This window comes from Vibrio sp. R11-SG3-ISO9, from assembly GCF_059834255.1.
Genome location: NZ_JCBDGU010000027.1, coordinates 1 through 57,671, shown reverse-complemented (window position 1 = coordinate 57,671; position 57,671 = coordinate 1). Strand labels below are relative to the sequence as shown.

Here is a 57,671-nt window from a genome sequence, read left to right as displayed (position 1 = left end):
CACTGGCAAAAGCAAGCTCGTAGCGGGGTTTTGTTTCACCATAACCCACCACTTCAGCGCGATAGCTGGCTGCGTCCGTTAGCTGAACCGCAATCTGTGGAAGGGAACGTGCATCCAACGGTTGTTCACCAGTGATATCGAGTTTAGTTTGTGGCTGCGCTTGAGCAGCTTGAGCCATTTGGCTGCCGTTGTACGCAACCACAGCAAAAATAGAGCCTGCAGCAGCGACTGTAATAGCGAACGTAATTGCATTCTTTTTTAATGTGTTTTTCATGCTTTGTTTCCTAGATTTTCGACACCTAGGCCCAGTGCTAAGCCTAAATCAATTCGGTTAAGTAGACGTTGGTATGTGGTATTGGTGAGTTGAGACTCGACGTCATAGGCTTGCTGCTGAACAGTCAATAAATCGAAGATATCCACCAGCCCTTGACGGTATTTCTCTTCGTAGCTCACCACACTTCGTTTAGCACTCGATAGCGACGCTTGGAGGTGCTGTTGTTGCTCCGCCAATGAGCCTTCTTGCCCAATTGCGTTTTCCACCTCGTTAACAGCGGTTAGCAAGGTTTCTTGGTAAGCCCAGTAACTTTGCTCTGTTGTAAGTTCAGCAATCTCGGCATTGGTTTTCAGACGACCACCTTGGAATAGCGGTGCAGATACCTGCCCTAACGCACTCCACAAAGGGTTGGCAAACAAAGCTTCACTTGGTGTTTCAGCCATGTCTTTTAAGCTCGCAGAAAGACTGAACGATGGCAGCATCGCTTTATAAGCAGCATCGGTTCTCAAACTCTCGGCTTCAATATTGAAGAAGGCTTGTTGAAGATCTGGACGACCTGCTAGATTTTGCACCGACATATTTTCAAGTGGATTGAGAACATCAGGAAACGCTTGCGCGATTTTGACGCCAGTAACCTTAGTATTCAACTCACCTGTTAACAGCAACAGGCTTCGTTTGCTCTGTGCTAGGTTTTCTTGATACTGAGCCACTGTGGCGCGAGTAGAAGCAGCGCTGGTTTTGGCGTTGTCGAGCTCCTCAAGTGTCCCTAAGCCGACTTGATAGCGGTCTAATACCAATGTTTCGTTGTTTTCAAGAATCGCTAAACGGCGCTGCTCAATATCCAGCAACTGTTGATTAACACTGATCTCTAGCCAACCACGCATAATGTTTGCAGCAAGAAGGTTGGTCGCGTTTTGGAGGCTAGCCTGAGATGCCGCAACATCTTTTCTAGATGCCGCGCTCACATCAGCAAGGCGCTGCCATAGATCTAGTTCCCAACTTACAGTGACATCAGCGTTGTAACTCTCGTCACTACCTTCTGTTTTCTCACCTGAAAAATTGGCATTAACCATTGGCAATTGGTCAGCAAAACTCAACCCCTCTTGGGCATAGGCGATCTTGAGAGCCACAATGCTCTGCTGAAGGCTTGGGTTCGCGCTAAACGCAGTCGTCAGATACTGCTCTAGCTCAGGTACATTAACGAGATCGGTAATTAAGTTCGTTGTTTGTTGTGTCTGCTCTTCACCAGCTATTTCTACTCGATTAAGTAACTGTTGAATGGACTCATTTTGTTGCTCTGTAGCCTGCGTTGAAAAGTCGGCTTCACTGGTTGTCGCACAACCCATAAGACCGGATAACATTATCGCAAGCACTGAATATCGAAACGTCATTGGTGCTATCTCCCACTTAGATGCGGCTAAGATAGAGTAAGCAGGGTTAAGGAGGGGTTAACGCCTCAATACATTCATCAGAAAAATGTTTGGCTGAAAAGTTTAATACTGTTAGAAAAGAAAAAGAGCCTAATGCTGAGAGGGGACATTAAGCTCTTTGGTTATTAATCACGGCAAAATAAGTGACACCGTCACCAGCATTTCCAATTGGTCCCTAGAAAACAATGGAAGTCGCTTGCGGTTTTAAATGGTTTCCGGTTCTAACTCACCAGCCCCTTGGACAGATCGTTGGCTGTTTTCGACCAATATCGCTGTAGCTGTTTCTTTCAATATGCCCCACTCTTTTTCACCAACCTCAATACCATTTTGCCAAGCATTACTCTGACTCTCTGTGAGAGAAGAAGACGTTATGTGTTGCTCAAACCCTTGAGATAACTCATCCACATCAAAGTCATGAATCGACAGCTCAATGGTCATATTGTGATAATCATCGGCATGAGGTGAGACTTCGTCTGACAGGAACAGCTCAGGTGCAACACAACCTCGGTTTAGAACATATAAGGTACGCTTCGGATTCGATCCATTTGCCCAACGCGCAGTACAAGCGATACCCTTTGAAGCAAGTTTTACAAGCTCGCTATATGCCAACCATCGATTGTGACAGTTTAGAAGCTCAATTTTGAGCGCCTTTTTACCGACCATTTTTTCAATCGCGTAATCCATGATCACAGGTAAATGGCATGCTACGCTGCTTTTATGCAGGTCAACCTCTACCGTATTATCACTGGTCACCGAAATAGCCACTGGCGTGTCAGACTCAAGTCCAATGTAGTTGCTTGCGTTGTTGAAGTGACGCACGCCGTCTAAACCTGCCATCTGCAAATCGGCCACCATGTTGGCAACCACATCCGCTTCACCGCAACAGCGACGCATACCAAGAAAAGCTTTGTTCACAGCCGCGACAAGTTCATTGTGAGAAACGATCATCATTACTTATCCCCTTCAAAGTCAGTATGGTTAGCGGCGTTAGTATTGTGCGGTATTGATGAAGATGTTTGGTCTGGTAACAGTGGGAATAACCACTCATCTTCATGTATTTCATCCAATAGTGGTGCACCTTGGAAGAAGGTCACGCGAACCCATCGGTCTGAGCGAGGGTCAAATTTAGTCGCGCCAAAAATCGCTAACTTACAGCGTAATAAGTGCATCGGCAGTGACGATTTGTGGAGTACGTTCATTTGAATGTCACCCATCGCACTCTGCCCTAGTGACCAAACTCGTCTTGAAATCGCTCGATATTGCGGGCTCTGTACTAAGAACTCAGCCAGTGACAACTCCGGTGGGAATTGCAATAAAGCATGATACAGACGATAGGCTTGACGACCGATATCCAACGGCAGTTCACGCTCCTCGCCCGGCTCTTCTCCACGTACACCGAGTCTTGGCTCTTCTTTGTCTTGTGAGCGATACCAGAACCAGTAGTTGTTTTCTGCTTTGGTGAAATCTGTATTAATCGCCCAGCGATATTTAGCCTCTAGAAGCACCAAGATATCCTGAACTTTTTTACCGCTCGGAAGTGACAGCATCTCGTTACAGTTCATCTCGTCTTGATGGGCATCCACTAAGTCTGGATAGAGCTCCATCAAGCAGGAAATGAGTATTTCTTGAGCTTCGAGACTCATACTTTGAGATTGAGCAACGAGCTGCTGCCATGTTCTGCATTTAGCCAGGTTTACACTCAACGACGCGTTAAACTCTTTTAGGTCAGTGACGGCCTGTTGGTTTAACCCTTGTTGATGATCATTGATGGTGATCACCTGCTCCAAATGGCAAATCGCCTTATTTATTAATTGCTCAAGTAGATACAGTTTTTCTTGTGATACCGATTGTGCCAACACATCAGCCAGCGCATATTCACGTGTGGTCATCCATTGATCAACAATGCATGGGTGATTGATCAGATACGGAGCCATACCTAAGCCAGTTGCGTTACCAACACCAAGGTATCTCTGTAAGCCTCGGTCGAGCTTCACCGCCGCATCCCCACCAGTTTGCTGTGCAAGGTAATGTACCCAGTCCAAGCTGAACTCACGCAATAAATACACCGCGCACATTTGAGCGCTAAACGACTGATTAAAGTCTGGGTTGTTTTCTAGGACTTTGAAATCCGCAATACCGAACTTGCCGTTGCCGTATACGGCTGTGGTTCTCAGTATGTAACCCACTTCTGCCAACTCAGCTGGTGTTGGCTGTTTGCCTTGAGCAAGATGGCTCACAATATGTTCGAACACTCGGACACTCTTGTTGGCACGCGCTAGAACCAAAACATTATTTGGGTTACGGCCCGCTTCCTGCAGTGGAACATTTGCTCGAAGGCGTTCAAGAAGTGCTTGGTCGACATCACCAATAACCAGAGCGAACGTCACGTCCCACTTTTCAGCGATCACTCGATCATTACGCTCTTCATCTGCGATCTCATCACAGAAGACAACCAAGTGATAAACATGCGTTGGCGTCGCTAATTTGTAAATCACATGACCAAAGCCTCTCGGACACAGTTGCCAATCATGCTTAGTTACTTGCCATTGCTGCTGTGCCATTTTTCGAATCAGCGTTCTTACAAAGCTGATGCGAGTTTGGTGCATTGCGCCTAGCCTTTCTGGCGCCATAACACTCTCTGCGTTACGTAGTTCGGATTCAGTGTAGGTTGAACGATGTGCATCCATTTTGCTCACCACCTTTATAGTTATTTAGTATCACTAACCGTTCCCAGCCGAGGGTTAGTTTTCACGTTATTGAATGAATTGGGGCGAGCCTTTCGCCCCTAATTGTTGTTTTACTTATAACCCTTGTTGTTTTGTTTATAGACCTTGCTCTTTTGCCATCTTGATTGCGATTTGTGGCGCATTCCAGAGTGATGGTAAAAGAATCAACGAAACTGGTACTGCAGTAATGACAATGAAAGATTGCAGTGCAGATATTCCGCCAGAGCCTAATGAGATGAGGATCAATGCCGTCACACCCATAGCCACACCCCAGAATGTACGAATGATGGCATTTGGCTCCGTCTCACCACTGATCACAACACTGATGGTGTACGTCATAGAGTCACCTGTCGTCACGATGAAGATCGTGGTTAGAATTAGGAATAAGATTGACACCAACATTGGCATTGGTAGCTGTTGCGTTACCGCCAGCAGTGCGCCCGGTAAATTAAATCCTTCGAATGCCTTACTCACACTACCTGGGTCAGCAATTTCAAACGCTAGACCAGAGCCACCTACGATGGTGAACCAGAAGCAAGTTACCAATGGCGCAACAACACTAATCGTCGTTACAATCTGGCGGATGTTTCTACCGCGTGAAATACGGGCAATAAAGATTGCCATCATTGGTCCATAGCCTAAGAACCAGCCCCAGAAGAACACCGTCCACCAGCTCAACCAGCCTTCATCACCACGATAGGTCGCCATTGGAATGAAGTTATCCAGCATGCTACCAACGCCTTGGATGTAGCCATTGAAGATAAAGTTCGTTGGACCAAACAGTAGGATGTAGACCATCAGTGCCATCGCAAGAATCACGTTGTAACGACTCAGCAATTGCATACCACGGTTTAAGCCACTCAAAGCAGACAGCGTATATAGAGCAATAGCAAACAGGATGATGATCAATTGAGTTGTAAAGCCATCAGGTATCTCGAACAAAGCATTCAATGCGTAGCTAACTTGTAACCCTAAGAAGCCAATTGGACCGATGGTTCCCGCCGCAACCGCAACAATACAACAAGCGTCAATCAGTGCCCCAGTATGCCCTTTTAGTGCTCGCTCACCCAATACTGGATAAAGTAGGATGCGTGGTTTCAGTGGCAAACCTTTATCGTAATGAAGGTGCATCACCACAATCGAGGTTAAACTACCGACAATCGCCCATGCCAAGAAGCCCCAGTGCATAAAGGATTGCGATAGTGCATTAACCGCGCCTTGCTGTGCACTCTCTTGCGCGCCATACAAAGGCGGTGGGCTTACATAGTGCGCGATAGGCTCTGCTGCAGCCCAAAACACGCCACCACCAGCCAGCAGTGTACAAAAGATGATTGCCATCCAGCGGAAGCCATCCATCTCAGGCTTATCTGTTCCACCAAGAACTACCTTGCCTGTTCGCCCTGCCGCTAAGCCAAGACCAATAAGAAAAGTAAGCAGAAGAAGCAGCTGCCAATATGGGCCAAAGACTTTCACTGACCATGCAAAGCCGCTGTTTACGAGGCTAGATAAGAGTTCTCCATCATAAAGCGCTAGGGCAACAAACAGTGCGATGAAGCCGCCGCTGTACCATAGAGCGGGGTTACTCAACCCTAATTTGTCGTTGTTTACGTCCTTAGTATTGTTCGCTGTATTCGAATCTGACTGCTTTTTGTCTTTCTTCGACGAGGCGTTCATGCTCGCAGCTTCCAGACCATTCGGTTTCACGCTATTGGTTAAATCAGACATACTCTGACTCCAGAGGTTTCTTTGCAGCTGTCATAACAATGATGGCCGCAAGCGGTGTATTTAACACCTGCCCTGTTATTGTTGTCTTGGGCAGGCTAGTCCATGTTTAGGCCTATCTGGTATAAGGTTTCCTTTTGTTTCGTCCTACTCTTTAGCCAGCGGCTCTAAGCCGTCACTTAAGAAGTTAAACCAGTTTTCACCTAGTATTTTTCCAGCCTCGGCTTCACTAAAGCCGTGACTCATCAAACCGTTATAAATGTTTTCCATGCCAGTGCTTCCACAGAACCATGGCAGTGCGTCTGGCCAGCCAGAATTGCTAGCAGAGCCCTCTCCGTAATCCATCGCCTTTGACCAGCGACCATTACGCATCCACTCCAGCACCGATTGAGGTTGGTTCAAACACAAGTCGCTACCGATACCTAAGTGCTCAACGCCCACCATGTCTGCTGTTTTTGCGACCATTTGGCAAAAATCTTCAAGCGTACATTGGCTGCCGTTTGGTAAGTGGAATGGGTATAAGCTAAAACCAATCAAGCCGCCACGTGCGGTTAGCGCTTTGATCACCTCATTGGATTTGTTTCGCAATGCATCGTGAGCAAACGTTGGATTAGCATGGCTGATACAGATGGGACGCGAAGAAAGGTCAATCGCTTCAAGCGTTGAGCGCTCGGCGCTGTGTGACATGTCGATGATCATTCCGACACGGTTCATCTCTTCAATCGCTTGCTTACCAAAACGAGTAACACCGGTATCGTGCTGCTCATAACAACCAGTCGCTAATAGACTCTGGTTGTTGTAAGTGAGCTGCATGATTAAAAGTCCTTGCTGGCGCATTACTTCAATCAAGCCAATTTCATCGTCGATTGGTGAACAGTTCTGAGCGCCCATGAAGATGCCAACCTTGCCTAGCTGTTTGGCTTTTTCAACATCCGCCATTGAGTGGATTGGCATAATAAGGTCAGCGTTTTGTTCAAACCTTAGGTTCCATTCAGCAAAACGAGTCAGAGTTTCACGCGCGTTCTCGTGATAGACAATCGTTGCGTGTACTGCAGTAATGCCGCTGGCTTTCAATGTTTGAAAATATTCTCGATCCCAATTGCAGTACTGTAATCCATCGATAACTATTCGTTGCTGATACATAACCACTCCTGTTGAATAACTCAAAATCGAACGTTTGACTCAGCCCGAGCCACACTCGGGCTTCGTCCTTGTTCAGTGACAAAGGCGTTAGTAAGGACGCTGATACGCAGTTTTAACCACGGTGTAGAACTCTTTCGCATACTGACCCTGCTCACGAGGACCAAAGCTAGACTCTTTGCGTCCGCCAAATGGCACGTGGTAATCCGTGCCGGCTGTTGGTAGGTTCACCATCACACACCCGGTTTGCGCCTGCTCTTTGAACATCGCGCTAGTACGTAGACTTTGAGTAATGATGCCGCCAGTTAGGCCAAAGCGCGTATCGTTGGTCGTAGCGATCGCTTCTTCTAAATCTGCTACGCGAATAACGCTAGCCATCGGAGCAAACACCTCTTCTTGGTTTACCTCCCAGCTGTTTTGCGTGTTCAAGAAAAGCGTTGGCGACATGTAGTAACCTTCGTGCTCTAGGTTTAAGCGCTCTCCACCGAAGGCCAACTCCGCGCCACTTTGACGTGCCTTTTCAATCCACTCGAAGTTCGCTTCAAGTTGTTTTCCATCAACTACAGGGCCCATGAAAATACCATCCTGAAGTGCATGGCCTACTTTGAGTTCGCTCATGCGCTTGATTAGTGCTTCAACGTATTGATCGTGGATACTATCCATCACCACAAGACGAGAAGAGGCTGTACATTTCTGACCTACACCTGAGAATGAACCAGCAATGGTTGCTTCAACCGCCGTCTGGATATCGGCATCGTCTGCAATAACCAGCGCATTCTTTGAGCCCATTTCCAATTGGCAACGGACGAAGTTTGGCGCTGTCGCGGCAGCAACTTTACGGCCTGTATCCACTGAACCGGTGAAGCTCACACCGTTTACATCTTTCGAATGAATCAGTGCGTCGCCTACTATTGAACCGCTGCCCAATACAAGGTTGAACGTACCCGCTGGAATGCCTTGGCGGTGGATGATCTCAGTTAATGCAACCGCACTCGCTGGCGTTAAATTCGCTGGCTTCCAAATAACGCTATTACCAAAAGCCAGTGCTGGCGCAATTTTCCAAGCTGCAGTCGCAGTCGGGAAATTCCAAGGAGAGATAATGGCGATAACGCCAACGGCTTCACGAGTCACTTCAACGGAGACCCCTGGACGGACGGAAGCTGCGTTATCACCAATTTGACGAAGTACTTCAGCAGCGAAGTACTGGAAGAACTGACCTGCACGATAGATTTCGCCACGGCCTTCAGCAAACGGCTTACCCTCTTCACGAGAAAGTAACGTTCCAAGCTCGTCACAGCGCGCAATCAGCTCATCACCGATCGCCTGTAGAACAGCTTGCTTGCGCTCGATTGGCGTTTTTTCCCATTCCGGTTGAGCGTGTTTTGCTGCCGAGATAGCCTGTTGTACTTGTTCTGAGCTTGCTTGCGCGAAATCGCCAAGGTTTTCTGAAATATCGGAAGGGTTGATGTTCGAAACAGTACTGACGCCTGTTTGCCATTCACCACCAATATAGAGTGCATTTTCTGCTTGAACATTGTTTAGTTGAGTCATCATTCTATCCTTGTCACGTCTTAGCGACTGTTGAGTCTGGTCGCTCTGTATTGATTCAATAATTAAGTTGTGTTCGTTTCATTTACCCAGGGCTATGCCTTATGCTTGTGGCGAAGCAGACGCATACACGACAAATTCCACTAGCATCTCTTCTCTTGCGAGACCTGCCACAACCATCGCTGCTCGGTTTGGGTATGGCGCTTCAAAATGCTCCGCATAGATTGCGTTAACTGTTTTTAGATATTCACGGTCGGTCACGTAGATCAGCACCTGAAGCACTGAGTCCAATGACTCTCCTGCGCACTCCAGTGTGTGTTTTAGATTGTTAAAAGTTTGTCGCGTTTGAGCTTCAATACCACCTTCAACGACCGCACCCGTATCATCAATTGGGATTTGAGCGGTATAAAGAGTACCGTTGTTAACAATGGCCCACTCTAGTGGCGCTTTAGAGGCGAATAGTTCCGTTTTTACTGGCTGTTTTTTAGTTTGTGCGTTCACGTTTCAATCCAACTTTGTAACAACTTTGTTTCAAGATGGTTAAATATTGCACCTTGACGCCTGATAAATCTAACGGTAAATTTCGTGCATTTGATAAATAAAACTTATCACCATGCACAAAGTAAGGTGAAACAAGGGATTGAGAGGGATTCAAACGGATGAGTATCAAACTGCAGCAGTTAAAACATTTCGTTTTTGTGGTCGAGGAAGGGGGTTTTAGAGCCGCAGCGAACCGTGCCAACCGCTCTCAAGCAGCACTATCAACATCGATTAAAGAGTTAGAGAAGATACTCGGACAACCCCTGTTTGAAACAGGCAACAAGTCAACGCTGACGCCATTTGGCGAAATATGTCTACCTAAAATCATTCAGTTTTTGAATGTTTATAAAGCACTAGATAATGACTTACGTGCCGCGGCGGCGGGTCAGCAAGGAAGAGTAAGGATTGCAAGCGTTCCCTCTGTAGCCGCAAAATTAATCCCGAGTGTTCTAGGCGCCTTCTGTGAGCAATACCCGAATGTAGAAGTAAGTTTAATTGATGATAATGCGGCCGGGGTTGAAGCGAGACTATTGTCTGGAGAGGTTGATGTCGCGCTAGGCAACAGCTCAAGCCTTGATGAAGATACTATCGATTTTACTCCATTGATCTCAGACCCGATCGGTGTCGTCTGTTTGAAAGACAATCCAATCGCCAGTCACCCAGAAGGGATAGAGTGGCAGACTTTGCTTCAACAACCCTTTATCAGAAACGGCACATGTACCCTACTCGATCCTACTCCGGCGCGAACGCTCAGTGAACAAGCACTCTATTCGGTAGAGAACATCACATCCTTATTTTCGGTGCTTGAGCTGGGGATTGGGGTAACAACGCTGCCAAAACTCGCTTTCCCAACGAACGAGACTCGTCTAACTTGGATTCCGTTAATCGATCCGCCGTTAAAACGCCAAATTGGTATTTTCAGGTTGTCAGATAGGACGATTTCTCCGCAAGCACAAGCCTTTCATGACTTGTGCGTGCAGTATTTGAAGATAAACCAATAACGGTTTGCTTATTGGAAGGGTTGATGGGTTAAAACTAGTGGCTTAATTGCGATTCAACCAATCGCCTGAAATCGAAATAGAGTGCTGTTCGAAATCTATCGTACAGTTCGCTCCTAATGGCAGAGTGAACATTGGATGAGTATGACAGCAATCGAAGCCAGATAAGATCGGCACTGCTTGAACATTTAACACCTCTAACAATACGTCTAGTGGTGTGCGGCCTGTTCCTCTGTCATTGAAGAGCTCATGCTTGCCGAGTACAATTGCAGATACACGGTCAAAGATGCCACACGCCTTTAATAATGAGAAAGAGCGCTCCACCGTTTCAATTCCAAGCATGCAATCTTCAACCAGCAAAATATCGCCCTGCTTAATCTCTGGCATATATTCACTGCCCCAAATGGCCCCCATGGTATTGAGGTTGCCACCGATAATGCGCCCTTCAACAACGCCTGAGCCTAAAAACTGCCATTCGTTCTGATAGACAGGTTTTACTTTATCTTGGGTTTCCCATTCCGCTCTAAAGTCTGTCCAGACCGCCGGCATTTTATAAGTATGCAGATCAAGGTCTTGGCATAGAATTTCGTGGAACGATGCGAAGGTTTCCTCAACCAATGGCGCAAATTCACCAAAGGAAGCCACCAAAGCTGGGCCGTAAAATGTTGGTATGCCTGTTTTCGCATGAATCCCGAGCAGTAGCGCAGTGACATCGGAGTAACCGATGATCACCTTAGGATCATTTTTCAACGCTTCATAATCGATATAAGGAAGCAGTGCATTACTGTTGTTGCCGCCAATGGTAGACATTATGCAGCGAACACTTGGATCTCGAATCAGCGCGTTTAACTCCTCTACACGCTCCTGGATCGACCCAGAGCGATACCCATCAGACTTGCCCGTGAGCTGACCAGCCACTAATTCAAATCCCTTGCTTTCAAGAAACTGTTTTGCTCTTTCAAAACGTTTCGGTGCAAACACCGTTGCTGGAGATGACGGAGAAAAAAACGCGATCTTATCGCCTCGCTTTAAAGGTTTTGGTAGCAACATTTCAATTTCCTTATTCTTTTTATTCAATAGCCATAAACTAAGTCATTGAAATATAGAGAGGATTTCAACATATGAAACGAAATTCAGTTTAACGTTTGAGATGTAAACTCAAAGAGACACATAAAGAGTAGAACGTAAAAGCCGCACTACGAACCATGAAAGGAAAAAGCCACTAATTATCGCTTAAATTTTACGCACAGATATACGTATGTACTACAATGTATATACATCAATAATACATAGTGAAGAGGTAGGTATGAAACAATTAAAACTGTTGACTAAAAGCCATGAACAACCCGTATTTGGTCTGTTAGAGCGTATCAGTATCGTTGCACTAGTGATCGTCGCCACGCTTTTCACCATGGCATAGCCAAACTCTGAGTACCTAAAGGGAAAAGAATGTTTATGGAAGCTTGTTTTAGAGGTTGCGAGTCAATATCTAGATTCTGACTTATCAGGGGGAACGCCTAGATAGTGGGATTGAGATAAACCGCGGTTGAACATCACGCTTGACCTGAGTGAGCGGCGAAAACTACTGTGGTTTTTCGTTTTCTGACTCATGCTCCGCTACAAAACGTTTGATGAACTGCCTAATCTCGCGTGCAGCAGAGGTATCCATGTCATCACACAGTGAAATAAAATTATCTTTTAACTCACTGTTAATTCTGATGATCAACTGGCTATCTTTAGCGTTCGCTTTGTTCTTCTTAGTGGCCATCACTGCGCACCCTAGATACTCGATTTGATTAGTTCGATTCTAAGACACACAAGAGCAGAGAGCCAATGCGAATCGTATATTCGATGTATATACATGATCCGGCTCTACAATTTGTTACAAATGGAAAGTCACAGCGTGACAAGATAACAGCGCTAAGTCATAGAAAACCTTAGCTTATCCGTACATGTAGCGCGACATAAAGAAGTTCACATTCTCAATAACAGCATCGTACTCATCTTCTGTTTTCTCTACATCCCAAAACAGCAGTTTGTCGTACGTAGGCATCGGCGAAACCATTTGGATGGCATTCAAGCTCACTGTGATTAATAGGTCGTAGTGACCAGCGCTAAAATCACCCTCTACTTTTTCAAGGCCCCCAAAAGTCTGCACGCTTGCCCTTTCTCCAACGGCAGAGGTTGGAATCGAATAACAGACAATATCAAAATGTCCATAGCACTTAATATCCAACTGCTGAGCTGCAAAAAGTGCAAGGTCATTACTGGTATCCCCTAACACAAAGATTCTTTTACGTTTCAGAGGTGCCGTTGTTCGGCCCGATAAGGCAGAGCGTTTTGCTCTGCCATCCAGTTTGTTACTTCGTCCAATCGTATTACCCAAAGCGGCCACTGATATAGTCCCTAGTCAAACGGTGTTGTGGATTATGAAACACTTCCTTGGTCTCATTCACTTCAATTAAGTCACCCAAGTGGAAGTAAGCGGTGCGGTCAGAAACGCGCAAAGCCTGCTGCATAGAGTGCGTAACAATCACGATACTGAACTGTTTTTTGAGATCATGTATCAGCTCTTCAATGACTTCTGTCGCAATCGGGTCAAGCGCCGAACACGGCTCATCCATTAAGATGACTTCAGGACTAATCGCTATCGTACGAGCAATACACAAGCGTTGTTGCTGTCCGCCAGAAAGCCCCGTCGCTGGGTGGTCGAGACGGTCTTTCACTTCATCCCATAAACCCGCTTTGGTTAGCGACTCTTCAACCACTAAGTCCATATCAGACTTCTTCTCGACCAAACCATGTAAACGAGGACCGTAGATAATGTTGTCGTAGATGGATTTAGGGAATGGATTTGGTCTTTGAAACACCATACCCACTTGAGAACGAAGCTCTACAATCTCTTGCTCTTTACCGTAGATATCTTGGTTATCTAAAGTGATACTGCCGTTAATCACGCAACCGTCTACGGTATCATTCATGCGATTGAGACAGCGAAGAAAGGTCGACTTGCCACAGCCCGACGGGCCAATCATAGATAAGACTTCGCGCTCTCCAATGTCTAAGCTGACATTTTTGATCGCCTGCTTTTGTCCATGGTCGTAAAACACATCAACATTGCGCGCTGACATACGCGCTTGGTCGATAAAAGGCAAACCGACCGTCTCTCTCGACTCATCGATACGATGATGAACCGAATTTGCCGCTTGGACTTCAACTTGCAGTTGGCCAGATAAAGTTTGAATATTTTCAGTCATTTGAGAAGCACTCCTACCAACGGCGTTCTAAACGTTTACGCAGCAGTACCGCGCATGAATTCATAAAGGCTAAGAAGAAAAGTAAAACCATGATTGCGCCGGAGGTGTTCTCCGCGAAGCCTTTTTCTGGGTTTTCAGCCCACAGATAAATTTGTACAGGCAAAGCGCTGGCGGCATCGAACGGCCCTTGTGGCACATCGACAATGAAGGCGACCATACCAATCATGATTAGAGGTGCAGTCTCACCCAGAGCTTGTGCCATACCGATAATTGTCCCCGTCAGCATCCCAGGCACCGCCAATGGCAAAACATGATGTGTTACCGATTGCATCTTCGACGCCCCTACTCCTAGCGCAGCGTCCTTAATCGATGGAGGCACCGCTTTAATGGCAGCACGGCTAGAGATGATGATAGTGGGCAATGTCATCAAGGACAGAACTAAGCCACCAACAATTGGCGCCGAACGAGGCAGTTCCGCAACATTCAAGAAAATCGCCAAGCCAAGTAAACCGAACACGATCGACGGAACCGCCGCTAGGTTGTTGATGTTAATCTCGATCATGTCAGTGATTTTGTTCTTAGGTGCGAACTCTTCTAAGTAAGTAGCGGCTGCAACCCCAATTGGGAAACTGATACAGAAACAAACAAGTAAGGTATAAAACGACCCAACCATGGCTCCCCAAATCCCCGCCAGTTCGGCATCTCGACTGTCACCGTTAGTGAAGAAGTTCTTGTTAAAAACCGTTCTAACTTTGCCTTGGCTTTCAAGTTGCTCAAACCAAGCAATCTGGTTGTCTTTAAACTTTCGCGAATCTTCTGGGATGGAGGAATCGACATTGCCTTTGTTGTATTGATTCGACAGATCGCCTGCCAATGCCCAGTAGGTAATTTCACTACCTACCAAAGAGGGATTTTCTACAACCCGATCACGCAGATCATACTCTGCCCCTCTAGAAATGAAGGAATACAAAGCTTTACGCTCTTTTCGACCGTTGACTTCAATTTCCTCTCTGAGCGCGTTACGCAGAGCTTTCATGTAGTTAGCGCTGAACAGCTCCGTTTCGTCTGGTGATTCATTGATAAGCCCCAGAGTGTCATGATCTAAACTGACCTGCAGCTTGATCTCCGTGGTGTAGAAAGCGGTGTAACCCTGAGAGGTGATAGACGCAATTAAGATTACGAGGAACATGATCGCGGAGCTGATAGAAACAATACCGTACCAACGAAAGCGCCCTTCTCTCGATTTCCTTTTCGCTAAGCTTGCCTTGACTTTGGCTTTCTTAGTCTTTGATATTTCATTTAAGACACTAGTCATATTGTTCTCGATATTTCTTAACGATGCGTAGCGCAACAAAGTTCAGCACAAGCGTCACCACGAACAGAGACAGTCCCAGTGCAAATGCCGCTAAGGTTTTCGGGCTGTCAAACTCTTGGTCACCAACCAGTAAGGTAACAATCTGAACGGTTATGGTGGTTACTGATTCGAGTGGATTTGCCGTGAGGTTGGCAGACAGGCCAGCTGCCATCACCACAATCATGGTTTCACCAATGGCGCGTGATACGGCCAACAACAAGCCGCCTACAATGCCCGGAAGCGCAGCTGGAAGAACGACATTTTTGATTGTTTCAGACTCTGTTGCCCCAAGGCTTAACGAACCATCACGCAGGGATTGGGGCACGGCAGTAATCACGTCATCAGAAAGAGAGGAGACAAACGGAATGATCATAATGCCCATAATTAAGCCTGCAGCTAATGCACTCTCGGACGACGCCGAAGTCAGACCCACAGCATGGGCCGTATCGCGAATCATTGGCGCGACGACTAAAGCAGCAAAGAAGCCATAAACAACAGTTGGAATGCCCGCTAGGACTTCAAGAATAGGCTTAGCAACGCTTCGTACTTTTGGTGAAGCATATTCCGCAAGATAGATTGCACTCATCAAGCCAACAGGCGCCGCTATACACATGGCGATAGCGGAGATCATAAGTGTGCCGACGAACAGCGGTATAAAGCCAAAAGCACCACTTGCACCTTGTTGGTCTTCGCGTAGGGCCACTTGTGGCGACCACTCCAAACCAAAAATAAAATCGGTCACGGGTACGATATTGAAAAAACGGATCGCCTCAAACAATACCGACAGCACGATGCCCAAAGTGGTAAGAATCGCGATGATCGAACAAATAATCAGAAACAGCTGAAGAATATTTTCAACATAAACACGCGCTTTCACTTTTGGTCGAACGAGTTTTAGACCTAGGACTAACCCTGCAAAAGCGATCGCAATCAGCGTTGCAAAGCGAATATTGTTACCCGACTCCATCACGTAGGTGTAGTAACGAGACGCTTCAATTAACCACCTCTTGTCAGTATCTGTAATACCATCCGCAACGTGCTTTATCTGACTAAACAGTAGAGATGGCTCTGTACCATCAGTAAGTACACTGCGTGGTAGGTTTGACATCACCATAGACTCAACAATCGCTGGGTAGAATGCACTCCAAACCGCGAAAATGATCAGTGCAGGAATGGCTGACATCATTGCCGCTAATGTCGCATAGTATGAGGGTCTAGAGTGAAGGTATCTTAATCCACCGTTTGAATGAGCCAATTGTCTGGAGCGACTCTTAGTTACCACATAGGCAAGCGTTGAGATACCGAACAACAAGAACACAAGCAAAGAATTCATAGGGCCTCTGAAAATGAAAACGGGGTAACCTATTGGCTAGGCACCCCGTGATTTCGACAAGAATTATAGGTTTGGTGTTAGCTCAGTACCTGCTGCACGAACCAATTTCCAATCTCTTGCAGATAGAGGGATTAGACCGCGGTCAGCTAGGTAGCCTTCATCACCAATGGCTTGTTCAGAAGTAAACGCCGCTACGTACTCCTTTAGACCTGGGATTGTGTCTTTGTGCGCTTCTTTCACGTAGAAGTACAGTGAACGAGATACTGGGTATTCACCAGAGCCAATCGCATCAAATGTCGGTTCTACGCCATTTACAATAGACGCTTGAACTTTGTCTGCGTTCTCTTCAAGGAAAGAGTAACCAAAAACGCCCAACGCATTCGGGTTAGAAGCCAGTTTCTGAACGATTAGGTTGTCGTTCTCGCCTGCTTCAATGTAAGCACCGTCTTCACGTACAGAGTGACATACCGCTTTGTATTTCTTTTTGTCAGTCTTTTTCAGTGCTTTGATTTGCGGGAAAGTTTTACAGCCACCTTCTAGAGCAAGCTCTGCAAAAGCGTCACGTGTTCCTGATGTTGGTGGAGGACCAAGTACTTCGATCTTGATGTTTGGAAGTGTTGGGTTCACTTCTTTCCATGTTTTGTATGGGTTTTCTACAAGATTGCCGTTCGCGTCTGGCACCATTTTCGCTACGCCTTTGTAAACGTCTTGTAGAGACAATTCAAATTGTTGAGCTTTTTTAGAGTTCGCTAGCACGATGCCGTCAAAGCCAATTTTAATTTCAACGATATCCTTAACACCATTTTTGGCACACAACTCGACTTCCGAAGCTTTAATTTTACGAGAAGCATTTGTGATATCTGGTGTATTTTCACCGATACCCGCACAAAATAGTTTTAAACCACCACCTGAACCTGTTGATTCAATTTTAGGTACGGAAAAAGAAGATGTACGGCCAAATCGCTCTGCAACAACAGTCGCGAATGGAAATACAGTTGATGAACCAACAATACTAATGTAGTCGCGTGAAGCAGCATTAGCAACGCCACCTGTAGCCATAGTAAGAGCAACTGTTGTAGTAGCAATAAGCGCTTTAATTTTCACATCAACCTCCAAGTTGATAAATGAATTAATGGAGTTAAACATCTGTAATCATTAAGATGCCGAATAATCAGTTCGATTTATGTTTTGAACTCCAATAATTCAAACAGAGGCTTGTGACGATTTCATTGCACAAAAATTAATCATAAGTTACATATCTATAATCTACACATCACATTCACAATACATAGTATCAGCAACAAAACAATAAAACTTAAAGTATTGATAAGTAATAACTTAAAGAGGAATCCTGCTTTTTTGACATAAAAACTATGAACTTTATTCAGTGCGCTTGACGACGGTTCCCCACCAATAACTAATCTTCACCAAGTTTGCTTGTCACATGAAAAACAGTATCAGATCGATGTTCTTAAAATAACCAATAAATGGGTGTTAAATGCAGTCCCTTGCATTCATTAAAGTTTCATATATATCAACTAACCTCCTGAAAAAACAAGCGAGTCAATAATAACCCTATGATTGGTTATATTCTCTCTACCTTCAATTTCAAGTTAAATGGAAATAACTGTTGAGGTTTCAATGCACTTGTCCATTATTCAGCGAATCATTATCAGCTTTGGTATCGTTATTACTTTCGTTGTCGCCATCAGTATTTTTGCCTATTTCAATCAGAGTAAAATGGCACAACAGTTAGAGCTAACATCGGTAAAGATGACGAATCTCCTCGCAGATTCGAATTTGTTGGGTCAAAACTTACAAAATATCAACCGAGCGGTTTTGGTTCACGCCAATACAGATTCTGTTGCTAACCGAAATAAACTAGAACAAGAGTTTTACGAAGAGAAGCAGCGCTATTTAACCAATTACCAAGAGTTGCTCAACGACTTCAATAATTTCCCTGCACTACAAACGCATATCGCCGAGTTAAACACCATTGCCCAGCGTATTTTCATTAATGCTGAACAACAGTTAGAAACAAAGAACCGGCGCATGAGTGCGCGACACAAAACATCTCAAGAGCTAAATCAGTTTGATGAAAAATGGAAATTCTTCGAGCAAGACATCAGCGACCTAGCAGCTGTAGCAAAAGGCAACGGACAACGCACCAATAACCGCAACCTCAACTACTTAGTCGCACAAGGAACAGGCGCAGACCGTTATCTGCAGAAGATCTACGCAATGGAAGATGTTGATGACGCTGAGGTGGTCAAAAAGGAATTAATCGCTCACATTGAAAGATTTAAAGATAAAGCAAAGCGAGTCCCTATCTCGATGCCAGAGAGTAAAGAGAGCATCAGCTTCTATCTGAATCAGTTGATACGTGCCATTGAGCAGCCGCAAGGGGTACTTCAACAGCACCTTACCTATATTCAGCTAACAGCCACCAGCGAACAACTTCTGCGCCAGCTTGCTGCAGACATGGACAGTGCCATAAACAGCTTTGAGCTTATGGGAAGTGATATCGGATCATTGGTAAGCCAAACCGCTGATGAAGCACAGCAAGATTCAAACAGAGCACTACTCCTTAATGCTTCACTGGCAGTGATCTCTACTCTTATTGCCCTCGCCATCTCCTCGACGATTGTATTATCGATAAAGAGGCCACTACGTAAGATTGTTGAAGCACTCGACAAGCTGACTTCCGGCGATCTTACTCATCGTATTGAAACGGGTTTTCAATCTGAACTGGGTGCTATCGCTCTCAATATCAACGCGTTAGGCTCTCAGCTAAGTAACGTTATAACCCAAGTTCAACAGTCTGCAGACACATTGAGTGATGTCGCCAATGAAAGCCATATCTTAAGCAATAAAACAAACATTGACGTCGCTAAGCAACAGAAACAGACCGACACAATTCGTCAATCGGTAACGGAAATGAAGATCGCCATCGACAGTGTCTCCAGCTCAGCCAAAGAGACCAGTGATGAAGTCGATAAGATCACAGTGTTAGCTCACAACAACATGGACAGCATGCAGCAAAATCTGACCTTTGTTAGCCAGCTGCAGAGCTCGCTAGTCGAAGCAACCGATGTGATTCATCAACTCTCAAATGAATCTCGCCAAATTGGAGATATTCTCACGGTGATTCAGTCAATCTCTGAGCAAACCAACCTATTGGCACTCAATGCCGCAATTGAAGCGGCTCGCGCCGGAGAACAAGGACGAGGATTCGCCGTAGTCGCAGATGAAGTGCGCTCGTTAGCAACTCGAACGCAAAGCTCTGCTAATGACATTGATACAATGATCAGCAACCTTCAGTCTCAAGCCGAAAAAGCGGTGATGCTAGTGGAGAACAATCTAGAAAAAGCAGCCGCGTCAGTAAATCAAACTAATCTAAGCAGCCAATCTCTGGATACTATGGTCACAAGGCTCTCAACGATTAATGAAATGAGCCGCCACATAGCTGATGAATCAATAAAACAGAGCAATGTTGCACAGGAAGTCATGAGTAACATCGCTTATATATCCAAAAAAGCCGTCAGTATTGCCGAAGAAGTCAATCAGTCAGCGCGCAACAGTGAGTCCTTAAATGCGTTATCGAGTCGCCAGAGTGAATTAATTTCGCACTTCGTCATTCGTTGAACCTAGCTCTATTCACCTTAATGACTCAACCAAAACAAAAAGCGGGCTAATCATCCATAGCCCGCTTTTTACTTTGCATTTGCTAACCATATCAGCACGACGCTCTATAAACCTGTAAACGAAACGCGACAATAACGTCACAAATCTGTCATCTCTCGCCTGTAGATTACCCTGCGAAGTTTAACTAAACCTCTGATTAAGAAGATATGTCACAGGCAAAACACCCTTTAGACAACAAAATCATCGCCCTATTGCAGCAGCGCGGCATGATCAAAAGTGAAGCGAAAACACGCCTGAAGAAACAGGTTTATAAGTTGCAGGCTTCAGAAGTGAATCAGATCAACAACTATTCCAATCACTTTGGCTTGAACGCAAAACAGAAACTGATTGATGAGATATTGGATATCAGACGCGAGGCGATGATTTCTAGCCTCACATCTGAAAAAGGTAGGATCTAACTTAAAGTCACTTGATTAGAAGAAATCTATAGAGTTACGACCACTCTTCTCATCACGTTGTGGCTTTGACTTCTCGTTTTGAGCCTTAGGCTTATTGGTAGATTTGTTCTTCTGTTTACGTGGCTCAGCAGAAGCACTCAAATTTTGGCCTTGATTAGCGCTCTTATTTTTCTGCTTAGAAGAGCGCTTAGATTTATGCTGCTGTTTAGGCTCTTCTTTTTTCTTTGGTTTCTCAACCACTTCTTGAACAGGCTGATCACAACAAACCACGTAGTACTCTTGGTTGAACTCAAAGAAGTCACCATCGTACATCTTACGGCGCTTACGAGTTTCTAGCTCACCATTTACCGCAACGTAACCTTCAGAAATCACGTGCTTGGCCTCACCGCCACCGCCAACTAGGTTAGCGATCTTAAAGACTTTATATAGCTCGATAGGTTGTGATGAGACATCAACGCCAATCGCTTCAATCTCAATCTCTTCGCCTTCTTCGCCATACTGATCCACTTCATCGTAATCAGCGTCTTCGTAGTATTCTTGGTCCATGATGAACTTACCTAAAACATGTTCTTTATCGTATGCAGCGCAGTGTAATGGGAAACCAACAAAATAACCATCTTCTATTTACGCCTCAACACGAGGAAAAGAGAGCGCAAAGCAAGCACCATCAAGATAACTCTCTCCCACGGTCACTTGAGCCTGATGACGTTCACATACCTGCTTTACAATAGCGAGGCCTAGTCCATGCCCAGTTTTACCTTTATTCCTTGCTGCATTTGCGCTGTAGAAAGGATCAAACAAGAATGGCCAGTGCTCCGACTCAACACCTTTACCGTCATCATGCACTTCCACCACAACTTCCCCATCGTTATACCAAAGCTCAATCACAATCTTCGAATCAGCGAACTTAAATGCATTGCGTACGATGTTGTCTACTGCACGATTAAACAACTTGAGGTCAACGTGCAATGGCACGGACTCTTTAAGAGGCACCTTAACGAGATCAAGCGTGGTCTCTTTTTCCCATATAGCACATCGCTCATCCAGCCAGTTATTCATATCGACAGGCTGCAACTGAAGTTCAGAGCCCCCTCGCTCCAGTCGCGAGTAGTAAAGCAACTCATCGACCATGTCTTCCATCTCTTCCGTGTCAGCAAGTATCCGTGCGATTGCCTTCGACTGTTTGTCCGTAGGGTCCAAATCGCTCAATAGCTCAGCTTGCCATTGAATACGAAAAATCGGTGTTCTCAGCTCGTGAGCAACAGCATTGGTCAGAGATTTATTACTATTGATTAGGTCGCGAATCTTATCCGCCATCACGTTAAAACTGCGGTTGAGCGTACCGAGCTTAATGCTATTTTTCTCGGAGGCGCGCTGCATCAATTCGCCATTAGAAAACGCAACGGTAACCAATTCTAAATTCTTCAAGCGACGTTTGATTCGCCACACTAAAAACAGACCACTGAAGGCAAAGCCCGTGATGGCGAATACCCAAATGAATCGGTTCTCGGTCTTTATCTTTTTCCTTAGGAAAGAGTCTTTGTTGTCCGATAATTCGTACACGCTTTGACTACCAGGTAAACGCAGCCAAAGAAAGTCTTCTTCATGGTAGTACACGTTAACACCTGGATTACCAAACGCTTTTTGAACCATTTTAGGTGCGGCTTCAAAATCTACAATACGAAGATTTTGGCGCGTTTTTTCCGCATAGTTTGTCAAAATGGTTTCGGTTTCGACTATTCCCTTCTCGCTCGCAATCGTACTAATCAGCTCTTGGTAAGCTTCTGCCTGATGATCGCGCAGGATGTATTCATAGTCGGTACCCAGCTTATAAACGACAAAAGCGTACGAATAGATACTGATGAGAAAGATTAGCGTCAGGCCCACCAAGTATTCAAAATAGATTCTTCTCATTAAGAAAAGTCGCCTTTACCAGCGTTCAGGAACAAATAGATAGCCTTTACCGCGAACCGTAATGATCTTTTTCGGTGGCATAGTGATGTCATTCAGCTTCTTACGAAGAATCACGATTTTGTTATCAATAAAGCGATCGACACCATCGTATTCAATCCCTCGAATCTCCTGAGTTAGATAGTTACGTGACAAGACCTGTTCAGGCGAAGACGCCAATAACCAAAGCAGCTCAAACTCACTCTCGGCAATCGGAATATCTTGGCCAGCATGAACACATGATTTGGTCGCCTTATTGAGGGAAAGCTTGCCAAAGCTCAACTCATTGCCATTACCTGTGGTATTTGGCTGTAGGTCTTGAGTTCGACGAAGCAACATACGCACCCTTGCCAGCAAGACACGCTGTCGTACAGGTTTGCTAATAAAGTCGTCTGCACCTGTTTCCAAAGCCGCAACATGGTCAAAATCGTCGTCACTGGCCGTTAAGATCAGAATCTTGCCATTGAATTGGCTGCGTATTTCACGACAAATGGTCAGCCCATCAACCTCTGGCAACATTAGATCCAGAAGTACAATGTCAGGTTGGATTGTTAAAATTTGCTCACAGGCAGTTGCCCCATCAGATATGGTGACAACATCAAATGATTGGCTCTCGAAATACTCTTGCAGCATTTCTCTTAGGACTGGATCGTCTTCCACGATCACTAATTTAGGGTTGGTCATAAATCCTTCTTACCGTGTTTCTTGCTACCCTTGTGAACCGCTTCCTTGATTTTGAATTCAGCACATTCGTCTTACATAGCTGTGATTTTTTAAAATTAATTTGGTTTCATAAAAATGATAGATATATCTATATAACATATAAATAACAGATAATGCAGCTAAAAATTCAATGTAATGCATTAATTTGATGAATAAAAAAGCCGGCTAGACTAGAAAGAATAACCGGCTCCAATTAACGACTTAGTTTATTACTTCCTAATTACTTTGTGTAACGCGGAAACTGTTCGAAAGCACGGCGGTATGTCACATACTCGTTCGAACTCCAAAGTCTTAGTTCTTCTGGGTCGTAGTCGTATACTTCTTTGTGAGCAGCATTGAGAGAACTTGTGTTGTTATCCGCAATTTGGTCACCAAAGATCTGTGCCACATCAAACATATTGTCTAGCTCGTCATCCTCAAACTTGCCAATCGCACTGTTTTGAGCGGTTTGCAGGCGAGCTAGAGAGTTACACTTGCGCTTCATGTGATCTTCATCAGACTCACCATCTACTTTAAAGCGTAGACACTTGTTGCCGTCTTCTTCGTACTCTTCGAACATTCTGTCGAACATTGTCCAGCGTGCGAAACCAGTCGTATCACGAAGCGCAACCAACGCATCTTTGTCACCAATCGCAATAATACGAGCTTCATTACGGTCACGTGTGTTTCTAAATACAGACAGCGCATTTCGAACTCGATATGGCAAGCCGTTTAGCTTCTCAACACGGGCTTTTTGATCATCTTGGTACAAGGCGCGTGAAGCGACAGCATTCGCAAGCGAGTTACGTGAGTTCAGCGAGTAGTTCACCCCTTTCCAAGTAAAGTTAATACCGTCTGGGTCAGCGGTTGAACTGTTAGCTAAGTTAATCGCGATTGAATCACTTAGACCACGAACAGAGTCACCAAGGCCATATTCATTCGCACGGTTATACTTAGATAAATTCGCTAACAACGTACCAAAGTAAGGAACTACAGTGTCTTGTGTTGCACCTTCAGTCCAATATTCAAAGGCATCTTGTCCTCCCAACACAAAGTAACGCTTCATTGGCCATAGGTATGAAGGTACCGCTTCAATCGTTTGAGTCATACTCGGCTGGTAACGAAGTACGGTTTCAACATAATCACCATTGCCATCAACGAAGATCGCTTGACGCGCTTCAGGTCGGCCAGCTAAATCTGACAGATGTGTGTACAACTTGGTGATCTTATCTGACAGATCAATCAACGCTAGACTTGAATTCTCTGTTGCGATGTACGGTGAGTCGCGACGAACCAACATTTGCGCAGCAAGCAGTTTGTCTGGCCACACACCCAGTAGATCAACTGAATTAGACGCAGTTTGGTACGGGTTGTTAGCCTTCAGGCTTGACCAAATATGACCATCACGCGTCTCAGAGCGCATCACAATCTCATTAGCTTGGTTCTTCAGCAGCTGAACAAGCTCCTCATCGAAACAGCTCGTTGGAACGTCTCGGTTCAGAGACATACCACTTTGGTACGTTAGCCAAAGATCAGACAGTTTTGCAAAGCGATAACGGTTCGGCACACCCTCAACACCACTTAGCTCTTCCAACTCACATACTTTATCTGGTGCTGTGAGTACATCTAAGAAGAAGTCAGCTGCTAGATTTGCCGCATTGTACGTATCACAAATAGGGCGTAAACCTGCGGACATGTTGTCAAGTGGCACTGGATTACCACGCCAATCTAAACAGTTGTTCTCTGCGATCTCTTCAAACACCTGCCCTTTGTTATTGGTAGTATCAGCACCAATGTAACGTGCGAAAATAAAATCGATTTCGCCGACGTTTTCTACAATGTCACGTATCTTCTGGAATTCATACATACGTTGCCAGAAGTATTCATATTGGTGATATTGAGAGAACCAATCACGACCATTTCGGCGGTTAGCCGTTTCGTAGCTGTCGTAATAACGCTGAATACGGAACTCCGTAATCTCGGTTAGCGATGTACCTTCATCAAAACGATCACAAGTTAAACTTGTCGTCGTATGCTCATCGGTACAGAAGCGGTAGCTCGCTAATTCTGGGATACCATCAGTACCTGCGTTAGCACGCAAGTGAGCAATAACGCCGGTAGGATACGCATTGTAATCCTCGGTCATCTGGCGGTCGTACTCTGCCAATGAGTATGTCTTACGAACTTGAGCGCCTGTCTTATCACGAACTGATTCGCCAACAAATTCGTTGGTTTCAATCTCACGAGCGTAAGCAAACTTAAGTGCAGCCTTATCGTATTTACCAAAGACCAACAACTCATCAAAAATCGATGCACCGTAGTCCATGATCGAGCTGTATGCTGCAGGCTTGCCTTGGTGACCTAAGCTACTTTGTGCCAACTCTTCGGTAGTGTAAAAGTGCGTCTTATCCACTGAGCCCATGAAGTTATGGCGTAAACCTAGGTTATGGCCTAACTCATGAATCAAAGTCGACTTAAACATGTGCTCAGAGATCGCTTCACTTGCAAACTTCTGCTGCTCTAGGCTCAACTCATTCCATTTTTTCATGGTGTTTTGTTCAGCATCAGCAAAATAACCACCATCAGCGTAGTCAATACCAGCGATCAGACCTTTCGCATTAGTACTTAGCCACATTGCGTCTTCACTGTAGACGTTCTGCTCAGAGAAACGTTTCAGCATATCTTGACGTTTATAAAACGCTTTTAGCGCTGCATCTTGGTTGGTTACATCAAATTGATGGTTTAAATCAGCTTTTGGTAGTTCATTAATGAACTTGCCTTGACCAACAAACTCCATCTCACCTTCGGTAACTTGTGGAACGAATTGGTCTGGACCTCGGTCAGCCGCGATCATGTCGTTAAACACATCAACGTCAGTACGCTCAGCAACCACTGGTGCTGCATCACCATCAGCTTCGCCACTGTCGGATTCACTCTCCACTTTCGGTGCCAGCTTAGCGATTTCTTGACGGTTATAGCGCATCGCCAAGTCATCCCAGTAACGACGAGTGGTAGTACGAATAACGCCTAAGTATTGGTTAACATGAGCGTGAATGATCTCGCCCGTTAGCGGGTTCGTTGCCGATGGACCATAACCCAACAAGCCATTGTCTACCGGCTCATCAATCAGATTGAAAACGTTGTAACGTAAGTCACCAGATTGAATACCCGCTTTTTCATCGGTATTCACAATCTTGATTGGCGGAACACCGGTGCCTTCAAGTGACTCGTTGACCTCTTTCATCGTATCAATAGTCAGTTGACGGTAAACTTCGTTACCCTCTTTAAAATAGCTATCGCTTAGGTAGTAATCGATCGACTCTAGATTTGGGTTAAAACGATTGATGTAAGCGAAGCGCGAGCCTTGAACATCACTTTCGCCTGTGTGCGTTTTCACCGCTTTGCTGTCATTAAAAAAGCCATAATACGCGCTGTCTTGGCCCTGATAATAAACAGGCTCGTAGTTTGAGCTCGCCAGCTTATCTAATTTAACTAGAGAGTAGAAAAAGCGAGTCTTGAATGACAAGTTTTCTAAACCACCAAACTCATACTGATCTTCCGGGTCAGCTGTAAATGTACGCTCTACCTCAACATTAATCACACCCTCTTCTGGGTTGTATTCATAAGAGATAACACGTGGATCAGCGCTCTCTGATACGTTGCTAGCCGTGTACCATGTACTTAGCGTATCTTCTGATAGTGATTCGATGTTTTCGTAATCAGGAATGAAGTGTGTCGCGGTTGTCCAGTCGACATTTTCATCATGATTAATCTCTTCTTTATTGGTACATTCGCCGTAACCATTTTCAGCACAGCGGTATTGTCTGAATTCACCAGGAATTTTCAGCACTGGTACACGGTTGATTTCAGAGTCCCAACGGCTAGGTTCTAGAGAATCAACTTTATCGCGGTCTAGCGCTTCAACATATATACCATTGGTTTCGTCAAAACGCAGCTTAACCAACTTCGGGTCGCCTTGGAAGAAACCACGCTGCGTTAACGCATAACGCGGTGCTTCACCCGTTGAAGGCATATACATCCACAATGATTCTGTATCCAGAGATTGAACGGTCACCTCTTTTGCGGATCTTTCGACTGTGTCATAGGCACGATCCTCGGCCCCACACCCACTGAGTACAGCTGCGATACTCGCTGCAATTATTGCTTTTCTAAACATAATGTCCCTGTATTTATAGTTATATCGTTTGTTAAATAACGATGTCTTTTTATTAACTTGCTCTCTCGCTAGAACTGATAATTAACCACTGCGTAATAGGTCATCTTTTTTAAATCAATCAGATCATTAAGCGGGTTTTGCCCTTTATCTGGGTTGTAATAACCCACACTGTTCGTCATACCAACTGACATCGAAATACTCTCTGTCATTTGGTAGCCAACCTCTTCTCCATGTAAAATGGTTGGATCCAGTGAGTTACCGTGATAATTCCAGGACTGCCTTGGCATTAAGAAAATATTGAAGTAAAAGTCGTCTGCAAACGCATAATCCACGGAAAATTGATTGCTCAGTCGGTACTCAATCAGTTGATATCCACCAGCGGTTTTATATTCATGAAAATTCTTTCTTAGCAGTAGCGTATTGCTCAGTGTTAGACCATCTAACACCTCATCAAATGCCGCACTCCAACGAATTTTCACACGAGTTCCGAACTGCAGGTCATTTCTTTTAGAAGACTCTGACGTCGGAAATATCGCCCTAATTTCACCACTTACCGAGGACCCTTCAGTCGGATTAAATAGTCCGTTACGAGCCCATGACAAAGAAGTGTCATTCCAAAACTGGCCACGAGTACCATAAACATCGCCATCTTGCTGGTGATAGCCAGATACCACGAGTTGTAATCGAGATTTATCAGAAACGGCATAGCGCAAAACGCCCGTTGCTGAAGCTGAACGATTAGCTAAGTAGGCACTGTCTTCATAACCATTACGCGAGTAATCGGCACTCACATATCCTGACCATGCGCTTTTTTCGTCGCTCTCGACCCACTCATCCTGCAAGTTATTTGCAAGCACAAGCGTGGGCGATGCCAACAATAGAATTGGCAATACTTTTGTTCTATTCATACTGTCCTTCTGCTATTTATATCCGTCTCTCTTTTTAATAGTTATTCGCCGCCTGAGTTGTTTTGTTTTTTATTCTTTGTGAAGGGTGCGTAATAGGAATCGCGGATAATAACTCCTTGGTATATTCATTCTTTGGTGATGAATACACCTCTTTTGCGGTTCCCATTTCGACAATTTTCCCTTTTTTCATTACCGCTACGTGGTCTGAAATATGTTTAACCACCGATAAATCGTGTGAGATAAATATGATGGATAGATTCATCTCCTTTTGTATCTTGAGGAGTAAATTCAATATCTGAGCTTGTACTGATACATCCAACGCCGATACTGACTCATCACAAATAAGTAGCTTCGGTTTCAACGCAATAGCTCTAGCAATACCAATGCGCTGCCTTTGACCACCGGAAAATTCATGGGGATAGCGGTTTATCGCCGTGTGCGGCAAACCTATCTTGTCGAGTAGTTCCAATACCCACTGTTTTCGCTCGGCTGGAGTGCCAATACCATGAATCTTATAAGGTTCTTCGAGGATGCCACCGACTGTATGTCTCTGATTCAAAGACTCTAATGGATCTTGAAAGACAATCTGCATTTCACGGCGAAGCGGTCTCATCTGCTTTGAGTTCAAAGACGTGATCTCTTTACCCTCGAAGAAGATCTTTCCTTCCGTTGGTTCATACAACTTGAGAATGGTACGCCCAAGAGTGCTTTTACCGCATCCAGACTCACCCACTAACCCTAAAGTTTGACCTTGTTCTAAGCTGAAAGAAACGCCATCGACAGCTTTGATCACATAACCTTTTTTGAAGACGCCCTTACCCGTTAGGTAATACTGTTTTAACCCTTCGATTCTAAGTATTTCTGCCATTACGATGCCCCTTGGTATTCAGGAAAAAGTGACAGATCAATAGGGTCAATCTGTATTGCTTGCTTGGGTTCTAAATCTAAGCCGGGAATAAGGCCAAGCAACCTCTTGGTATAAGGGTGTTTCGGGTAATCAAAGAGTTCAAACACATCCGCATTTTCGACAATGCGTCCGTCATACATCACCGCAACGTCATCACAGATCTCAGCAACCACACCTAAGTCATGAGTAATGAAAATCATCGCCATGCCCGTCTCTTCCTGAAGCTCTTTCATGAGTTTGAGGATCGAGGCTTGTACTGTCACATCCAACGCTGTGGTTGGTTCATCACAGATAAGTACGTCCGGCTTACAAGCCAGTGCCATTGCGATCATCACTCGCTGCCTCATACCACCAGAAAGGTTGTGTGGGTACTCTTGAAATCTAAGCTCAGGCATCGGAATTTTTACTTTTTCTAGCAAGCCGATTGCGTAGTCCACCTTTTCAGCCTTAGACATCTGGCGATGGTGTAGATCCAGTACTTCCACTAGTTGATTACCAACGGTTTGAACTGGATTCAGCGCCGTCATTGGATCCTGGAAGATGATTGAGATGCGGTTGCCGCGCATTTGGTACAAATCCTGCTCCGCCATCTTGGTCAGATCCGTTTCGCGATACCAAATCTCACCCGCAGTTACCTGCCCATATGGTTTAGGTAACAGTCCCATGATCGACATTGATGTTACGCTTTTACCGCTGCCCGATTCACCCACTAAGCCCAAGGTTCTGCCTGCTTTAACGTCAAATGAGACACCTTTTAGGATCTTGACTGCGCCTTCATCGGTGCTGAATTCCACCTCTAAATCGCGTACTTTTAGTACTGTTTGTTGCTTCATTTAATATTGCGCCCTATAGCCTGTAACGGTCGTCAATCACAGTGACAGGTTCGAACGTCTCGCCCTCTTTGTAAGCCAACTGAGTTTGTTGTTTTAATTCGGTATCAATCCAGAAATTACTGGTGCCTAGAATGTTGAACATCGCACCGGTTTTCTTCGTCATTGGGTTATTTGGAAACTTAACCCAACGCCAGTGTGCATCGCGTGTATAGGGCACCATGTAGCCCGGTACAATCACGTAGGCGTTTGAGATTGCTTTTTGGATCTCTTTAGAAAGTTGATGTTTTTTGTCAGCATCAAATTCAGATTTAAATGCTTCAATCTTGCGGTCCAACTCTGGCGAACTGTAGTTAGTGTGATTGTTAGTCTGCACTCGGTTTGCATTACTAGAGTGGAAATACTCTTTGTATGCAGGAAGCTCACCTCCCCCCATATTCAAAAATGCAAGTTGATGCTTTTTCTCTAGGATGTATTTAAATGCCGCAGAGCCATCGACTAGGTTCAGATTAAGCTCTAAGCCCGCTAGCTTGGCTTGCTCTTTGAGATACGCAATACGAGGTGTCCAGATGTTATAGCCGTAAGTGATCTTAAAACTTAGGCGCTCGCCGTTTTTGTTGACTCGAATACCATCAGGTCCAATGTTGGTAAAGCCAGCAGCTTCGAAATAACCAATAGCCAGCTCTGGTTCAAAGGCAGGCGCTTTCGCATCTGGTAGGTCGTAATCACCGTGACCAAAGCCCATAGCATGAGGCTTGCGTGAGTAGTCACCGCGAAGTACGTTCTTGATCATGCCATCGAAGTCGGTGGCGAAAGTGATCCCTTTACGGACGTTGATATCATTCAGCAACGGCATTGAGGTATTCATCCACAAGCCACCCGCACCTTGTGGTGTTTGGTTAAAGCCCCAAAACTTTTGAATGTAGCCTTTTGTGAAAGGTTCTGAGTCTGTCTTCTCATGCCACATTTGCGGAAGAACCATCGCAAAGGTATCTAATTTACCCTTCTCAAAGTGTTTACGTGCAATATCCGAATCACGAATCACCTTGATACGCAGTTTGTCGACATTAAAACGGTTCTGGTAATACTTGTTGTCGTATCCCCACCAATCGTTACCAACGTGTTTAAAGGTGATACTGCGACCTTTATTGATCTTAGAGATGTAGTAAGGCGACGTCGTTGGTTCAGCTTTAAAGTTGAATTTACGAACAAAGTTATCGTCCATACCATCGCCATTTTGATCATTGATATTGGCAAAATAGTGCTGCGGGCGCGGTTGCAAGCCGTGGCTAGGTGTATTGAGTAGCACCATCAGCTCATCATTACTCTTTGGCTCAGAGACAGTGATAGAGATTGTGTAGTCATCGAACTTCTCGACACTTTCGATACTGTTTCTGAAGAAATCGTTGTACCAAGGATCGATAATGTCCTTAGAACGGTAGTACGTCAGCATGAACAGGTAATCATCTGCCGTTACCGCTTCACCATCAGACCATTTGGCTTTTGGATTCAACTTAAAGTAAGCCGTTTTGTAGTCATCTGAAAACGCCCACTCATTAGCAAGTTGAGGTATCCACTTACCCGTATTTGGGTGACGTTGAGCAAGCTTTGGCGTGCCATCCATAATGTAAAAGCGAATACCCGAGTTCGCGTCAGGGCCGACAGAGCGAAGAGTTTGTGGAAAGCTCAACATGTAACTACGCAGAGTTCCGCCACGTTTAGCTTCGTCCGACGCAAAAACAGGGTCTTGCCAGTTGCTCTGCCATTGCAGGTCACTTGGTAGTGTAGCAGCCTGAGCCAAACCACTGAACAGCAGTGAAATAAGTGCAAATCTATACATGATTACTTCCTTGTTTCTATCTATATAGAGTGTATTTTTTCGGGTCGAAGGCGGTGCGAATGGCCTCACCAATGAAGGTCACCATGACCAACACAGAAACAATCGCTGTTACCACAGACACAACAATCCAAGGTGAATCCAAGTTCGACTTCCCTTGCTGTAACAGCTCTCCCCAACTAGGTGTTGGCGGAACAAGGCCAAGACCCAGATAATCTAACGCCGTCAGAGCAGTAATGTTCGCAGCAATAGTGAAAGGTGCGAGCGTCACTATCATCACCATGGTATTGGGCAAGATATGGTGGAAAATGATCCTTGCAGTGGAAGCACCTAAAGCTTTGGCAGCCAACACGTACTCTCGCGCTGACTCCTTGTATGTCATGGTTCGCATGTACCAGGTAATACCCATCCAACTGAATGCCACGTTGATCAGGACGAACAGCATAAAGGTGGGTTGCGCTATGGAAACCAAAATCATAATTACGTAGAGGAACGGCACCATTGACCACGTTTCAATCAGCCTCTGAACGACTAAATCGAATTTCCCACCAAAGAACCCCATTGCACAGCCAACCGTGACACCAATGACGTAGGCGATGCTCATCGTCAGCAAAGCAAAGCCCATCGCAGTTCGAAAGCCGTAAACCAAACGGGCAAGGATATCGCGACCAATAACGTCGGTGCCTAAGTAGTGTTGCGATTCAAAATCTGGAGCATTAGGCGGAAAGTTGCCTGAAAAGTCCTGTTCAAATGCATTCCAAGGAACCAGTGGTAATAACACGAAGTCGCCATTGTTCTCATATTCAAAGTTCTGCTGCAGGTCTCGGTAGTTGGTTTCTGCAGCGTAATCCAAACCAAATGTGCTGCCTGAATACACATCGGAAAAAATCGGGAAGAAGTACTCGCCTTGGTAACGTACAACCAGCGCTTTGCTATTGATCAGCACTTCTGCACACAGAGACAAAATCAATAGTGTCGACAACAACATAAGCGACCAGTAGCCACGTTTGATCTCTTTGAAGCGCTTGATTTGTTTTCTGGTTAACGGGTTAATAGTGAACATATTTAATCCAGACATGATTACGCTCCAAACTTCACACGAGGATCGACAAGCGCAACGCACACATCAGATAAAATATTGCCAAGTAACAGTACCAATGCGTTAATCGCAACAATACCCATCACCACCGGATAATCTCGCTCTACAATAGATTCGTAACCTAGCAAACCGATGCCATTGATATCGAAGATCACTTCAATCAAGAATGAGCCCGTCATGAAAAACAGTAGTGAGTTACCAAAGTGGCTCGCAATCGGAATCAAGCTATTGCGAAGCGCATGCTTACGAATGGCTTGTCTAAATGGCAGACCTTTAGCAATCGCGGTTCGAATGTAATCCGATGACAGGTTCTCCATTAGGTTATTTTTCATGGTCATGGTTAACGTGGCGAAATCACCAATTAAGTAACAAATCAGAGGCAGCACTGCATGCCAGAGGATGTCTGTCACCTGCTCTGACAATGTGGTGAAATCATCAAAATCATCGTCGACAAACCCACCCATCGGGAACCACTCTAAGTGGTAGCTAAACAAAGTGATAAGCAGAACACCCACTACGTAACCTGGTAATGCGTATCCAACAAAAATCATGATTGACGAAGCGGAGTCAAAAACGCTGCCGTGCTTCAAGGCCTTGTAATAGCCAAGCGGGATCGAAATGAAGTAACTGATAAAGAAAGTTATGCCGCCATACATCGCAGACACTGGCAGTCGCTCAAAGATCATCTCAGTAACTGGCTCGTAGTAACGAGTCGATTCACCTAAGTCGAATTGAACCAAGCGTGACAGCCAATCTAGGTAAGCTTCGGTTACGGGTTTATCTAAACCGTAAAACTTATTTAAGTCTGCCAACTGTTCTTCTGAAAGTGCGGAGTTTTGGCCCACTACAGCGCTCGCCGAAGCACCATCACCTTGCGGCTGCATATTTGCTAGCATGCGCTCCACCGGACCACCCGGCACAAAGCGGGTAATCGCGAAGATGAGTATTGTGATCCCTAGAAACGTCGGTACAACTAACGCGAAACGCTTCAATAAATATGCAACCATTTTATTTAGCCAAACTCCATTTATAACAACTGAGCATCAATATAATTAATGATAAAAAGTAGTCAAATGGTTACATTCGTGTACAAAAGGTTACAAAGAGCTCAATAAAAACAGGCATAAAAATACATTAAATCAATCACTTATACTAGATCAAAAACTCAAACCAAACGTTTGCATTTTGTTTAGCTACAAACAAAGAATTTGAGAATTGCGCAGTCAGCTACAAAACTAGCTTATGTATCAGTTAGCTTGGTTGGTTTTCAATTGGTCAATCGGTGCACTAAGTAATTGAAAGAAATGGAAATGAAGAAATGAAAAAGCCCGATACCTTTAAATATCGGGCTTGATGGACAAAAGCGACAAATGAGTTGTATTTAAGAGCCTACATTAGACAAAGAAACCAACTGCCGGGTGTATTCATGTCGAGGGTTAGAAAAAAGCCGTTCTGTCTCGCCCTTTTCAATCACCTCCCCGGCCTTCATCACAATGGTATAGTGACAAAGTGATTTGACTACGTTCAAATCATGACTGATGAAAAGATAAGTCAGCTGATACTTTTCCTGTAGCGATTTCAGAAGCTCCAACACTTGCGCCTGAACCGTTCTATCCAAAGATGAAGTAGGCTCATCCAGTAGGATAAACTCTGGCTTGAGTACCAAAGCTCGTGCGATCGCAATACGTTGCCTCTGCCCACCTGAAAATTCATTCGGGTAACGATGGCGTGTTGCAGGGTCTAAATCGACTTCCTTCATTACCTCACAAATGCGCTGGTCAAGTTCAGCTTCATCCAGTTCTTGGTGAACTCGCAAGCCCTCACCTATTACTTGTGCGACCGACATACGTGGATTCAGTGCTGAGAACGGATCTTGAAACACTACCTGCATTCGACTTCGATACGGCAACATCTCTTGACGATTCAACCCTTGGATTTGATTGCCATCGTATTGGATTGAGCCTTCACTCTCGACCAGCTTCAAAATCGCCATACCTGTCGTCGACTTACCCGAGCCACTCTCTCCAACCAAACCGATTGAGTGCCCTTGCTTTAGGTCAAACTGCATATCAGTTACCGCTTTCACGTGTGAGATGGTGCGTTTAAACAAGCCACCTGTGATTGGGAACCACACTTTGAGCTGTTCAACATTAAGTAGTGAACTTGCATCAGCTGTAACAGGGACAGGCAAACCTTTAGGATCAGAATCTATCAGCTTTTTGGTATACGGATGCTTTGGTGTACTAAACAGCGAAACGCATTCACCTTCTTCAACTAACTCACCATCTTTCATAACAGCAACACGGTCAGCAATTTTGCGTACGATACTCAAATCGTGAGTAATAAACAGCATCGCCATACCAAGCTCTTGTTGAAGGTCTTTGAGCAAGTCCAGTATCTGGGCTTGTACAGAGACATCCAGTGCAGTCGTTGGTTCGTCAGCAATTAGCAACTCAGGCTCATTAATCAGAGCCATCGCAATCATTACCCTTTGACGTTCCCCGCCTGAGAGTTCATGAGGGTATGCGTTTATCTTCTGATCTGGGTTACGAATGCCAACCTTAGAAAGCCATTCAATAGCTAAGGCCTGCGCTTTATTGGTTCGCATTCCACGGTGAATCGCTAGGGTCTCCACCAGCTGTTTACCCACTTTATGCAGTGGGTTCAGTGACACCATAGGCTCTTGGAAGATCATGCCAATGCGACCACCACGAATACCTCTCAGCTGACGTTCAGAACAGCTAAGGATATCGGTACCAGAAAAGTTCACACGCCCAGTTAGATAGTGAGACGAACCTTTTGGCAGTAGCTTCAACACTGAGTTAGCAGTCACCGATTTTCCAGAACCACTTTCGCCCACCAAGGCTAATGTTTCCCCTTTGTTTATCGACAAGGAGACATTATAAGTGACTTGTTCAATGGCATTTTTACGGCCAAAACCAACAGAGAGGTTTTCAATAGTCAGAACAGTATTATTCATTGTTACCTCTGCTGATGTGGGTCAAATGCGTCGCGAACCGCTTCACCAACAAACACTAACAGTGTCAGCATCAGCGATAGTACAACAAACGCGGAAATACCAAGCCACGGCGCTTGGAGGTTAGCCTTGCCCTGAGCAAGCAACTCACCTAAAGAAGGTGACCCTGCAGGTAAGCCAAAACCTAAGAAATCAAGTGACGTCAGCGTAGTCACCGAGCCAGATAGAATAAATGGCATCATGGTTAACGATGCTACCATCGCATTGGGTAACATATGACGTAGCATGATTCGCTTATCTTCAACGCCCATAGCTTGAGCTGCTCTAACATAATCAAAATTACGGCAACGTAAGAACTCCGCTCGCACAATCCCGACTAAACTCATCCAACTAAACAGCACCATAATGCCGAGCAGCCACCAGAAGTTAGGCTCAATAAAGCTTGAAAGGATGATCAGTAAGAACAGTGTTGGCATCCCCGACCACACTTCAATAAAGCGCTGCCCAAACAGATCAACCCAACCACCGTAGTAACCCTGTGTGGCACCAACAGCTACACCGATAGCACTCGACACTATAGTCAGTACAAAACCAAACAACACCGAGATTCTAAAACCGTAAATGATCCGCGCTAATACGTCGCGTCCTTTATCATCCGTCCCCAACCAGTTAACTGAATCTGGCTGAGATGGTACCGCCCCAGAAATTTCAAAGTTAATAGTGTCGTAGCTAAAGCGAATCACAGGCCAGATCATGTAGCCTTTCTCTTCAATCAGTTCTATGACATAAGGGTCTTTGTAATCCGCTTCGGTTTCGAACTCACCACCAAACTCAGTTTCGGCGTATTCTGCCGCTACTGGAAAGAACCACTGGTCGTCATAAGACACGAGCAGCGGTTTATCGTTAGCGATAATCTCAGCAAACAAGCTCAACACAAACAGAATGGAAAAGATCCACAGAGAGACAAAACCGCGCTTGTTGGCTTTAAACCTTAACCATCTTGCTTCTGCTAAAGGATTTTTAAACTTCATTTAGAATTCACCATTAACGCGCTTCAAAGTCGATTCGAGGATCAACCCAGGTATAAGTAAGATCGGAGATAATGCTGAGAACGAGCCCAAGTAGAGTCATAATATAGAGAGAACTGAATACCACTGGGTAATCTCGTTGAATTGTCGACTCGAAACCAAGCAGCCCTATCCCCTCTAGAGAAAACATCACCTCTATCAGCATTGAGCCAGTAAAAAAGATACTAATAAACGCACTCGGAAAACCCGCAATAATAATGAGCATCGCATTACGGAAAACATGTCGGTAGAGGATACTGTTTTCATCGAGTCCTTTGGCGCGAGCCGTGACAACGTATTGCTTGTTGATTTCATCAAGGAAAGAGTTCTTAGTCAGCATACTTAGTGTTGCGAAGCCGCCAATCACCATCGCAAAGATCGGTAACGCCAAGTGCCAGAAATAGTCGATGATTTGCTGATACCAATTGAGCTGGTCAAAATTGCTGGAGACTAACCCACGCAATGGGAACCAACTAAAGTAGTTACCGCTTGCGAATAGAATAATCAGAATGATCGCAAATAAGAAACCCGGAACCGCATAGCCGACAATCACCACCGCACTCGACCAGATATCAAACCGAGAGCCGTGATGGATAGCTTTCATAATGCCCAGCGGAATCGATATGATGTAAATGATCAACGTACTCCACAGCCCTAATGAGATAGAGACAGGCAAGCGCTCGACAATCAAATCGATAACATTGCCTCCTTTAAATAGGCTTTCACCAAAGTTAAAGGTGGCGTAGTTTTTCAGCATATCGAAATAGCGGACATGAATCGGCTTGTCGAAACCAAACTGCTTTTTGATCTCTTCAACGACTTCAGGATCTAAACCGCGTGAGCCCTTGTAGCCACTCGAAGAAGCTTGTTCTGAATCGCTCAAGTCGACTTCTTGGCCACCGCCAGAGAAGCGCTCCATGATGCCAGAATTGTGGCCTTCCAACTGAGCTACAGCTTGCTCTACTGGGCCACCGGGAGCAATCTGGATGATAAAAAAGTTAATGGTGATGATCGCCCACAATGTGGGGATCACCAACAATAAACGTCTAAATATATACGCAGCCATGAGACTCCCTAACGACGTTTTTCAGGTAGTAGCTTCGCTTTATCTTGCGAAATCCACCACGTATCAACACCAAGGTCATATTTTGGCAAGGTATCAGGGCGCTCAAACTTATCCCACATCGCAACACGGTACTTACCCAAGTGCCACTGAGGAATGGTGTAGAAATTCCACTGTAGTACGCGGTCAAGTGCTCGACCTAACGTAAGCAGTTTTTCAGGATCTTGTTGGCTCTTGGATATTTGTTCAGTCAAAGAGTCGATAACCGGATCGATAACACCAGCCGTGTTATAAGTCGAATCAATGTAGTTCGAGTTCCACGCAATCATCAAGTTCGGGCTTGGGTAAGCGTTCGCTGAATATGCCGAAGAAACCATATCGAAATCACGATCACGTAAGCGCTTGATGTATTGGGTCGTATCAACCGTTCGGATCTTCATATCGATACCCATTCGTTTCAGGTTTTTCTGAAGTGGAATAGAAATACGCTCAGTCGTCGGGCTGTAGATTAGCAATTCGAAAGAGAGCGTCTGCCCCGTTTTCTCGTTGGTCATCACTTTATTTTTCAGCACCCAACCCGCCTCTTTAAGAAGCTTAAACGCTGTTCTCATTTGAGTACGAATACGGCCGCTGCCATCAGTAACTGGTGGTTGAAACTCTTCAGTAAATACTCGTGGGGGAATTTGGTCTTTGAACTCAGAAAGTACCGCCACTTCTGCATCAGACGGCAAGCCTGTTGCTTCGTATTCGGTGTTTTGGAAGTAGCTGCGCGTACGATCGTATTGGTTGTAGAACATGTTCTTGTTCATCCACTCAAAGTCCATAGCATAAGTTAATGCCTCACGAACCTTAGGATCTTTAAACACCTCTGATTGAGTGTTGAACACAAAGCCTTGCGCCGATTCTGGACGCTCATGAGCGATCTCTTCTTTTACGATGTAGCCCTTATCAAAGTTGCTACCTGTGTAAGAGTTTGCCCAAAACTTAGCGGAGTTCTCCATACGGAAATCAAATTCACCCGCTTTAAAGGCTTCTAGCATTACCGTATCGTCACGATAGTAATCGTATTGGACACGCTCGAAGTTGTTGCGACCAACATTGACAGGTAAATCTGCAGCCCAATAATTCTCGTCTAATCCGTAAGTAACACTTTGGCCAGACTTGTAGTTGATCACTTTATAAGGACCACTGCCTACAGGCGGTTCACTCAAAGGTTCAGAGAGCTTCTTGTCTTGCCAGTAGTGCTTTGGCAACACACGAGTGCTTTGCGCAAAACTGAATAGCTTTTCACGATTTGGCGTTTCCATCTCAATTCGGACCACTAAATCAGAGACAGCAGTAACGGATTTAATGTCTTTGTAGTAAACGCGATATTGAGGAACACCCTCTTCTGAAAACTTATCGAAAGTAAACGCGACATCGTGCGCTGTAATTGGTTTGCCGTCATGAAAGCGCGCGTTCGGATTGATGTCTATTTCAAGCCATGAAAAATCACTGGCGTAGCGTACCTTTGACGCAATAAGTGGGTAATACGCATCTATTTCATCCGATGGTGAAAACATTAGTGTATCGTAAAGTTCACCACTGTAACTTGCTGATACACCACGCGATCCAAAACGGTTAAAACTGTCGAACGTACCGATCGCTCCATAGGTGATTTTACCTTGCTTAGGTGCGTCTGGGTTTACGTAATCGAAGTGTTTGAAATCAGCTGGATACTTCGCTTCACCAAAACCAACTAACTGGGTCGTTTCGATGACTTGAACGCCACCTTCAGAAGCAAATGAAGAGATAGGTAAGAGCGCCATGAGAGGCAGTGCTAGTGCGCGTGAGCGGTGGGTTAAGCGAAAAAATGTTGACCGTTTAATTGGATTAACTCGGCAATCTGTTCCCATTTGACTCTCCCTGCAAATGATAAAATAAATAGTGTGATTGAATACGCCACAAGTTGGACACACGATAATAAAAATAAGTATAGAGAAAAATCTAACGTCATGTAATAACTAATAAAACACTTAGTGCGTCGAAACAGACTTTTCTCGAGTAAAATCCTAGAGAACCTTACCCTAGTAAAAACGCTACCTGCGCTTACATTTCATTTCTCTTAAAATGTAAGGAAGTTCAAATTATGTAAGTGATTGATTTTATTTCTCTGCGTATCCTTTACTCTTCCACCTCCGAATACTATGCTAATTTTACCGTACACAAATGCACTTAGAGGGTAATATGAACCTACAGCGGGAAGGAATGACAATCAATCAACGCAACATTGAGCGTTACTTTGAGTTAGTCAACCTAACCACCGAACAAGTTCAAACTCTCTCTCATCATCTAGCTCAACTGAGCATAAATCACTCAGAATTCTCAGATAGATACCTTCATCAATTGAGGACTAAAACCCGATTTTCCCATCCTGACGTGCATAGCTGTCTGTCGCATGGTCCTCTTTGCAACGCCATTAAGCATCATATACAGACCTGGTTAACGTGCAGTTACACTCAAAAAAATTTCAATTATCATGCTCGGCTTGTTACTGAGTTAAACGCCCATCACGTTACGGTGGCCGAATTCCTGTTATGTGGCCTAGCGGTAAAAGCCAATTTACTGTCCCAACTCAAACACTCACTTCATACTCACCACATAGACTCAGCAAGGCTAATTAGAGATTTTGAAAAGTGGCTCACAGTAGACGAACACATCTTGAGAGACTTGGAACTCAACCATCAGCTTGAAAAACTGCGCCAAGCCACCAGCTTTAAAGACGAACTGACCAACGTATACAGTTACGCCGTCTTTTTAGAGGAGCTCGACCGAGCAATCGCATTGTGCGATCGAACCAGTCAACCTTTAACTGTTGTTCATTTCGATATTAACCAACTCAATACCATTAACCACAAACATGGCTTTCAAGTTGGAGACGCTGTCTTACAACAATTCGCTTCTTTTTGCATAGAACAACTAAGAAAAACCGAAACTATTGCCCGTGACGATGATGAATTTTTCATCCTCTTACCCAACACTCCCCTTAAGGAAGCACGTAAGGTGTTTAGCCGACTGGTCGAGCTTTTTGACAATGCTACTGAAATCCCTGTTACCTTCACTGCGGGTGCTAGTAGTTACCAGCCTGACTCCGACTTAACCCTAGAACAGTTATTAGAGAGAGTCAGAACACAGCTTGCCAGAGCAAAAACTCGCTCGGCAGCAACTGACGCACACCATTGTTGCCTCGATATCGATAACAAAGCGGACAACGTGTTGCACTTCGCTCGATAAAATAATCCAACGTATAGCAATACCTTAAAACTAGATGACGTATACTGAACAGAGTAATCACGCTTTGTTACAGCGTCTGACTTTCAGGAACCTGCTTTGAACACACCGAGTCACCTAACTATTACGACATTCAACCTTTTCAACTACCTTGAGCCACCCAACGCTTACTATGATTTTGAGAATATCTATAGCTTTGAGGAGTGGTCTAAGAAACAAGGGTGGATAAAAAGTGCCATTAAAGAGGCCGACAGTGACATTATTGGCTTTCAAGAGGTGTTCAGCCCGGCTTCGCTTGGGGCACTAGTCAATGAGCTCGGCTACCCTTTCTTTAGTGTTGTCGATAAACCCAATGTCGAAAGTGATTACCTATTTAGAGATCCCGTTGTTGCCATTGCATCACGTTATCCGATCAGGGAAACTCGCGCCGTTTCGCTGTCTTCACAATTTCAAAAGCAGTTCAATACAGAGCTTTTAAAGGAATTTAGGTTCAATCGCTTGCCTGTCCACGCGACGATTGAACTGCCTCATCTTGGCTTAACAGATTGTTATGTGGTCCATTTTAAATCTCAGCGCCCTATTCAAGCTGAGAACTTTGATACAGAGCTAAATAACGCCCCCTCTAAAACACCAGTTCATAGCGAAACCTTAACTCAATTCCACCAAGAAGGACTTGGGTGGTGGCTTTCGAGCGTGCAGAGAGGGCTAGAAGTACAAGTATTGCACGAATACATCACACGACAACGTCATCAATTCGAGCGTCCTGTTGTGTTAATGGGGGATTTCAATAAACCACTCACCAGCGATGAGTTTAAAGGGTTACTCAACGATTCACTCAACAGAAATGAAGAGAGCCGACACTGGTTGAAATACTTTCGCTTGCGCGATAGCTGGGAGCTCTATCATCAGCTTCATGAAGAAGATCTATTGGTTCAGCGTCCACCGACTCACTATTATGGAGCGAGTGGTTCAGTGCTCGACTACATCCTGCTTTCTAATGAATTTGATTGCCAAAACTCTTCTAGCATCATGGAGATCACTAACTATCAGGTGCAAGATCAGCATCTGATTAACCCTAGCTTTGAAGTCGACCAATTTAGTACTGACCATGGTGTAGTAAGTGTGACTGCACATATCCGATCGTTTTAATCGCTAAATACCAGATACGAAAAAGCCGCGATAGAGATCGCGGCTAGCCTGTTCCCCAACGAGGCTTAACAAAAGTTCAGCAATTAAAAGTGGTAGCTTACACCGGCATAAGCAGAGCCTAATGTGACGCTATTAGTCGTTTGTCTAATGATTCGATTGTTTTTATCTTTCTCTGTTATCACTACATCAAAAATATCCGCTTCGTAAGCCAACCTGAACGACATACCATTCATACGAGGATTTACATATTCAAGCCCAAAGCCTACACGAACAGCTTCACCTTTATCATTGAAACCGGGCTGGTCTACATCTAAGTCAATGTGGGTTAAACCTATAATACCAAATGGGCGGATGCCATTATCGAATGTATAACCAATGTTGCCGGCTATAGAGATCGCTGTTGGCTCAAAAGTCGATTCGTTAACATGACTCTTTTCTTTGATCTCACCATAGTCCGCATATTGAAACTCAATAGATGCAATTCTATTGAATTTAAAGCCCGCCATTGCGCGTAAGGTATGACCTTTCTCATCAAAAGAAGGGTCTTGTATCGTGCCTGAGTCCGACTCCGAAGTCATTTCGGTAGTACCAAAACCACCGCCTACATACCATCCCCTATCCATTGCTGCCATAGAATTAAAAGAAAGACCTGACATTAGAACTGCGCCAAGAACTAGTTTTTTGTTCATTGCTTTTTAACCTTGATTACCACTGCATATATTTGGCTGCCTTGAAGGCAAGCACGAATTCATTTCGGGTAGTTCCGAATTGCAGAGAAGATTAATTACAGCTGGCTAAGAAAAATAAACAAAACCATCATGACTTTATAACGATAAGAATCAAACACCATAAGCCACTGATTTTTAGAGAAATAACATCTTCACACACCAATCACACACACGCCTAAACAAAAACTAAATCAAATCAACACCACTTACATCCGTTTACATTCGGTTTATCTTCGCAAGGCATAATTAGCGCCAAGAAAAAAGATCAGACACAGAACCACCTCACACAAATTGAAGCGCAAACACTATGAAGCACATACAAATCATCTCTAATTTGGTAATTAACACCAAAAACAAAACCGTCGCCAATCAAGATGGAAAACAAGTAACGCTGCGCCCTCTTGCTTATGACGTGCTTCAAGTGCTAATTAAAAATGATGGACTTGCTGTGTCTAGAGATGAACTGTTCGCACAATGTTGGACAGGTTGTATCGTTTCAGATCAAGCCTTAACTAATGTCATCTCAAACATCAGGCAAACACTGCTACGTTTGAGAGCGGAAGGTGTTGAAGTGCTAACTGTGAATAAAGTCGGTTATCGTTTTTGCATTACTGAACCTCAACACCCTGCTTTGTTAAAGAAGTTCAATACAGAAGATACAAATGCAGTAGAGCGTCAAAAAGAACTAACACAAGCAAGGTGTGACATTGTCACTCATGGGAGCCTGCATCAGGACTCTACGACTCAAAACGAATCCGTTCGCTTGCCTGTGCAAAACCAAAATAACTTCACTCAATTTTTACTGGGGCTAACGCGCTCTACGCAAATGGGCTCAAAAATAGATAACCACAATTGCTACCTAACTCATTCTCAAGGAGCTGGCTTTCTTCAGGTGCTAGGCTTTTTGGTGGCATTCAGTTTACTCGCCGTTACTGCTTATTGTTCAATGATTCACGCCAAGGACAGAAGTAATTTAGATCAGCAACATTTCGAAAAGTTAACCAACAACAATAAGACGCTTTACGTCAATGATGAGTCGGAGTACCTCTTGGCTTTGCAGATTTTAAACAATGCTATTTACGCAAATGAGCTATTGCAGACGGAATGCCCAGTCTCTCTGTTGATTCAGTTTGATGAGTCGACAACGTACGCAAATCATTACAGTTTGAATGCGCAAATTTTTGACCTTAGTGATCTGGATGATTTGAAATATAGCCACTCGTCCTTGAGCCAAAATGAGCTCGTCCCTGCAATAAATACCATGATTAAGAACAGTATGTCATTGTGCGCCTATTAGAAGCCATCACGACAAACTCACTTCATAATGAAAAGTCACGCTGTCATCATCTCCGAAAGAGACAGCCGCTTTTCCGTGTTTGCTGAGAAACAATTCGGGTAACAAATAATAATCACTATTATCCTCACCATGCACGCAGCTCAACCTTGCTTGTAAGAGATAGCCGCTAACAAACGCTTGTTCACGATCAGAGTAGTTTTCGGTTACTTTACTGTAATAAGTACAGTCGCCTTTTTCTGTGGACTGCCAAGTGTTCATTTGATGAACTTCGATATTTAAATTCAACCTGCTCTCATCATTAATCAACTTAACGTTTAATGACGCAGCAGATAGACCAAACGACAATAAACTTAATGCGCTAGTCACAGATAAGCGCCAAATCCTGTTGTTCATGATCTCAATATACTCCCTTAGAAGTTGAAGCTTGCCCCGAGGTAAGCACTCGCCACACTGTATGACTCAGTCACTCCACGGTATGTAATATCAAACTCATCCTTTTCATAAGCGAGTCTAAACGTCACTTGGCGTAAAGCGGGGTGAGTGTATTCAACACCAGCACCTAATCTCATTAATACTTCCTGTTCGTCATTCGAACCGCCGCCAGGTGACGTGGCTTGTAGGTCCACCATACCTAGACCTACAGTGACAAATGGTCGAATACCAACATCGAACTGATAACCTACATTAGCTGCCAATGAATAACTTGCGAGTGTAGTAGTTACCTTTCCTGCATGCTTTGGCGATCGGTAAACCGTATCAGCATAATTGGTATACTGCCCTTCAAAGCCGATATTTTGATTTAATTTAAAGCCGCCATGCACTTTATATGTCTGACCGTCAGTCTCTGACCAAATTGGGTCCGACTCTTTTTCAGCCCACCCGCCATCATCGAAATCTGTCTCTCCCACGCCAATGCCTAAGTAAAACGGTGAGTCAGAAGCGTTAACATTGAGTGATAGCAAGCTCGCAGCAAGCAACAGTTGAATTTTCATTAAGAGTTCCTAGTGGATAAATTAAGTACCGCAACCTATCAACAAAGCCTTCAAAAAAATAAACGACGAGCACACCGTTTTATAACCAAGTCTATTTTTAATAAGAGATCGATCATAACCATATGAAGTTTAGACATTTATATTCTTTTAGACTTTTCTATACTCCTCTTTCAGCCCAATTCGAAACACAGTGATTCAAATATATTAGGGCGTTAGAATTCGTCTAATCGTTCATCATCAACTAACCCTACCCCATACTGACACAACTATCATTTACGTGATCCAATTCAACGTTTTCGACCCCATCGAAACGTTTCGATGATCATCATCACACTCTTTCTGAATGATTCGTGCATTTCATCATTCAAACACTATTATTCTTATCGAAACGTTTCGATGGTGTTTTCTTATCTCTGTTCCGACATCGAAAAATTGCCCAATAGGTAGTGTTATGAAAAAAAGTACTCTAATTAATTCCGATCTTTCTTATCTTGTGGCGACTCTAGGTCACACTGATGAAATCACTATCTGTGATGCGGGCCTGCCGATCCCCGATCACGTGCGCCGTATCGATTTAGCGCTTACACATGGCGTACCAAGCTTTGCACAAACCGTAAAAACCATGCTTGATGAATCTCAAATCGAAGGCGTGGTTATCGCCGAAGAGTTTGCGCAAGTAAGTCCAAAACATCACGCGGTGCTGATTGACCAACTCAAAACGGAAGAAGCACGTTGCGGCAAAACTATCGCGATTAACTACGTAAGCCATGAAGAATTCAAACAACGCACCAATGAGAGTCGCGCTGTAATACGTACGGGCGAATGTACCCCTTATGCAAATGTCATCTTTCAAGCTGGCGTAACTTTTTAAGCGAACCAAACAACCTGGCCCCGAGTAAAGGAAACCACATGACTCAAGCCATTTTAGAACTTAACTCAATTGAGAAAGCTTTCCCTGGTGTAAAAGCCTTGGATAAAGCGAGCCTCAACGTTTACCCAGGACGCGTTATGGCGCTGATGGGCGAAAACGGCGCTGGTAAATCGACCTTAATGAAAGTGCTGACGGGTATCTATCACCTAGATGGCGGCACTATTCACTACCAAGGTCAGCCAGCGGCATTTAAAGGCCCACGCGATTCTCAGCAAGCGGGTATCAGTATTATTCACCAAGAATTGAACCTGATTCCTGAACTGACGATTGCGGAAAACATCTTTCTAGGTCGTGAAATCACTGGAACGTTGGGCCGAATTCTATGGAACGAAATGTACCAAGAAGCCGATAAGCTGCTTAAGCGCCTTAACGTAAAACACAGTTCTAAAACACCACTGGGCGAGTTAAGCCTTGGTGAGCAACAGATGGTAGAGATCGCGAAAGCCCTATCGTTTGAATCTAAGGTCATCATTATGGATGAACCAACTGATGCCTTAACTGATACAGAAACCGAATCTCTTTTCAAAGTGATTAACGAATTGCGTGACGAAGGTTGCGGCATTGTTTACATCTCTCACCGACTGAAAGAGATCTTCGAGATTTGTGATGACATTACCGTACTGCGTGATGGCAAATTCATTGGTCAATGTGAAGTGAAAGACACCAACGAAGATGGCCTTATCGAAATGATGGTAGGTCGTAAGCTAGACGAACAGTACCCACGTATCGAACCAACTCACGGTGAGACTTGTTTAGAGGTTATTGGCTTAACAGGCTCTGGTGTACACGACGTTAGCTTCACCCTAAAACGCGGCGAAATCCTTGGCGTGTCTGGTTTGATGGGTGCAGGACGTACTGAACTAATGAAAGTCATCTACGGTGCCCTACCGAGCGAACGCGGCGTCATTAACCTAGATAACAAAACCATTAACCCAGCGAGTCCAAGAGACGGCTTGGCCAATGGCATCGCCTACATTTCCGAAGACCGTAAAGGTGATGGCCTAGTGCTTGGTCTGTCGGTGAAAGAGAACATGTCTCTTTGCTCTCTAGACATCCTGACCAAAGGCGCGCAAATCCAACACAAAGACGAAGTGATCGCGGTGGATGACTTCATCAAGCTATTCAACATCAAGACCCCTACTCGCGAGCAAATCATTGGCAACCTATCTGGTGGTAACCAGCAGAAAGTGGCCATCGCTAAAGGCTTGATGACCAAACCTAAAGTTCTGATTCTCGACGAGCCAACTCGTGGTGTCGATGTCGGTGCGAAAAAAGAGATTTACCAGCTTATTAACAAATTCAAGGCTGACGGAATGAGCATCATCCTTGTCTCTTCTGAAATGCCGGAAGTTTTGGGAATGAGTGACCGCATCATGGTGATGCACGAAGGCCGCGTGAGTGGCGAATTTGACGCTAAAGAAGCAAACCAAGAATTATTACTGGCATGTGCGGTCGGTAAAAAGATCAACGAGGACGCAGCATGAGTACTAATACCATGAGCAAAACAACTGAAACACCAGCGAAGAAGTCTCTACTGAGCAAAGAGTGGCTGATTGAACAAAAATCACTGATCGCTTTGATCTTTTTGATTGTCGTTGTTTCTTTCTTAAACCCGAACTTCTTTACTGTCGATAACATTCTAAACATCCTGCGCCAAACATCAGTTAACGCCATCATCGCGGTAGGTATGACACTGGTTATTCTGACTGCTGGCATCGACCTGAGTGTCGGTTCGGTACTTGCACTTTGTGGTGCTTTCGCAGCCAGTATGATTGGTATGGAAGTTCCGGTTATGGTTGCAGTCCCAACGGCATTAGTAGCAGGTGCTGCGCTAGGTGCAATCAGTGGTGTGATCATCGCGAAAGGTAAGGTTCAAGCCTTCATCGCAACCCTTGTAACCATGACGCTTCTACGTGGTGTGACCATGGTTTACACCGATGGTCGTCCAATTTCTACTGGCTTTACTGACACAGCAGACGCATTCGCTTGGTTCGGTACAGGCTACGCAATGGGCATCCCGGTTCCAGTATGGATCATGACTGTCGTATTCGCAGCGGTATGGTACCTACTTAACCACACACGCTTTGGCCGCTACGTTTACGCTCTTGGTGGTAACGAATCAGCAACTCGCCTATCAGGTATCGACGTAGACAAAGTGAAAATCGGCGTATATGCCATCTGTGGTCTACTTGCTGCCGTAGCAGGCATCATCGTTGCCTCTCGTCTCTCTTCAGCACAGCCAACTGCGGGTATGGGCTATGAACTAGACGCCATCGCAGCCGTTGTACTTGGTGGTACCAGCTTAGCCGGCGGTCGTGGTCGCATCATGGGCACATTGATTGGTGCTCTGATTATCGGCTTCCTGAACAACGCACTGAACCTATTAGACGTGTCTTCTTACTACCAGATGATTGCAAAAGCAGTGGTTATCCTTCTGGCGGTATTGGTTGATAACAAAAACAAGTAACACATTAAACGGCTCTAGTTTGAGTCAACGTAACACCTTAATAAATTAATAATATAACAACGAGCTAGGACTCACCTTCTAGCTCACCCTACACAAAGGACTTACACCATGAAAAAATTAGCAACTCTAATTTCTGCTGCTCTACTTTCAACAACGGTTTCTGTGTCTGCTCAAGCGCAAGACACAATGGCTATCGTACTGTCTACATTGAACAACCCGTTCTTCGTGACAATGAAAGATGGCGCGGAAGCGAAAGCAGAAGAGCTAGGCTACAAGCTTATCGTTCTTGATTCTCAAAACGACCCAAGCAAAGAGCTATCGAACATTGAAGATCTAACCATTCGTGGTGTTAAGGCTATCCTGATCAACCCAACAGATTCAGATGCTGTATCTAACGCAATTCGCATGGCTAACCGTTCAAGCATCCCTGTACTGACTCTAGACCGTGGTGCAAGCCGTGGTGATGTAGTGAGCCACATCGCTTCTGATAACGTAATCGGTGGTGAAATGGCAGGTCACTTCATCATGGAAAAAGTGGGCGAGAAAGCAAAAGTAATCCAACTTGAAGGTATTGCTGGTACATCTGCGGCACGTGAGCGTGGTGAAGGCTTCATGAACGCAGTAAACGGCAGCGGCCTTGAGCTTCTTGCAAGCCAACCTGCTGACTTCGACCGTACTAAAGGCCTGAACGTAATGGAAAACCTACTTGCAGCTAACCCAGACGTTGAAGCTGTATTCGCTCAGAACGATGAAATGGCTCTAGGTGCACTACGCGCTGTTCAAGCTTCTGGTAAAGACGTAATGATCGTTGGCTTTGACGGCACAGACGATGGTATTGCAGCCGTTAATCGTGGTCTGTTAGGTGCAACTGTTGCTCAACAACCTGACCTAATCGGCTCTCTTGGCATCGAAATGGCAGACAAAGTACTGAAAGGCGAGAAAGTTGACGAGTACGTACCAGTTCCTCTGAAAATTGTTGCTAAATAATCTCTCTTAATTAAGAACAGCGGGGGTCCCCCTACCCTCGCTTTCTTTCTATCACGACAGTGCATAGCTCTTTCCCATTGCGCGGTCTCTCGATACCCGTTGACGGTGATGAGAAACAGCCATGCATTTTCAAATACGATATATCATAAGGCTCGTATCATGACTCAACTGATTGTTTTAGGTAGCGTAAATGCTGACCATGTACTGCAAGTTCCCTCTTTCCCTCGTCCAGGCGAAACGCTGATTGGCGGAAACTATCAGGTCATTCCCGGCGGTAAAGGCGCAAACCAAGCGGTTGCTGCGGCTCGCTTGAATGCAGATATCGGTTTTATCGCCTGTGTTGGTGACGACCCATTTGGTGTCAACATCCGCCAAGATTTCGAGAAAGACGGTATCAATATCGATGGTGTGATTGTTGCGGAAAATACCCCAACAGGGATTGCTATGATCCAAGTATCCGCAACCGGTGAGAACAGTATCTGTTTATCAGCTGAAGCAAACAACAAATTAGACTGCGCGCAAATCGAACCACATCTTGATAAGATTCGCGGCGCAAAATACCTGTTAACGCAACTTGAAACGCCGATTGAAGGCATCGAGTACGCAGCAAAAGTGGCAAAAGAATCCGGCACTAAAGTGATTCTTAACCCAGCACCAGCTCGCCCTCTATCAAACGAACTGCTTGCATGCATCGACGTGATTACACCAAATGAAACGGAAGCAGAAGTCTTAACTGGCGTTACCGTGACCGATGACGTATCTGCACACCAAGCAGCACTTGCTCTGCATGACAAAGGCATTGAAACCGTGATGATCACGCTAGGTGCGAAAGGTGTTTGGCTAAGCCATAGTGGTGAAGGTAATCAAGGGGAATTGATTCCAGGATTCCGAGTAGAAGCGACGGATACCACCGCCGCAGGTGATACATTTAATGGCGCATTGGTCACAGGCTTACTTGAAGAGATGCCACTAGAGAAGGCGATTAAGTTCGCACATGCTGCAGCGGCTATTTCAGTGACACGTTTTGGTGCACAAACATCAATACCGTCACGTCAAGAAACAGATGCATTTTTGGCTGAGCAGTTAGGGTAATTACAAACTTCATGACGACAAGTGTCTTGGCTAGTGCGTAATAAATTTTAAATAATTTGTTGCGCACAACCCTCTGTTTTAAGGCAAAATATCGCCCAAAGTGGAACGACCAGCACCACAAGGAATTATTATGGCAACAATGAAAGACATCGCTAAACTTGCCAAGGTTTCAACCTCTACTGTTAGCCATGTGATCAACAAATCTCGATTTGTTAGCGACGAAATCGCAGAGCGCGTCAACAAAGCGGCAAAAGAGCTTAACTATGCCCCCTCAGCCCTCGCTCGCAGTCTTAAAATGAAGCAGACAAAAACGATCGGTATGTTGGTGACAACCTCGACGAACCCATTTTTTGGGGAGGTCGTAAAGGGCGTAGAGCGACGTTGCTATGAGAAAGGCTACAATCTCATACTTTGTAATACAGAGGGCGACAGTGAGCGCATGAAATCGTCTATCGACACACTGCTCCAGAAGCGTGTCGATGGCTTAATGTTGATGTGCTCAACTCTAGAAGGCGAGCATTTAGACGTATTTGAGCGCTACCCCGAGTTGCCTGTTGTTGTTATGGATTGGGGGCCAATGCTGTTCGCAAGCGATAAGATCCAAGATAACTCCCACCAAGGGGGATATATGGCTACCCAACATCTTATTGATAACGGTCATACTGAGATTGGTTGTATTACAGGCCCTCTTCATCGTAATCAAGCATCTTCACGTTACGAAGGCTTTAAACAGGCCATGAGTGAAGCCAACCTTAAAGTTCATGCAGACTGGATTGTTGAGTCTAACTTTGAGTGTGACGGCGGCTTTGATGCATTTCAGACGCTAAAAAACCGTGGAAGACTGCCAAGTGCCCTATTCGTTTGCAACGATATGATGGCTATGGGTGTGATTCACGCTGCTGCGCAAGATGGGTTACGTGTACCACAAGATCTTTCACTGATCGGTTACGATGATATCCACTTATCGAAATACATGACCCCAGCATTAACGACCATCCACCAACCAAAACATCGGCTAGGTAAAGCGGCTGTTGATACTCTGTTGAGTCGTTTGGAGTCTCCAGAAGTTTATCCTCAAGTCGTAGAGTTAGAGCCTACTCTCATCGAAAGAAGTAGTGTTTTAACTCTATAATTTAATCAGTTAGATTTATTAAGAGCACATATTTGTGCTCTTTTTTTTGCTCCAAATTTCACCACCTAACCTCCCGCAAAATAACCACTTTAATACCATGGTTAAATATTAGTTAAATTAATAACAACACCCAACCAATGGAAGCAAGGTCACGCTTTAAACGAAATTCATAATTCAAATGAATGATTTTATAAATTAATATCCACTTGTAACAAATTATTAATAAAGAGCTTCAATAACAATGACTATAAACCAAGAAGTCCATGTACCTGTAGGTGCAGAACTTATCTCAACGACAGACTTAAACGGTCGAATTACATACGTCAATAATATATTTTGTGAAATAGCAGGCTTTACTAAAGAGGAGTTATTAGGACAGCATCATAATATCGTTCGACACAAAGATATGCCGAAAGCAGCATTCGCTGATTTGTGGTCACATTTAAAACAAGGTGAAGTTTGGCGAGGTGCTGTAAAAAACAGCACTAAAGATGGTGGTTATTATTGGGTCGATGCCTTTGTTTGTCCCATATATGAGAATGGTGATCATGTTGGTTACCAATCTGTACGTGTACATTTAGAAAACCAATATAAAAAGCGCGCTATTGAGGCATACGAGAAGCTAAACCAAAAACCATCGCTCAACGTTCAAGTAGGTCGATTTCAGAACCTAAAATTGGCATCTGGTTTGCTAGCTGGCGCAGCATTTACTTATCTTGCTTTTACCAGCTCCCCCCTATTCAATCTTGCAACACCAGCGTTTTTGCTCTCGCTCTACTATCGTGAGTTAGTATCAAATCCATCAGAGCAGAAGCAGCGCGCTAATGACTACGACAGCGTCTCTCGCCTTGTATTCAGCACTAACAAAAACAATGCCACCGATTACCACTTAAAGATTGAACAAGGGCGAGTTCGCACTATCTTAGGTCGCGTAACAGACCGAGGACTATCAATTCGTTCCAGTGCCGAGGAGGTCAATAAGTCCTCCGCGCAATCTCAGTCTAATATCTCGCGTGAAACACAAGAGCTAGAGGCAGTTTCAGTCGCCATCGAAGAAATGACCCAGACAATTCAAGATGTCGCTAAAAACTGCGTGCAAACATCTGAACAGGTTAAAATTGCCGAGTCTCACTGTCAGGAAGCATTGTCTTCCATTGGAATCACACGTCAGAAAGTAGAAACGATGACGCAAGAAGTAGAGCAATCGACACTGGTGGCTTCCAAGGTTGTTAGTGAATCTGAGCAGATAAATGCCATTATCTCTGAAGTTCAAGGCATTGCAGAACAAACCAACCTACTCGCGCTTAACGCAGCAATAGAAGCAGCCAGAGCTGGTAGTGCTGGTCGAGGCTTTGCTGTCGTTGCTGATGAAGTTCGAGCGTTAAGCATTCGTACTCACGATGCTACCGAACACATCCAAAAGACGATTGGACGCATACAGACCTCTTTATACGAACTTCAAGACAAAATGATTGAAAATCAAAACGTAAGCCAAGTATGTGCGCAAGAGACTAAACACTCAGAGACAAAAGTAGTTGCGATGTCTAATTCATTAAGTGAGATCTCTGATATCGCATTACAAACAGCAACTGCTGCAGAGCAACAAGGGGCGGTTGCCGAAGATATCAGCACCAACATCATGAGCATCAATGACGCATCTCGGAGCAATCTCGCCCAAGCTGAAGCACTGTCTACGCTTTCTGAAGAACTCACAGTATCTGCGGATAACCTAAATGGACTCGCACTATCGTTTAGCAACCGATAGTAATCAATACACTGTGAGATAGAAAAAGAGCGCTAATCAAATTAGCGCTCTTTTCGTTAAATATAGATCCGATTGTACATCGCTTGAACGTCATCAACTGTTGTATCGGTAATATTGGTGGGAAGTTCTTCCAGATACGTACCAGAACTTTCAAGTAATTCGACAAGGCTCAATACCTCACCGAGTTCACCTTTTCTGTGTTTGATCTGCTCACGCACTCTAGGCTCCAAATTAATAGAGTCGATAATTCGCTGACCATTGTTATGAGTAATTTCATCAAGTATCGTTATTAAACCGATAAAAAATCCACACTGGGTCATTTCTCGATTATTCGACTTTCGACACAAGAACTCAAACATTTTTGCTCTGTTTATCGCTTTATCATAAAGGTATTCATTACTGCATAATTCAGAAGATATAATAGTAGAAACTAAAACTTGTATCTTATACAGGCCTAAATAGTTAATTGCATGCTTTATATTAACAATCGGCTTCGATATCTTAATGCTAATATCATTCGCCATTTTTATAATGCTAATATATGTGCTGGCGTCTTTCTTTATTTCATTCTCTATCTGATGTTTATTGGCATTTTTACAGTTAACTTTTTCAAGTATTTTAAATAGCGTAGACTGCCTTGGTGACAAATTATCAGATTCTTGTAATTGAGGCCTCTCTAGATAATAACCCTGAAAGAGATCCATCCCTATATCAACACATTGATTAAATTCTTCTTCTGTTTCTACTTTTTCTGCTAGATGTAGACACGGGTGATCACACACACTCATCACGGTTTCAATATAGTCTAAGTCACTCTTAGTGAGATCAAACTTAATAATATCTGCCAACGGAAGGTACTTACGCCAAGGGTTCTCTGGTGAGAAATCATCAAACGCGATTCGATATCCTAATGCTTTTGCCGCCTTAATCTCTTGAACGAGAGCCTTTGATGGTACGGTAGTCTCTAACACCTCTAGGCATACCTTTTGTTTGGGAAGTATGCGATAAGTTCTGTTCAACATATCTTGTTCACAGAAGTTAAAAAACCAGTACTTTTGAGTATCTATCCGAGTCACCGGGCTCAATGCTAAACTGCCACTTATTATTGAATCAGTTGCATTATCTGGAATAGACATTAATGGCTCATTGCCTGATTTTCTAAATAAAACTTCATAGCCGAAAACTGATCTGTCTTTCTTAAAAATTGCTTGCTTAGCGAAGAAATATGTATTCATTTTTGTGTTTTTATAATGTTGTGTTTTACGTTGAAAGCCATCACTAATTGTTACGGTTCCAATCTTTGCATAGTGAGTAGTTGTATAACGTACAAATGCTAACATGAATGATTACAATTTGTTACAAAGCATACGAATAATTTATAAAAAGGCAGTGAATTATTAAATCATCGTACCAGTTGGAATTCACAACCTGTAGAAATACGCATAGCTAAGCTCAATCTAAACTCTTTAGATTTCATCGTTATGACGATCTCTACCCATCTTCTCTTACTCTAAAGGAGTATTTTTGAGGTTAAAGCTGATCTACCGCACCAATATGCACTTTAACACCTAACATTTTTACTTTTCTCTTCTACACTGATTCAATATAGCAAACGGTTTGAGGCAATCTTCTTCATGTATGCTGCATGGTTCGACAACATATCCCTGCAAAAGAAACTATTCGTCAGTTTCTGTATTCCTATCATGTTCATGTTGCTTGTGTCTCTATCAGTTTATGAAAATACTCAATCCATGGTGAAAGATAACCACTGGGTCGTTCACACTCATAAAGCAATCGCACGAGCGCAAGAGTTACTGAGTTTAGTCGTTGACATGGAAACAGGACAACGGGGCTACCTACTCACCGGCGATACTGAATTCCTTGAGCCTTACCATCTTGCTTTGTCAGTATGGAAAGACAAAGTCACCACATTAGCCAAACAAGTCGACGATAACCCACCTCAAGTTGAACGCTTATATAGAATCGATGCCTTGTTAAAGAGATGGCTTAAAGAGTCTGGAGAAAAAGAGATCGCCCAGCGCCAACTTGTCGACCAAGGCGAAGCTTCGATGCTCAGCGTGATCAAGTTTGCGCAAAAACAGACGGGAAAAACCATTGTCGACGAGATCCGAAAAGAGATCGCACAATTCATCGAGATCGAAAACGAGCTCATCGGTGTCCGCGTGGTTAAGTCTGACAATAGCGCGATTAAAACCACATATGTCCTGATTGGGGGAGCTATCTTCACTGTGTCTGTATCGTTGTTGGTCGCGGTTTGGTCCTCAAGCAGAATCAGAAAGCGCATTACATGCCTGCTAGAAGCAACACAGCAAGTCTCCGAAGGACATTTAAATAAAGGGGCGAACACGCTCAACACTAGCCCTAACCTTCAAGGAAAAGATGAGGTTGCTCAACTCACACACAGTTTCAAACAAATGGCTCTTAGCTTGATCAAAAATGAACAAGATATGCGTTCTTCGAACGAAGCCTTAATCGAAGAGAGGAAGAAAGCAGAAGCCGCCGTTAAAGCCAAAAGTGAGTTTCTCTCTACGATGAGTCATGAGATCCGAACTCCAATGAATGGCGTACTTGGCATATCACAAATCATTGCTTCTCAGACTAAGGAACCTGCAACCAAAGAGAACATAGATATCATCTTAGACTCTGGGCAACACCTGATGACCATCCTCAACGACATCTTGGATTTTTCAAAGGTTGAAGAGAACAAACTGGAACTGGAGGTTGCACCATTTAGTTTTCATCAAGTGTTGCAACCGGTTTGCAGTGCGATACAGCCGATGGCAGATGAAAAAGGTATTCGCTTACTGACCGAAAACGAAATTCCCAACAATATCGAGCTGCTTGGTGATCGCGCTCGCTTACGTCAGATCTTGTTTAATCTCGGTGGTAATGCGACTAAATTCACCAACGAAGGGCACGTACTGATTCAGGCTACTCTGAACCAAGCAACGTCAGAACTTGTGTTTACTGTCACAGATTCCGGTATCGGTATCCCCAAAGAGAAGCACGCACATATCTTCAATTCCTTTGAACAAGCAGATACATCGACAACGAGAGAATTTGGTGGAACAGGGCTTGGTTTAGCCATTGTCAAAAATCTCGTTGACCTTATGTCAGGGGAGATAAATCTCAACAGTGCTCCTGGGCTCGGCACGCGTTTCAAAATTACTCTCCCAATCACTTGGCGAGAAAAAGAACTTGTTAAAGAATCAGACTTACTAGATTCATCAACCTCTGTTGAAACAACATCATTGAACATTCTGCTAGTCGAAGATAACCGCGTAAATGCGATTGTCGCCAAAGGCTTCTGCGAGAACTACGGCCACCATGTCTCACTGGCAGAAAACGGTGCTGTTGCAATAAACCGCCTAAGAGCCGAGCGTTTTGATCTTGTATTGATGGATAATCACATGCCGGAGATGAATGGCATTGAAGCAACACGCTATATCCGCGAAACCTTAGGGCTAAACATCCTAATCTTCGCCTACACTGCAGATGTATTTCGTGAGGCGCATGATAGTTTTATTGAGGCTGGTGCTGATCACGTCTTAACCAAACCACTTCAACAGGAAAGTTTCTTAGACGCCCTTCACCATTTCTCTTCTCAATTGCCGAAACAATCAAATATGGCGAAAGAGGATATAGGCACGAGCAACAATGTCATCGCACTTCACCGAGAACCTATTGAGAAGTTAAGACTCACTGAAGAGGAGATCAGCCGTTCTGAAATCATTCAGATGTTGCAAGATGACCAAGAAGGACTCGCGGCACTCATTGACTCCACGATTGTGGAATTCGAAGAATCCGTCGACCACCTGATTGAATTTTATATGTCCAAAGAGCTCAGTTCATTACAAAAGACACTTCACTCAATCAAAGGCATGTCTCTCAATTTAGG

Annotated in this window: 46 protein-coding genes and 1 pseudogene (1 of these 47 running past the window's edge); 14 read left to right on the top strand and 33 right to left on the bottom strand. The window is 44.4% G+C overall.

Going from position 1 to position 57,671, the window contains the following annotated elements; all coding sequences use genetic code 11:
* From AC6R05_RS08460 to AC6R05_RS08425, 8 genes and pseudogenes are all read right to left on the bottom strand, one after another.
* Nucleotides 1-274, bottom strand: partial view of an efflux RND transporter periplasmic adaptor subunit gene (locus AC6R05_RS08460; protein ID WP_500647136.1) — the start only. It extends 1,004 nt beyond the left edge of the window; only the first 274 of its 1,278 coding nucleotides appear in the window; the start codon lies at nt 272-274; its stop codon lies off the left edge, out of view.
* Nucleotides 271-1,665, bottom strand: coding sequence for a TolC family protein (locus AC6R05_RS08455; protein ID WP_500647135.1), 1,395 nt, complete (start codon nt 1,663-1,665; stop codon nt 271-273). Before AC6R05_RS08455 ends, AC6R05_RS08460 begins: the two co-directional genes overlap by 4 nt.
* Nucleotides 1,666-1,908: 243 nt before the next feature.
* Entirely contained in the window at nt 1,909-2,652 is a 744-nt protein-coding gene (locus AC6R05_RS08450; RefSeq protein WP_500647141.1) for a DUF3726 domain-containing protein, read from the bottom strand.
* A 2-nt stretch (nt 2,653-2,654) separates the two neighbouring features.
* The gene (locus tag AC6R05_RS08445) at nt 2,655-4,391 is read right to left on the bottom strand and encodes a hypothetical protein (protein WP_500647134.1); all 1,737 of its coding nucleotides are present in this window, start codon (nt 4,389-4,391) and stop codon (nt 2,655-2,657) included.
* Nucleotides 4,392-4,526: 135 nt separating this feature from the next.
* Nucleotides 4,527-6,032: pseudogene (locus tag AC6R05_RS08440) on the bottom strand (BCCT family transporter); the annotation flags it as partial.
* A 267-nt stretch (nt 6,033-6,299) separates the two neighbouring features.
* A complete protein-coding gene (locus AC6R05_RS08435) occupies nt 6,300-7,295 on the bottom strand; it encodes a membrane dipeptidase (protein WP_032552396.1) in 996 nt (331 codons plus the stop codon).
* An 87-nt stretch (nt 7,296-7,382) separates the two neighbouring features.
* On the bottom strand, nt 7,383-8,843 hold the full coding sequence (locus AC6R05_RS08430; protein ID WP_500647133.1) for an aldehyde dehydrogenase family protein: 1,461 nt from the start codon (nt 8,841-8,843) through the stop codon (nt 7,383-7,385).
* A gap of 99 nt (nt 8,844-8,942) precedes the next feature.
* Nucleotides 8,943-9,341, bottom strand: coding sequence for a RidA family protein (locus AC6R05_RS08425; RefSeq protein ID WP_032552394.1), 399 nt, complete (start codon nt 9,339-9,341; stop codon nt 8,943-8,945).
* A gap of 158 nt (nt 9,342-9,499) precedes the next feature.
* Here AC6R05_RS08425 and AC6R05_RS08420 point away from each other — a divergent pair, with 158 nt between their 5' ends.
* Nucleotides 9,500-10,381, top strand: coding sequence for a LysR family transcriptional regulator (locus AC6R05_RS08420; RefSeq protein ID WP_500647132.1), 882 nt, complete (start codon nt 9,500-9,502; stop codon nt 10,379-10,381).
* A 42-nt stretch (nt 10,382-10,423) separates the two neighbouring features.
* Here AC6R05_RS08420 and AC6R05_RS08415 read toward each other — a convergent pair whose 3' ends face one another.
* The 7 genes from AC6R05_RS08415 to AC6R05_RS08385 form a co-directional block, all read right to left on the bottom strand.
* Complete coding sequence (locus tag AC6R05_RS08415; RefSeq protein WP_500647131.1) at nt 10,424-11,428, bottom strand: S66 family peptidase; 1,005 nt, start codon at nt 11,426-11,428, stop codon at nt 10,424-10,426.
* Between the two features lie 532 nt (nt 11,429-11,960).
* The gene (locus AC6R05_RS08410) at nt 11,961-12,146 is read right to left on the bottom strand and encodes a hypothetical protein (protein ID WP_172974301.1); all 186 of its coding nucleotides are present in this window, start codon (nt 12,144-12,146) and stop codon (nt 11,961-11,963) included.
* Nucleotides 12,147-12,320: 174 nt separating this feature from the next.
* Nucleotides 12,321-12,773, bottom strand: coding sequence for a hypothetical protein (locus tag AC6R05_RS08405; RefSeq protein WP_150896301.1), 453 nt, complete (start codon nt 12,771-12,773; stop codon nt 12,321-12,323).
* Nucleotides 12,757-13,524 carry a phosphate ABC transporter ATP-binding protein PstB gene (gene pstB, locus AC6R05_RS08400; RefSeq protein ID WP_412179825.1) on the bottom strand — a complete coding sequence of 256 codons (768 nt, stop codon included), beginning with the start codon at nt 13,522-13,524 and terminating at the stop codon, nt 12,757-12,759. The genes AC6R05_RS08405 and pstB overlap by 17 nt, the downstream gene beginning before the upstream one ends.
* A gap of 124 nt (nt 13,525-13,648) precedes the next feature.
* The gene (gene pstA, locus AC6R05_RS08395; protein ID WP_500647130.1) at nt 13,649-14,950 is read right to left on the bottom strand and encodes a phosphate ABC transporter permease PstA; all 1,302 of its coding nucleotides are present in this window, start codon (nt 14,948-14,950) and stop codon (nt 13,649-13,651) included.
* Complete coding sequence (pstC, locus tag AC6R05_RS08390; RefSeq protein ID WP_500647129.1) at nt 14,943-16,322, bottom strand: phosphate ABC transporter permease subunit PstC; 1,380 nt, start codon at nt 16,320-16,322, stop codon at nt 14,943-14,945. The genes pstA and pstC overlap by 8 nt, the downstream gene beginning before the upstream one ends.
* A 63-nt stretch (nt 16,323-16,385) precedes the next feature.
* Complete coding sequence (locus AC6R05_RS08385) at nt 16,386-17,426, bottom strand: PstS family phosphate ABC transporter substrate-binding protein (protein WP_150869767.1); 1,041 nt, start codon at nt 17,424-17,426, stop codon at nt 16,386-16,388.
* A 537-nt stretch (nt 17,427-17,963) separates the two neighbouring features.
* Between AC6R05_RS08385 and AC6R05_RS08380 the strand changes: the two genes are divergently transcribed.
* Nucleotides 17,964-19,967, top strand: coding sequence for a methyl-accepting chemotaxis protein (locus tag AC6R05_RS08380; RefSeq protein ID WP_500647128.1), 2,004 nt, complete (start codon nt 17,964-17,966; stop codon nt 19,965-19,967).
* Between the two features lie 206 nt (nt 19,968-20,173).
* Nucleotides 20,174-20,425, top strand: coding sequence for a hypothetical protein (locus AC6R05_RS08375; RefSeq protein ID WP_032552385.1), 252 nt, complete (start codon nt 20,174-20,176; stop codon nt 20,423-20,425).
* A 15-nt stretch (nt 20,426-20,440) separates the two neighbouring features.
* On the opposite strand, the gene AC6R05_RS08370 is transcribed toward AC6R05_RS08375, so the two are convergent.
* From AC6R05_RS08370 to AC6R05_RS08305, 14 genes are all read right to left on the bottom strand, one after another.
* A complete protein-coding gene (locus tag AC6R05_RS08370; protein WP_032552384.1) occupies nt 20,441-20,971 on the bottom strand; it encodes an RNA-binding S4 domain-containing protein in 531 nt (176 codons plus the stop codon).
* 78 nt (nt 20,972-21,049) lie between these two features.
* Nucleotides 21,050-22,339: an ATP-binding protein gene (locus AC6R05_RS08365; protein WP_500647127.1), complete on the bottom strand. Its 1,290-nt coding sequence runs from the start codon at nt 22,337-22,339 to the stop codon at nt 21,050-21,052.
* 15 nt (nt 22,340-22,354) lie between these two features.
* Nucleotides 22,355-23,059, bottom strand: a complete 705-nt coding sequence (locus AC6R05_RS08360) for a response regulator (RefSeq protein ID WP_032552380.1) — start codon at nt 23,057-23,059, stop codon at nt 22,355-22,357.
* Nucleotides 23,060-23,318: 259 nt separating this feature from the next.
* Complete coding sequence (locus AC6R05_RS08355) at nt 23,319-27,254, bottom strand: zinc-dependent metalloprotease (RefSeq protein ID WP_500647126.1); 3,936 nt, start codon at nt 27,252-27,254, stop codon at nt 23,319-23,321.
* Between the two features lie 68 nt (nt 27,255-27,322).
* The gene (locus AC6R05_RS08350; protein WP_500647125.1) at nt 27,323-28,162 is read right to left on the bottom strand and encodes a hypothetical protein; all 840 of its coding nucleotides are present in this window, start codon (nt 28,160-28,162) and stop codon (nt 27,323-27,325) included.
* Between the two features lie 34 nt (nt 28,163-28,196).
* A complete protein-coding gene (locus AC6R05_RS08345; RefSeq protein ID WP_084181896.1) occupies nt 28,197-29,030 on the bottom strand; it encodes an ABC transporter ATP-binding protein in 834 nt (277 codons plus the stop codon).
* Entirely contained in the window at nt 29,030-29,902 is an 873-nt protein-coding gene (locus tag AC6R05_RS08340) for an ABC transporter ATP-binding protein (protein ID WP_500647124.1), read from the bottom strand. The genes AC6R05_RS08345 and AC6R05_RS08340 overlap by 1 nt, the downstream gene beginning before the upstream one ends.
* A 13-nt stretch (nt 29,903-29,915) precedes the next feature.
* On the bottom strand, nt 29,916-31,739 hold the full coding sequence (locus tag AC6R05_RS08335; protein ID WP_500647123.1) for an extracellular solute-binding protein: 1,824 nt from the start codon (nt 31,737-31,739) through the stop codon (nt 29,916-29,918).
* Between the two features lie 16 nt (nt 31,740-31,755).
* A complete protein-coding gene (locus tag AC6R05_RS08330) occupies nt 31,756-32,799 on the bottom strand; it encodes an ABC transporter permease (protein ID WP_152470687.1) in 1,044 nt (347 codons plus the stop codon).
* A gap of 17 nt (nt 32,800-32,816) precedes the next feature.
* The gene (locus AC6R05_RS08325; protein ID WP_032552373.1) at nt 32,817-33,842 is read right to left on the bottom strand and encodes an ABC transporter permease subunit; all 1,026 of its coding nucleotides are present in this window, start codon (nt 33,840-33,842) and stop codon (nt 32,817-32,819) included.
* A 374-nt stretch (nt 33,843-34,216) separates the two neighbouring features.
* A complete protein-coding gene (gene yejF, locus AC6R05_RS08320; protein ID WP_500647122.1) occupies nt 34,217-35,815 on the bottom strand; it encodes a microcin C ABC transporter ATP-binding protein YejF in 1,599 nt (532 codons plus the stop codon).
* Nucleotides 35,816-35,817: 2 nt separating this feature from the next.
* Nucleotides 35,818-36,843: an ABC transporter permease gene (locus AC6R05_RS08315; RefSeq protein ID WP_390519578.1), complete on the bottom strand. Its 1,026-nt coding sequence runs from the start codon at nt 36,841-36,843 to the stop codon at nt 35,818-35,820.
* 13 nt (nt 36,844-36,856) lie between these two features.
* On the bottom strand, nt 36,857-37,945 hold the full coding sequence (locus AC6R05_RS08310) for a microcin C ABC transporter permease YejB (protein WP_032552367.1): 1,089 nt from the start codon (nt 37,943-37,945) through the stop codon (nt 36,857-36,859).
* A gap of 8 nt (nt 37,946-37,953) precedes the next feature.
* Complete coding sequence (locus AC6R05_RS08305; protein ID WP_285464416.1) at nt 37,954-39,837, bottom strand: extracellular solute-binding protein; 1,884 nt, start codon at nt 39,835-39,837, stop codon at nt 37,954-37,956.
* Between the two features lie 352 nt (nt 39,838-40,189).
* On the opposite strand from AC6R05_RS08305, the gene AC6R05_RS08300 reads away from it, so the two are divergent.
* Both AC6R05_RS08300 and AC6R05_RS08295 read left to right on the top strand, forming a co-directional pair.
* Nucleotides 40,190-41,215 (top strand): GGDEF domain-containing protein, encoded by a 1,026-nt coding sequence (locus AC6R05_RS08300; protein WP_500647121.1) that lies wholly within the window; start codon nt 40,190-40,192, stop codon nt 41,213-41,215.
* A gap of 96 nt (nt 41,216-41,311) precedes the next feature.
* On the top strand, nt 41,312-42,361 hold the full coding sequence (locus AC6R05_RS08295; protein ID WP_500647120.1) for an endonuclease/exonuclease/phosphatase family protein: 1,050 nt from the start codon (nt 41,312-41,314) through the stop codon (nt 42,359-42,361).
* 83 nt (nt 42,362-42,444) lie between these two features.
* Here the strand turns inward: AC6R05_RS08295 and AC6R05_RS08290 are convergent, their stop codons facing one another.
* Nucleotides 42,445-43,050, bottom strand: coding sequence for a porin family protein (locus AC6R05_RS08290; RefSeq protein ID WP_500647119.1), 606 nt, complete (start codon nt 43,048-43,050; stop codon nt 42,445-42,447).
* 346 nt (nt 43,051-43,396) lie between these two features.
* Between AC6R05_RS08290 and AC6R05_RS08285 the strand changes: the two genes are divergently transcribed.
* Complete coding sequence (locus tag AC6R05_RS08285) at nt 43,397-44,386, top strand: winged helix-turn-helix domain-containing protein (protein WP_500647118.1); 990 nt, start codon at nt 43,397-43,399, stop codon at nt 44,384-44,386.
* Between the two features lie 6 nt (nt 44,387-44,392).
* Here the strand turns inward: AC6R05_RS08285 and AC6R05_RS08280 are convergent, their stop codons facing one another.
* On the bottom strand, nt 44,393-44,779 hold the full coding sequence (locus tag AC6R05_RS08280; RefSeq protein ID WP_500647117.1) for a hypothetical protein: 387 nt from the start codon (nt 44,777-44,779) through the stop codon (nt 44,393-44,395).
* 17 nt (nt 44,780-44,796) lie between these two features.
* Entirely contained in the window at nt 44,797-45,378 is a 582-nt protein-coding gene (locus AC6R05_RS08275) for an outer membrane beta-barrel protein (protein WP_500647116.1), read from the bottom strand.
* Between the two features lie 451 nt (nt 45,379-45,829).
* On the opposite strand from AC6R05_RS08275, the gene rbsD reads away from it, so the two are divergent.
* The 7 genes from rbsD to AC6R05_RS08240 all read left to right on the top strand — a co-directional run bounded on the left by rbsD (nt 45,830) and on the right by AC6R05_RS08240 (nt 53,752).
* Nucleotides 45,830-46,249, top strand: a complete 420-nt coding sequence (gene rbsD / locus AC6R05_RS08270; protein ID WP_500647115.1) for a D-ribose pyranase — start codon at nt 45,830-45,832, stop codon at nt 46,247-46,249.
* A gap of 38 nt (nt 46,250-46,287) precedes the next feature.
* Complete coding sequence (gene rbsA / locus AC6R05_RS08265) at nt 46,288-47,793, top strand: ribose ABC transporter ATP-binding protein RbsA (RefSeq protein WP_150869752.1); 1,506 nt, start codon at nt 46,288-46,290, stop codon at nt 47,791-47,793.
* Nucleotides 47,790-48,776, top strand: a complete 987-nt coding sequence (gene rbsC / locus AC6R05_RS08260; protein WP_032552359.1) for a ribose ABC transporter permease — start codon at nt 47,790-47,792, stop codon at nt 48,774-48,776. The genes rbsA and rbsC overlap by 4 nt, the downstream gene beginning before the upstream one ends.
* A gap of 108 nt (nt 48,777-48,884) precedes the next feature.
* Nucleotides 48,885-49,763 (top strand): ribose ABC transporter substrate-binding protein RbsB, encoded by an 879-nt coding sequence (rbsB, locus tag AC6R05_RS08255; RefSeq protein ID WP_032552358.1) that lies wholly within the window; start codon nt 48,885-48,887, stop codon nt 49,761-49,763.
* A gap of 159 nt (nt 49,764-49,922) precedes the next feature.
* On the top strand, nt 49,923-50,855 hold the full coding sequence (rbsK, locus tag AC6R05_RS08250) for a ribokinase (protein WP_500647114.1): 933 nt from the start codon (nt 49,923-49,925) through the stop codon (nt 50,853-50,855).
* A 130-nt stretch (nt 50,856-50,985) separates the two neighbouring features.
* Nucleotides 50,986-51,987 (top strand): substrate-binding domain-containing protein, encoded by a 1,002-nt coding sequence (locus AC6R05_RS08245; RefSeq protein WP_152470449.1) that lies wholly within the window; start codon nt 50,986-50,988, stop codon nt 51,985-51,987.
* A gap of 241 nt (nt 51,988-52,228) precedes the next feature.
* On the top strand, nt 52,229-53,752 hold the full coding sequence (locus AC6R05_RS08240; RefSeq protein ID WP_500647113.1) for a methyl-accepting chemotaxis protein: 1,524 nt from the start codon (nt 52,229-52,231) through the stop codon (nt 53,750-53,752).
* 56 nt (nt 53,753-53,808) lie between these two features.
* Here AC6R05_RS08240 and AC6R05_RS08235 read toward each other — a convergent pair whose 3' ends face one another.
* Nucleotides 53,809-55,092: an EAL and HDOD domain-containing protein gene (locus AC6R05_RS08235; RefSeq protein WP_500647112.1), complete on the bottom strand. Its 1,284-nt coding sequence runs from the start codon at nt 55,090-55,092 to the stop codon at nt 53,809-53,811.
* A 294-nt stretch (nt 55,093-55,386) separates the two neighbouring features.
* On the opposite strand from AC6R05_RS08235, the gene AC6R05_RS08230 reads away from it, so the two are divergent.
* Nucleotides 55,387-57,671 (top strand): CHASE3 domain-containing protein (locus AC6R05_RS08230; protein WP_500647111.1); only part of this gene is annotated, 2,285 nt, incomplete at its 3' end.

Excerpts from the sequence above, each read along its gene's own strand:
- AC6R05_RS08455 (WP_500647135.1), bottom strand. The coding sequence starts at position 1,665 with ATGACGTTTCGATATTCAGTGCTTGCGATAATGTTATCCGGTCTTATG.
- AC6R05_RS08450 (WP_500647141.1), bottom strand. The coding sequence starts at position 2,652 with ATGATCGTTTCTCACAATGAACTTGTCGCGGCTGTGAACAAAGCTTTT.
- AC6R05_RS08445 (WP_500647134.1), bottom strand. The coding sequence starts at position 4,391 with ATGGATGCACATCGTTCAACCTACACTGAATCCGAACTACGTAACGCA.
- AC6R05_RS08435 (WP_032552396.1), bottom strand. The coding sequence starts at position 7,295 with ATGTATCAGCAACGAATAGTTATCGATGGATTACAGTACTGCAATTGG.
- AC6R05_RS08430 (WP_500647133.1), bottom strand. The coding sequence starts at position 8,843 with ATGACTCAACTAAACAATGTTCAAGCAGAAAATGCACTCTATATTGGT.
- AC6R05_RS08420 (WP_500647132.1), top strand. The coding sequence starts at position 9,500 with ATGAGTATCAAACTGCAGCAGTTAAAACATTTCGTTTTTGTGGTCGAG.
- AC6R05_RS08415 (WP_500647131.1), bottom strand. The coding sequence starts at position 11,428 with ATGTTGCTACCAAAACCTTTAAAGCGAGGCGATAAGATCGCGTTTTTT.
- AC6R05_RS08410 (WP_172974301.1), bottom strand. The coding sequence starts at position 12,146 with ATGGCCACTAAGAAGAACAAAGCGAACGCTAAAGATAGCCAGTTGATC.
- pstA (WP_500647130.1), bottom strand. The coding sequence starts at position 14,950 with ATGACTAGTGTCTTAAATGAAATATCAAAGACTAAGAAAGCCAAAGTC.
- pstC (WP_500647129.1), bottom strand. The coding sequence starts at position 16,322 with ATGAATTCTTTGCTTGTGTTCTTGTTGTTCGGTATCTCAACGCTTGCC.
- AC6R05_RS08380 (WP_500647128.1), top strand. The coding sequence starts at position 17,964 with ATGCACTTGTCCATTATTCAGCGAATCATTATCAGCTTTGGTATCGTT.
- AC6R05_RS08375 (WP_032552385.1), top strand. The coding sequence starts at position 20,174 with ATGTCACAGGCAAAACACCCTTTAGACAACAAAATCATCGCCCTATTG.
- AC6R05_RS08370 (WP_032552384.1), bottom strand. The coding sequence starts at position 20,971 with ATGGACCAAGAATACTACGAAGACGCTGATTACGATGAAGTGGATCAG.
- AC6R05_RS08365 (WP_500647127.1), bottom strand. The coding sequence starts at position 22,339 with ATGAGAAGAATCTATTTTGAATACTTGGTGGGCCTGACGCTAATCTTT.
- AC6R05_RS08360 (WP_032552380.1), bottom strand. The coding sequence starts at position 23,059 with ATGACCAACCCTAAATTAGTGATCGTGGAAGACGATCCAGTCCTAAGA.
- AC6R05_RS08355 (WP_500647126.1), bottom strand. The coding sequence starts at position 27,254 with ATGTTTAGAAAAGCAATAATTGCAGCGAGTATCGCAGCTGTACTCAGT.
- AC6R05_RS08350 (WP_500647125.1), bottom strand. The coding sequence starts at position 28,162 with ATGAATAGAACAAAAGTATTGCCAATTCTATTGTTGGCATCGCCCACG.
- AC6R05_RS08345 (WP_084181896.1), bottom strand. The coding sequence starts at position 29,030 with ATGGCAGAAATACTTAGAATCGAAGGGTTAAAACAGTATTACCTAACG.
- AC6R05_RS08340 (WP_500647124.1), bottom strand. The coding sequence starts at position 29,902 with ATGAAGCAACAAACAGTACTAAAAGTACGCGATTTAGAGGTGGAATTC.
- AC6R05_RS08335 (WP_500647123.1), bottom strand. The coding sequence starts at position 31,739 with ATGTATAGATTTGCACTTATTTCACTGCTGTTCAGTGGTTTGGCTCAG.
- AC6R05_RS08330 (WP_152470687.1), bottom strand. The coding sequence starts at position 32,799 with ATGTTCACTATTAACCCGTTAACCAGAAAACAAATCAAGCGCTTCAAA.
- AC6R05_RS08325 (WP_032552373.1), bottom strand. The coding sequence starts at position 33,842 with ATGGTTGCATATTTATTGAAGCGTTTCGCGTTAGTTGTACCGACGTTT.
- yejF (WP_500647122.1), bottom strand. The coding sequence starts at position 35,815 with ATGAATAATACTGTTCTGACTATTGAAAACCTCTCTGTTGGTTTTGGC.
- AC6R05_RS08315 (WP_390519578.1), bottom strand. The coding sequence starts at position 36,843 with ATGAAGTTTAAAAATCCTTTAGCAGAAGCAAGATGGTTAAGGTTTAAA.
- AC6R05_RS08310 (WP_032552367.1), bottom strand. The coding sequence starts at position 37,945 with ATGGCTGCGTATATATTTAGACGTTTATTGTTGGTGATCCCCACATTG.
- AC6R05_RS08305 (WP_285464416.1), bottom strand. The coding sequence starts at position 39,837 with ATGGGAACAGATTGCCGAGTTAATCCAATTAAACGGTCAACATTTTTT.
- AC6R05_RS08300 (WP_500647121.1), top strand. The coding sequence starts at position 40,190 with ATGACAATCAATCAACGCAACATTGAGCGTTACTTTGAGTTAGTCAAC.
- AC6R05_RS08290 (WP_500647119.1), bottom strand. The coding sequence starts at position 43,050 with ATGAACAAAAAACTAGTTCTTGGCGCAGTTCTAATGTCAGGTCTTTCT.
- AC6R05_RS08285 (WP_500647118.1), top strand. The coding sequence starts at position 43,397 with ATGAAGCACATACAAATCATCTCTAATTTGGTAATTAACACCAAAAAC.
- AC6R05_RS08280 (WP_500647117.1), bottom strand. The coding sequence starts at position 44,779 with ATGAACAACAGGATTTGGCGCTTATCTGTGACTAGCGCATTAAGTTTA.
- AC6R05_RS08275 (WP_500647116.1), bottom strand. The coding sequence starts at position 45,378 with ATGAAAATTCAACTGTTGCTTGCTGCGAGCTTGCTATCACTCAATGTT.
- rbsD (WP_500647115.1), top strand. The coding sequence starts at position 45,830 with ATGAAAAAAAGTACTCTAATTAATTCCGATCTTTCTTATCTTGTGGCG.
- rbsA (WP_150869752.1), top strand. The coding sequence starts at position 46,288 with ATGACTCAAGCCATTTTAGAACTTAACTCAATTGAGAAAGCTTTCCCT.
- rbsC (WP_032552359.1), top strand. The coding sequence starts at position 47,790 with ATGAGTACTAATACCATGAGCAAAACAACTGAAACACCAGCGAAGAAG.
- rbsB (WP_032552358.1), top strand. The coding sequence starts at position 48,885 with ATGAAAAAATTAGCAACTCTAATTTCTGCTGCTCTACTTTCAACAACG.
- rbsK (WP_500647114.1), top strand. The coding sequence starts at position 49,923 with ATGACTCAACTGATTGTTTTAGGTAGCGTAAATGCTGACCATGTACTG.
- AC6R05_RS08245 (WP_152470449.1), top strand. The coding sequence starts at position 50,986 with ATGGCAACAATGAAAGACATCGCTAAACTTGCCAAGGTTTCAACCTCT.
- AC6R05_RS08240 (WP_500647113.1), top strand. The coding sequence starts at position 52,229 with ATGACTATAAACCAAGAAGTCCATGTACCTGTAGGTGCAGAACTTATC.
- AC6R05_RS08235 (WP_500647112.1), bottom strand. The coding sequence starts at position 55,092 with ATGTTAGCATTTGTACGTTATACAACTACTCACTATGCAAAGATTGGA.